Annotated in this window: 50 protein-coding genes and 2 pseudogenes (2 of these 52 only partly in view); 22 read left to right on the forward strand and 30 right to left on the reverse strand. The window is 53.3% G+C overall.

What is annotated here, in order from left to right; all coding sequences use genetic code 11:
• Positions 1–39: pseudogene (locus AACH44_RS16710) on the forward strand (ISAs1 family transposase); its annotated part reaches 174 nt to the left of the window's first position; the annotation flags it as partial.
• Between the two features lie 62 nt (positions 40–101).
• Here AACH44_RS16710 and AACH44_RS16715 read toward each other — a convergent pair.
• The 6 genes from AACH44_RS16715 to AACH44_RS16740 are packed head-to-tail and all read right to left on the reverse strand — an operon-like array spanning position 102 to position 7,886.
• Entirely contained in the window at positions 102–1,139 is a 1,038-nt protein-coding gene (locus tag AACH44_RS16715; protein WP_261847026.1) for a LacI family DNA-binding transcriptional regulator, read from the reverse strand.
• Positions 1,139–2,191 carry a carbohydrate ABC transporter permease gene (locus AACH44_RS16720; RefSeq protein ID WP_261847027.1) on the reverse strand — a complete coding sequence of 351 codons (1,053 nt, stop codon included), beginning with the start codon at positions 2,189–2,191 and terminating at the stop codon, positions 1,139–1,141. Before AACH44_RS16720 ends, AACH44_RS16715 begins: the two co-directional genes overlap by 1 nt.
• An 8-nt stretch (positions 2,192–2,199) precedes the next feature.
• Positions 2,200–3,198 (reverse strand): carbohydrate ABC transporter permease, encoded by a 999-nt coding sequence (locus AACH44_RS16725; protein WP_261847028.1) that lies wholly within the window; start codon positions 3,196–3,198, stop codon positions 2,200–2,202.
• Between the two features lie 23 nt (positions 3,199–3,221).
• Positions 3,222–4,313, reverse strand: a complete 1,092-nt coding sequence (locus AACH44_RS16730) for a sn-glycerol-3-phosphate ABC transporter ATP-binding protein UgpC (protein ID WP_338659335.1) — start codon at positions 4,311–4,313, stop codon at positions 3,222–3,224.
• Between the two features lie 2 nt (positions 4,314–4,315).
• The gene (locus AACH44_RS16735) at positions 4,316–5,422 is read right to left on the reverse strand and encodes a glycoside hydrolase family 88/105 protein (protein WP_261847030.1); all 1,107 of its coding nucleotides are present in this window, start codon (positions 5,420–5,422) and stop codon (positions 4,316–4,318) included.
• A 1-nt stretch (position 5,423) separates the two neighbouring features.
• A complete protein-coding gene (locus AACH44_RS16740) occupies positions 5,424–7,886 on the reverse strand; it encodes a hypothetical protein (protein WP_261847031.1) in 2,463 nt (820 codons plus the stop codon).
• 443 nt (positions 7,887–8,329) lie between these two features.
• Here AACH44_RS16740 and AACH44_RS16745 point away from each other — a divergent pair, with 443 nt between their 5' ends.
• The 7 genes from AACH44_RS16745 to AACH44_RS16775 all read left to right on the forward strand — a co-directional run bounded on the left by AACH44_RS16745 (position 8,330) and on the right by AACH44_RS16775 (position 15,971).
• Positions 8,330–9,637 carry an ABC transporter substrate-binding protein gene (locus tag AACH44_RS16745; protein ID WP_261847032.1) on the forward strand — a complete coding sequence of 436 codons (1,308 nt, stop codon included), beginning with the start codon at positions 8,330–8,332 and terminating at the stop codon, positions 9,635–9,637.
• Positions 9,634–10,185: a glucosamine kinase gene (locus AACH44_RS16750; RefSeq protein ID WP_261847033.1), complete on the forward strand. Its 552-nt coding sequence runs from the start codon at positions 9,634–9,636 to the stop codon at positions 10,183–10,185. The genes AACH44_RS16745 and AACH44_RS16750 overlap by 4 nt, the downstream gene beginning before the upstream one ends.
• The gene (locus tag AACH44_RS16755; RefSeq protein WP_261847034.1) at positions 10,182–11,096 is read left to right on the forward strand and encodes a BadF/BadG/BcrA/BcrD ATPase family protein; all 915 of its coding nucleotides are present in this window, start codon (positions 10,182–10,184) and stop codon (positions 11,094–11,096) included. Before AACH44_RS16750 ends, AACH44_RS16755 begins: the two co-directional genes overlap by 4 nt.
• Before the next feature lie 25 nt (positions 11,097–11,121).
• Complete coding sequence (locus AACH44_RS16760) at positions 11,122–12,945, forward strand: metallophosphoesterase family protein (protein ID WP_261847035.1); 1,824 nt, start codon at positions 11,122–11,124, stop codon at positions 12,943–12,945.
• 545 nt (positions 12,946–13,490) lie between these two features.
• The gene (locus AACH44_RS16765; protein WP_261847113.1) at positions 13,491–14,201 is read left to right on the forward strand and encodes a metal ABC transporter ATP-binding protein; all 711 of its coding nucleotides are present in this window, start codon (positions 13,491–13,493) and stop codon (positions 14,199–14,201) included.
• Positions 14,198–15,052 carry a metal ABC transporter permease gene (locus tag AACH44_RS16770; RefSeq protein WP_261847036.1) on the forward strand — a complete coding sequence of 285 codons (855 nt, stop codon included), beginning with the start codon at positions 14,198–14,200 and terminating at the stop codon, positions 15,050–15,052. The genes AACH44_RS16765 and AACH44_RS16770 overlap by 4 nt, the downstream gene beginning before the upstream one ends.
• 40 nt (positions 15,053–15,092) lie before the next feature.
• Positions 15,093–15,971 carry a metal ABC transporter substrate-binding protein gene (locus AACH44_RS16775; RefSeq protein ID WP_261847037.1) on the forward strand — a complete coding sequence of 293 codons (879 nt, stop codon included), beginning with the start codon at positions 15,093–15,095 and terminating at the stop codon, positions 15,969–15,971.
• A 101-nt stretch (positions 15,972–16,072) separates the two neighbouring features.
• Here AACH44_RS16775 and AACH44_RS16780 read toward each other — a convergent pair whose 3' ends face one another.
• From AACH44_RS16780 to AACH44_RS16835, 12 genes are all read right to left on the reverse strand, one after another.
• Positions 16,073–17,572 carry a helix-hairpin-helix domain-containing protein gene (locus AACH44_RS16780; protein ID WP_261847038.1) on the reverse strand — a complete coding sequence of 500 codons (1,500 nt, stop codon included), beginning with the start codon at positions 17,570–17,572 and terminating at the stop codon, positions 16,073–16,075.
• Positions 17,573–17,602: 30 nt separating this feature from the next.
• Positions 17,603–19,324, reverse strand: coding sequence for a PP2C family serine/threonine-protein phosphatase (locus AACH44_RS16785; RefSeq protein ID WP_261847039.1), 1,722 nt, complete (start codon positions 19,322–19,324; stop codon positions 17,603–17,605).
• Entirely contained in the window at positions 19,324–20,364 is a 1,041-nt protein-coding gene (locus AACH44_RS16790; protein WP_261847040.1) for a TerY-C metal binding domain-containing protein, read from the reverse strand. Before AACH44_RS16790 ends, AACH44_RS16785 begins: the two co-directional genes overlap by 1 nt.
• 135 nt (positions 20,365–20,499) lie before the next feature.
• Entirely contained in the window at positions 20,500–21,138 is a 639-nt protein-coding gene (locus AACH44_RS16795) for a vWA domain-containing protein (protein ID WP_261847041.1), read from the reverse strand.
• Positions 21,139–21,783: a TerD family protein gene (locus tag AACH44_RS16800; RefSeq protein ID WP_338659336.1), complete on the reverse strand. Its 645-nt coding sequence runs from the start codon at positions 21,781–21,783 to the stop codon at positions 21,139–21,141.
• 27 nt (positions 21,784–21,810) lie between these two features.
• A complete protein-coding gene (locus tag AACH44_RS16805) occupies positions 21,811–22,449 on the reverse strand; it encodes a vWA domain-containing protein (RefSeq protein WP_261847043.1) in 639 nt (212 codons plus the stop codon).
• Between the two features lie 149 nt (positions 22,450–22,598).
• Entirely contained in the window at positions 22,599–23,066 is a 468-nt protein-coding gene (locus AACH44_RS16810; RefSeq protein ID WP_261847044.1) for a tellurium resistance protein TerW, read from the reverse strand.
• Between the two features lie 339 nt (positions 23,067–23,405).
• Positions 23,406–24,359: an HpcH/HpaI aldolase/citrate lyase family protein gene (locus tag AACH44_RS16815; RefSeq protein ID WP_261847045.1), complete on the reverse strand. Its 954-nt coding sequence runs from the start codon at positions 24,357–24,359 to the stop codon at positions 23,406–23,408.
• The gene (locus AACH44_RS16820) at positions 24,359–25,441 is read right to left on the reverse strand and encodes a cysteine protease StiP family protein (protein ID WP_261847046.1); all 1,083 of its coding nucleotides are present in this window, start codon (positions 25,439–25,441) and stop codon (positions 24,359–24,361) included. Before AACH44_RS16820 ends, AACH44_RS16815 begins: the two co-directional genes overlap by 1 nt.
• Positions 25,434–26,216 (reverse strand): hypothetical protein, encoded by a 783-nt coding sequence (locus AACH44_RS16825; RefSeq protein WP_261847047.1) that lies wholly within the window; start codon positions 26,214–26,216, stop codon positions 25,434–25,436. The genes AACH44_RS16820 and AACH44_RS16825 overlap by 8 nt, the downstream gene beginning before the upstream one ends.
• A complete protein-coding gene (locus AACH44_RS16830) occupies positions 26,209–27,351 on the reverse strand; it encodes a phosphoribosyltransferase domain-containing protein (RefSeq protein WP_261847048.1) in 1,143 nt (380 codons plus the stop codon). Before AACH44_RS16830 ends, AACH44_RS16825 begins: the two co-directional genes overlap by 8 nt.
• Positions 27,352–27,357: 6 nt before the next feature.
• Entirely contained in the window at positions 27,358–28,437 is a 1,080-nt protein-coding gene (locus AACH44_RS16835; RefSeq protein ID WP_261847049.1) for an ATP-grasp domain-containing protein, read from the reverse strand.
• Positions 28,438–28,759: 322 nt separating this feature from the next.
• On the opposite strand from AACH44_RS16835, the gene AACH44_RS16840 reads away from it, so the two are divergent.
• The 6 genes from AACH44_RS16840 to AACH44_RS16865 all read left to right on the forward strand — a co-directional run bounded on the left by AACH44_RS16840 (position 28,760) and on the right by AACH44_RS16865 (position 33,330).
• The gene (locus tag AACH44_RS16840) at positions 28,760–29,341 is read left to right on the forward strand and encodes a TerD family protein (RefSeq protein WP_261847050.1); all 582 of its coding nucleotides are present in this window, start codon (positions 28,760–28,762) and stop codon (positions 29,339–29,341) included.
• Positions 29,341–30,501 carry a TerD family protein gene (locus AACH44_RS16845; RefSeq protein ID WP_261847051.1) on the forward strand — a complete coding sequence of 387 codons (1,161 nt, stop codon included), beginning with the start codon at positions 29,341–29,343 and terminating at the stop codon, positions 30,499–30,501. The genes AACH44_RS16840 and AACH44_RS16845 overlap by 1 nt, the downstream gene beginning before the upstream one ends.
• 23 nt (positions 30,502–30,524) lie before the next feature.
• A complete protein-coding gene (locus AACH44_RS16850; protein ID WP_014701346.1) occupies positions 30,525–30,980 on the forward strand; it encodes a tellurite resistance TerB family protein in 456 nt (151 codons plus the stop codon).
• Between the two features lie 25 nt (positions 30,981–31,005).
• Positions 31,006–32,049, forward strand: coding sequence for a TerC/Alx family metal homeostasis membrane protein (locus AACH44_RS16855; protein ID WP_261847052.1), 1,044 nt, complete (start codon positions 31,006–31,008; stop codon positions 32,047–32,049).
• Between the two features lie 52 nt (positions 32,050–32,101).
• Positions 32,102–32,680, forward strand: a complete 579-nt coding sequence (locus AACH44_RS16860) for a TerD family protein (protein WP_107168034.1) — start codon at positions 32,102–32,104, stop codon at positions 32,678–32,680.
• Positions 32,681–32,754: 74 nt separating this feature from the next.
• Positions 32,755–33,330: a TerD family protein gene (locus AACH44_RS16865; RefSeq protein ID WP_261847053.1), complete on the forward strand. Its 576-nt coding sequence runs from the start codon at positions 32,755–32,757 to the stop codon at positions 33,328–33,330.
• Positions 33,331–33,373: 43 nt separating this feature from the next.
• Here AACH44_RS16865 and AACH44_RS16870 read toward each other — a convergent pair whose 3' ends face one another.
• The 3 genes and pseudogenes from AACH44_RS16870 to AACH44_RS16880 form a co-directional block, all read right to left on the reverse strand.
• Positions 33,374–34,057 carry an HAD-IB family hydrolase gene (locus tag AACH44_RS16870; RefSeq protein WP_261847054.1) on the reverse strand — a complete coding sequence of 228 codons (684 nt, stop codon included), beginning with the start codon at positions 34,055–34,057 and terminating at the stop codon, positions 33,374–33,376.
• A gap of 15 nt (positions 34,058–34,072) precedes the next feature.
• Positions 34,073–34,467: pseudogene (locus tag AACH44_RS16875) on the reverse strand (hypothetical protein).
• 548 nt (positions 34,468–35,015) lie between these two features.
• On the reverse strand, positions 35,016–36,206 hold the full coding sequence (locus AACH44_RS16880; protein WP_261847055.1) for a LacI family DNA-binding transcriptional regulator: 1,191 nt from the start codon (positions 36,204–36,206) through the stop codon (positions 35,016–35,018).
• 287 nt (positions 36,207–36,493) lie between these two features.
• On the opposite strand from AACH44_RS16880, the gene AACH44_RS16885 reads away from it, so the two are divergent.
• Genes AACH44_RS16885 through fsa form a run of 4 tightly spaced genes read left to right on the forward strand, consistent with a single transcriptional unit; the run spans position 36,494 to position 39,240 of the window.
• Positions 36,494–36,937, forward strand: a complete 444-nt coding sequence (locus AACH44_RS16885; RefSeq protein WP_261847056.1) for a PTS sugar transporter subunit IIA — start codon at positions 36,494–36,496, stop codon at positions 36,935–36,937.
• A gap of 22 nt (positions 36,938–36,959) precedes the next feature.
• Positions 36,960–37,247: a PTS sugar transporter subunit IIB gene (locus AACH44_RS16890; RefSeq protein ID WP_261847114.1), complete on the forward strand. Its 288-nt coding sequence runs from the start codon at positions 36,960–36,962 to the stop codon at positions 37,245–37,247.
• A gap of 14 nt (positions 37,248–37,261) precedes the next feature.
• Positions 37,262–38,521: a PTS ascorbate transporter subunit IIC gene (locus tag AACH44_RS16895; RefSeq protein WP_261847057.1), complete on the forward strand. Its 1,260-nt coding sequence runs from the start codon at positions 37,262–37,264 to the stop codon at positions 38,519–38,521.
• Between the two features lie 53 nt (positions 38,522–38,574).
• A complete protein-coding gene (fsa, locus tag AACH44_RS16900) occupies positions 38,575–39,240 on the forward strand; it encodes a fructose-6-phosphate aldolase (RefSeq protein ID WP_261847115.1) in 666 nt (221 codons plus the stop codon).
• 63 nt (positions 39,241–39,303) lie between these two features.
• Here the strand turns inward: fsa and yacL are convergent, their stop codons facing one another.
• The 3 genes from yacL to AACH44_RS16915 all read right to left on the reverse strand — a co-directional run bounded on the left by yacL (position 39,304) and on the right by AACH44_RS16915 (position 44,103).
• A complete protein-coding gene (yacL, locus tag AACH44_RS16905) occupies positions 39,304–39,663 on the reverse strand; it encodes a protein YacL (RefSeq protein WP_261847058.1) in 360 nt (119 codons plus the stop codon).
• Positions 39,664–39,848: 185 nt separating this feature from the next.
• A complete protein-coding gene (gene acnB, locus AACH44_RS16910; RefSeq protein ID WP_261847059.1) occupies positions 39,849–42,446 on the reverse strand; it encodes a bifunctional aconitate hydratase 2/2-methylisocitrate dehydratase in 2,598 nt (865 codons plus the stop codon).
• A 295-nt stretch (positions 42,447–42,741) separates the two neighbouring features.
• A complete protein-coding gene (locus tag AACH44_RS16915; RefSeq protein WP_261847060.1) occupies positions 42,742–44,103 on the reverse strand; it encodes an RtcB family protein in 1,362 nt (453 codons plus the stop codon).
• Between the two features lie 285 nt (positions 44,104–44,388).
• Here AACH44_RS16915 and AACH44_RS16920 point away from each other — a divergent pair, with 285 nt between their 5' ends.
• Complete coding sequence (locus AACH44_RS16920; RefSeq protein ID WP_261847061.1) at positions 44,389–44,700, forward strand: ArsR/SmtB family transcription factor; 312 nt, start codon at positions 44,389–44,391, stop codon at positions 44,698–44,700.
• 59 nt (positions 44,701–44,759) lie between these two features.
• Here the strand turns inward: AACH44_RS16920 and AACH44_RS16925 are convergent, their stop codons facing one another.
• Positions 44,760–47,060: a TonB-dependent siderophore receptor gene (locus AACH44_RS16925; protein ID WP_261847062.1), complete on the reverse strand. Its 2,301-nt coding sequence runs from the start codon at positions 47,058–47,060 to the stop codon at positions 44,760–44,762.
• A gap of 425 nt (positions 47,061–47,485) precedes the next feature.
• Here AACH44_RS16925 and AACH44_RS16930 point away from each other — a divergent pair, with 425 nt between their 5' ends.
• Both AACH44_RS16930 and AACH44_RS16935 read left to right on the forward strand, forming a co-directional pair.
• A complete protein-coding gene (locus tag AACH44_RS16930) occupies positions 47,486–48,469 on the forward strand; it encodes a helix-turn-helix transcriptional regulator (RefSeq protein WP_261847063.1) in 984 nt (327 codons plus the stop codon).
• A gap of 109 nt (positions 48,470–48,578) precedes the next feature.
• Complete coding sequence (locus tag AACH44_RS16935; protein WP_261847064.1) at positions 48,579–49,907, forward strand: MmgE/PrpD family protein; 1,329 nt, start codon at positions 48,579–48,581, stop codon at positions 49,905–49,907.
• 147 nt (positions 49,908–50,054) lie between these two features.
• Here the strand turns inward: AACH44_RS16935 and AACH44_RS16940 are convergent, their stop codons facing one another.
• From AACH44_RS16940 to AACH44_RS16955, 4 genes are all read right to left on the reverse strand, one after another.
• Entirely contained in the window at positions 50,055–51,374 is a 1,320-nt protein-coding gene (locus tag AACH44_RS16940) for a hypothetical protein (RefSeq protein WP_261847065.1), read from the reverse strand.
• Positions 51,375–51,876: 502 nt separating this feature from the next.
• Positions 51,877–53,055 (reverse strand): dienelactone hydrolase family protein, encoded by a 1,179-nt coding sequence (locus tag AACH44_RS16945; protein WP_261847116.1) that lies wholly within the window; start codon positions 53,053–53,055, stop codon positions 51,877–51,879.
• Between the two features lie 126 nt (positions 53,056–53,181).
• Positions 53,182–54,366, reverse strand: a complete 1,185-nt coding sequence (locus AACH44_RS16950) for an MFS transporter (RefSeq protein ID WP_261847066.1) — start codon at positions 54,364–54,366, stop codon at positions 53,182–53,184.
• On the reverse strand, positions 54,363–55,556 hold the full coding sequence (locus AACH44_RS16955) for a serine hydrolase domain-containing protein (protein WP_261847067.1): 1,194 nt from the start codon (positions 55,554–55,556) through the stop codon (positions 54,363–54,365). The genes AACH44_RS16950 and AACH44_RS16955 overlap by 4 nt, the downstream gene beginning before the upstream one ends.
• Positions 55,557–55,672: 116 nt before the next feature.
• Between AACH44_RS16955 and AACH44_RS16960 the strand changes: the two genes are divergently transcribed.
• Positions 55,673–56,569 carry a LysR family transcriptional regulator gene (locus tag AACH44_RS16960; protein WP_261847068.1) on the forward strand — a complete coding sequence of 299 codons (897 nt, stop codon included), beginning with the start codon at positions 55,673–55,675 and terminating at the stop codon, positions 56,567–56,569.
• Positions 56,570–56,621: 52 nt separating this feature from the next.
• Here AACH44_RS16960 and lpdA read toward each other — a convergent pair whose 3' ends face one another.
• A protein-coding gene (gene lpdA, locus AACH44_RS16965) for a dihydrolipoyl dehydrogenase (protein WP_261847069.1) crosses the window boundary here: on the reverse strand, positions 56,622–57,671 show its 3' portion. The gene runs 375 nt beyond the window's last position; only the last 1,050 of its 1,425 coding nucleotides appear in the window; its start codon lies off the right edge, out of view — the gene reads right to left on this strand; the stop codon is at positions 56,622–56,624.

Below are 57,671 nucleotides of genomic sequence, written 5' to 3' on the forward strand. Positions count from 1 at the left end.
ACCGCCATCGCGGCACAGATTGTCGAGCTGGGCGGTGACGCGTGTTGGCAGTTACCGCGTCACGGCGCTTGAGCGGCTGTTGTCGCTGAAATAACGCCCCTCTACCCTACCCGCCGCACCGATTCCCTAACCACCACCTGCCCAGCCAGTTCAGTACGCTGGGCAATGCCGAGCGCCTGCGCGGGCGTCATTTGCTGTGCCAGCAGTTGTAGCGCGGCGCGGGCGATGGTCTCAAACGGCAGATGCACCGTGGTGAGTGAAACCGGCAGCATGTCGAACGGCAGAATGTCGTCCATGCCCATGACGGAAATGTCCTCCGGCACGCGTAGCCCGTGCTGATACAGCGCGTCGATCACGCCGATAGCCTGATTGTCCGCCGCACAGAAAATCGCGGTAACGCCCAATCTGTCGGGGTTAGCCGTCAGCCAGCGCAGCAGCGCATCGCGTGCCGTGCGCGGGTGGAAATCCGGCAGCGACAGAATCAGATCCTCATCCACCGCAATGCCCGCCTGCGCGAGCGCATCCCGATAGCCACGCTCGCGCTGTTTGATCGTCATACGCGACGTCCAGGTCAAGTGCAGAATCCGCGTGTGCCCTTGTTCAATCAGATAACGCACTGCCGCGGCGGCGGCATAGTGGTTCGCAGGCGTGACGCTACTCAGACGCATGGAGGGATCTTCCCCGTTGATCAGCACCGCCGGAATACCGCTTTCCGCTACGGCGTTCAGCAGCGTCGGGTGATCGTCATTCACGATCAGAATGCCGCTCTCTTTTCCGCCCTGAAGCTCACGCAACAGCTGCTGTTCGTTAATGGTGTCGTGCTCCCCCAGAAACGGACGTAGCTGGATGTTACGTTGCAAACACAGCGTTTTCAGGGCGTTAATCAGCGTCAGCGACACCAGATTGTACTCACTTTCCAGCATCAGGTTGCGCGGCGTCGCCAGCAGGATGTGGCGCAGCGGTTCCGTCTGCACGACGGTCGCTTTGCCCACTTTATGCAGCGGATAGCCTTGCTCGGTGGCAATCGCCATGATGTGCTGCCTGACTTTGGCGCTGATCGGTGCCGTCCCGTTCAGCGCGCGGGAAACCGTGCTGATGGAAACCCCCGCGCGGTCGGCAATATCCTTGAGTGTCGCCATTATTTCATCCCCGTGTTGGCAATCCCCGTCGTGATGTATTTTTGCAAGAAGACGAACACCGCCGTCACCGGCAGAAGCGAGAGCATCGTCATCGCCAGTATATAGTGCCATTGCACCGAGAACTGCCCCTGAAACGCATTCAGGCCGATTTGCAGCGTAAAATTGTCCTGACTGGAGAGGACGATCAGCGGCCAGAGGAAGTCGTTCCAACGCCAGATCACCGAGAAGATCGCCAGCACCGCCAGCGCGGGTGCGGTCAGCGGCAGGATGATCTTCCAGTAAATACGGAATTCGCTGGCCGCATCGATCCGCGCCGCTTCGATCAGCTCATCGGGGATCGTCAGCATGTATTGCCGCAGCAGGAACACGCCCGTCGGCGTCGCCACCGTGGGAATAATCACGCCCCACAGGTTATCGCCCATGTTCAGGCCAATCACCACCAGAAACGTCGGCACCATCACCACCGACAGCGGAATCATCATCGTAGAGAGAAACAACGTCAGCACCGTGCCGCGCCCGCGAAACTCGTATTTCGATAGCGCAAACGCTGCCATCGAACTGAGCAACAGGGTCAGCAGCGTCGCCATCACCGTCACGAATACCGTGTTTTTCAGGTAGGTGGCAAAGTGGAACTTCGTTATCGGCGTCGTGTAGTTCTCCGTCTCCAGATGCAAGGCCTTCATCGGCACCAGATCTTTGGTCGATACGCGCACCACTTCACTCGGCGCATCCGGGTTCACCAGTTGTGCGATCAGGCCAATGCGCCGCACCAGCGCCATCGTTCTCGCTTCACCGTCTTCCTGCTTAACCTGCCACAGCTCCAGCGGCTTCGGGTACTCTGGCAGCGTGACGGTATCCGCCGCCTGCGGCAGAAAACTCGGCGGAAAGCGATTGATCTCCGCAGGCGTTTTGAACGACGACATCGCCGCCCACATCACCGGAATCATCACCAGCAGCGTACCCACCACCAGCCAGACCCAGCTCATGATATCCGTAATATGGATGCGCCCCGGATGACGGGTACGGGTGAGAAATGCGATTATTTTCATCATGGCTCCCGTTATTTTTTCCCTTCCAGCCGACGCGTCAGCAGGAACTGCAATGCCGTCAGAATCATCAGCACCACGCCCATCAGCACCGACGCTGCCGAGGCCAGCCCGTAAAGCGAGGCATTCGACGAGAAGGCGGTCTGGTAGATGTACTGCACGATAAAGCTGTTAGCCGTGCCGGGACCGCCGCCATTAGTCAGCACCCAGGCTTCATCGAAGATCTGCACGCTGTTGATGGTCAGCAGAATCACCACCACCAGAATGTTTGGCGCCAGCAGCGGTAGCGTCAGACGATAAAAACCACGCCAGCGCGAGGTGCCGTCCACCGCCGCCGCCTCGTAAATATCACGCGGGATCGCCTGCAATCCGGCCAGTAGGATCAGGGTATAAAATCCGACATGAAACCAGACGGAGACAAACACCACCCAAAAGCGCGAAAACGTCGGATCGAGCAGGAAGGTAATCGGCTGCCCGCCCAGCGACGACAGCACCAGATTCAGCAAGCCGTTGCGGTTCAGGAACCACTGCCAGATCAGGCCAACGACCACCGGCGACAGCAGTACCGGATAGAAGAACATGGCGCGGAAAAAGCCACGGGCGAGAATCTTGCGATTGAGTATTAGTGCCGTCACCAGCGCCACCAGCAGCGTGCAGAGCACGTTGAAAAAGGTGAACGACACGGTGTTGTAGACGCCAGTCCAGAACAGATCCTGCTCACAGGTGGATGGCTCGGCGTAGTTGCCGCAGCTCAGCAGTGTGGAAAAGTTATCCACGCCAACGTAGGGGCGCTCCCACAGCAGAATATTGGTGCCGCCGGTAAAGGCATAGCACACCGCCAGCAGAATCGGAATAAAGACAAAAACGGCGAACAGCAGCATATTCGGCGCGATAAAAAACCACGGCATCACTTTGCGGCCACCGAGTTTTTGTAGCAGATTCACCGCTTTTTCCACTGGCGTCACCAGCTTATCGATCAGCGATCCTGCGGGTAGTAAGGCAATCTTTTTCATGTCGTCCTCTCCCGTCGCGATAATTAATGCTCGGTACAGCGCGGCAATGTGTCATCCGTTTCGCCATCGAACAGATGGCAATACGTTGGCGGGAAGCGCACAAACACCGATTCACCGGTGGCGAACTCGCGGTGTTGCGCCAGATGGACGATCATCTCGTCGTCAATGCCGCCCATCCGCCCGTAGATAAAGGTCTCATGCCCCATCATCTCGCAGCGATCGACACACAGTGCCATCCCCTCACCGTCCTCCACCAGCTCACAGTGTGAAGGGCGAATGCCGAGCGTGACGTTCTGCCCGCCGGTGCCGATAAACGGCAGCACCAGACGATTGCCGGACGGGCACTGCACCTCGACACCGTCGGCGCAGGTGGCGACGATCTGCGCTGGGAACATATTCATGCGCGGTGAGCCGATGAAACCCGCAACAAATTTGTTTTTCGGCCGATTGAACAGTTCCAGCGGCGTGCCAACCTGCTCGATGCGACCCGCATTCAGTACCACAATGCGCTGCGCCATCGTCATCGCTTCCACCTGATCGTGAGTCACGTAGATCATGGTGGTGCGCAGCTTCTGGTGCAGGCGGGACAACTCGCCGCGCGTCTGCACGCGCAGCTTGGCATCCAGATTAGAGAGCGGTTCGTCAAACAGGAACAGGTCGGGTTCACGCACGATGGCGCGCCCAATCGCCACGCGCTGCTGCTGCCCACCCGACAGCGCACGCGGCCGACGATCCAGATAAGGTTCCAGCCCCAGCATACGAGCGGCTTCATCAATACGACGGATGATTTCGTCTTTCGGAAAGTGCAGGTTCTCCAGCCCGAACGCGAGATTCTTGCGCACCGAGAGGTGCGGATAGAGCGCGTAAGACTGGAACACCATCGCAATCTTGCGCTCCGCTGGCGTGAGATCGTTCACTTTACGGTTGTCGATCCACAGTTCGCCGTTGCTGATCTCTTCCAGCCCGGCAATCATGCGCAGTAACGTGGATTTTCCACAGCCCGACGGGCCGACAAAAACCATGAACTCACCGTCATTAATCGTTAAGTCCACGCCTTTGATGATGCTTACCGCACCATAGTTTTTGTGGACGTTTTTTAGTTCCAGACTCGCCATTGTCAGCCCTCGCAAACAGAATCTAACTGTGCCAATAACATCAGCATGACCAGCGCCTGCCCGTAAGGCACGGCAACATTAGGAATATCGCGATAGAACTGTAAGTCGTGTCCCATCGCCGTGCCGTCCGAGACACCTTGCACCACGCCCTGCGCGTCAATCTGCGCCACCACGGCGGCATAACCTTTTTCCAGCACCTCCTGCGGGAAATCGCGCAACATGCCCAGCCGCCGCGCCGTCAGAATCCCGGCGATAAATCCGGCGCTGGCAGAGGTTTCCAGCGGTGAATCCGGGTCATCCAGCAGCGTGTGCCACAGGCCGGAATCGTGCTGGCAGCGCGCCAGCGTTGTGGTTTGCTGTTCCAGAATCGCGTCCAGCGTGCGCAATACCGGTGCGGACAGCTGATCCTCCGCCAGCACCCGCATTTCCGGCAGCACCAGCGTAATCCAGGCATTGCCGCGTCCCCAAAAAGCATTGGCATAGTGATGGCGACCAACGAACGTCCAGCCGTGATACCACAGCCCGCTGCGCACATCGGCCAGATAGCGCGCATGGGTGAGCAGCTGATATTCCGCTTCTTCAATCAGATCGCGACGGGAAAGCAATTTCCCCGCAACCACCAGAAACAGCCCCGCCATAAACAGTGTGTCGTCCCACAGTTGTCCGGTGTTTGGCCGCTCTTTCACCGTGTGCTGGAAGCCACCGTCCTCAGTTTTCGGCAGCGCATGCAGTAGCCAATCCGCCCAGTCGCTCACCGTTTCACGCCACTGCGCGGGCGCATCTGGCTTGTCCTGACACAGCAGCGCCAGCACCAGCATCGGTGCCGTCGAGTTGATCTGGCGCGGTGGCAGCCCGGCATCCAGCTTTTGCTGATACCAGTTCGCCAGCGTCATCAGCATGGTGTTGTCCTGCGTCAGATGCGCCAGTTTCCAAAAGCCGTACAGCCCGACGCCGACTTCCCAATCCCACTCTTCAAATTGAATCGTCAGCCCGGCATCCGGCACATCGTCCTGCGCTACGCTGTCGATCGCCTTCAGGCGACAAAATGCCCGCGCCACCTGCGCCAGCAGCGCTGCGGTTTGTTGTCGGTTAAGTGAACCTGTCTGCATGTCATGGGTTTCCTGTGTTGAACTGCGGGACGACCGGGACATCGTCGGGGAAAAGGAAAGGCTGTTGCGCCACGCTGAACCCTGCCTTGTGGCTAAAGGCCAGTTCGCCGTAGTCGGGATCGTCGATACGTACGCCGTCGCTATCTTGCACCAGCGAACGCTCTCGGAAGCGGTCAGCAAACGCGGCAAATCCCTCTGTGCCATCGCCGCTGTCCACGGCAACGAACCAGACGTTCTGCTCGTCATACGCCCGCAGTTCGCCTTCCGCCTGCTGGCCTGCGGTCGTAAACGGCTGTAATCCGGCGGGATTATGAAACGCCGCATAGCCGTTGCCGCCGCGCACAAAGCACCAGACGTCTTCAACGATGACCTCATCCAGTGCGGTTTGCGGCAGATAGAGGTGCGTCCACGGGCGGGTATCCTGTCGCAGATCGAACACCATCAGCGCGCGATTACGATGTTGCATCAGGTGCGGCAAACGCCCGTTTCCCGCCCAGTAAGACGGACGGTGTACGCCGTCGGGGCGATCTTCACCGGGGTGGTTCACCCACAGGCGGGCGGCATAGTGTGTTCCCAGCCGCACATCCAGCAGATGCTGCTGGTGCCCATGCTCGCCGGGGTGATGATCGAAAACGGAAGAAAAGGCGACGTCGCGCTGCTTCCAGGCGATGATGCGGGCGCTGCGGTTCAGCCCTTGTACCCAGCGCGCTTCGGCACCGTGTGGTAGTGACCAGTGTGCGATCCGATCTATCGTTTCCGGCGGTTGATAGTCGCTCAGACACAGCAGCGGCAGCGCGGCACAGTGCGGAATCAACCAGCCCTCGCCCCACATCAGCGCACACAGGCCAGACAGCTCGGTCAACATGCCGGAACGCAGCTCTTTATCGTAGGCGCGCCCCATCGTGCCAACCGCGACGCCGTTCTGATGCACCCACGCCGTCATCAGCATGATGCGGTCAATCACCACGCGGGCTTTCTCACGCAGATCGGCGTCCTGCGCCAGCTCGTACAGCGCGACTAGCCCAATCAGGTCGATGGGGTAATAGGCTGCCGAATTCCACTCCACCAACCCGTGTTCCAGAATGGAATCAAACCAGCGCGTCAGGCGTTCGTGGGCAATGGCTTTCTGTTCCAAACCGCGACGGCCGCTGCATAGGAAGGTGTCATCAGGGAAGTTTTGCCCAGCCAGATACTGCGCGACGTGGAAGCACAGGCAGTGGTTTTCGCTCCAGAACCACATAGTGTCGTTGCCCGGCTCATCAATCCAGTAGCGGAAACCGAGAATCGCGCTGCGCACGCGCCGCCAGTCCTGTGGCGGTAACTGCTGCCCCTGATAGCGCTGCCACAGCCAAATCAGCGGCACCAGTTGGAAATCCGCACAGTCTTCGCGACGACTGATCTTTTGCAGCGCGCTGTTGAGAATCGGCGCTGCGGCATCGTTGCCCTCACCGGTTTCGACAATCGCCAACAGCCGTCCGAGGCGCTCAAAACCATGCTGTGCGATATGGCGCAGTAGCGCTTCACGCCGCGCTGCCAATGTCGGCAGCGCAGGCATCGTTTGCGATGGCAAGCGCCCAAAGCTGAGAGTGCGCGTCAGCGTAATACCGTTGCAGGTCGCGGCACACACCAGATCGTAATAACCCACCAAGACATCGGGTAAATCCACCTGCCAGCCTAGGTTACCCGCAGGCAGTGTGTGTCGCTGCTGCCATTCGGGGACAGATTCGTTGACGTTGCCAATCAATCGGTGCGCCATCGTTAGCGCTTCTGGCAACGGCTGCGAGCTGTTCAATACCAACACAGGCGGTTGGATCAGGTTGTTCTCCAGCGTCAGTCCGTTCACCCAGCCATCCAGTGCGGTCAGTTGTTCGCTGAGCGCCGCGTCTTCATCAAGCTGCCAGAAGAGCGTGTCTTCCCCCTGATAGCACAGGCTGAACAGATAGTCGGTATCACGCTCACACAGATCTTCGCTGTGCACCACCAGCGTGTTCGCCCCCGCTTGCAGCGGCAGCGAGATCGCACAGGTTTGCTCGGTGTTGCGGGTAAACGGCGTAAAGCGAGTAACTTGCTCGCCGTTCAGCCACAGCGTGACGCCGCCGCAGGTGCTGAGCGTAAACGGTGCCGTCTGCGCGCGGTCACTGTGGATCGCGCAGCGAGCAAAGCGCTGAACGTGAACCGGACACGGCCAGAAATCGCTGAAATTCACACTGCGGCTTTCATCGCCGCCGCTCCACATCAGCGGGAAATGAAGATCTTCGGGTAACGTCACTTCGCGCTTTGCCTCTTCCTGCAAAAAACGCACACGGCAGGGTAAAACACCGACATCGACAAAACCGTTGATAAAGCGGTAATTCACCTTATCCGGCAGCGTATCCGGCTCGGCGAAATAACGTTTTTCCGCCAGTTCGGTCATCAGAAACCGATTAATGACGCCGTTCTTCTTTAATTTCCAACCGATATTCATACGGAATCCTGTTTACGGTTTTGACAAATAAAATAACGAAAACATATGACTGAACTTATTTGCACTTTCACTGTGCACACGCTGCCAATATTTAGGGCGTCGAAATATTTCCTGCACCGTAACATCGCAATCAGAATGCAAATTTGCATTAAATTATTGTTTGCATTCATTTGTTGACATTTCGCATTAATAAATAAGATTCTCATATTTATATATGTGATTAATATCACAAAAATACTTTATTTAAACCAACATTTAAAATATCTTTAACCTGCTTCACATAAATCAGTCGTGCTTCTGTCCATGATTGCATAATAAAAATGACAAATTAATGCAAATTTGCATTAACCAGAACACAGAATAAATGTCAGGAATAAAATAAGCCTATTGCCAACAACCAGGGTATTTCATACATAAATCAAACCTATGATGTGGAGATGTTTATGATACGTCCCAACACCGCGTTATTTTTTTCCGCCCTTGCACTGGGGTTATTCAGCAACAGCGCGTTAGCCGCCAAAACGCAAATAACATTTTTATATAGTGACGACGATCCCGAATTAGTGCATTTCATGGAGCAGAAAGTTAAATCCTTCTCCCACAGTAATGAACGCATCGATGTGAATTTCGTCAGCACCGGCTATAACGCGCTGCAAACACAGCTGCCAATGCAGTTGGCGGCGGGCTTAGGCCCCGATATTGCTAAAACCACCCAGATGGGACTGCTCGGCTATACACTGGATTTGCGCCCCTACCTGAAAGACCCTGCCGCCTTTGAGAAACGCTACAGCGCGGGTATCGAAAAAATCATGCGCGTGAAAGGCGTGCATAAAGCGGATGCGCTGCCGGGTTTTGTCGCCTCTTGGACTGCTGACCTGCCGTTCATTAACGTGACGCTGTTTGAACAGGCAGGCGTTCCACTACCGCAGCCGGGCTACACGATTGATGATTTGATGAAAGCCTCGAAGCTGGTCGCGGAAAAAACCGGCGTGCATATCCCCTTCACCATCGACCGCAGCGGCTTCCGCTTCTCCGGCCCCGCCTACTCTTACGGCGCACGTTACGATAAAGACGGGCTGATCAACTTCCCAGATGCGGCAGCGCAGCAGTGGATTAAAGATCTGAAACGCTGGTCGGATGAAGGGGTGTTCCCACGCGAAATGTGGGGCGCTGCGGGCGGCGGTCAGTACAAGAGCATGGCGGACGATTTCGTGAACGGCAACATCGTGACCTATTTCTCCGGCAACTGGCTATTGAACCAATTCAGTAAGCAGATTGGCGACGGTTTTGACTGGAAAGTGCTGCCCGCGCCTTGCAAAGAGAAGTGTATTTCGATGGGCGGCGCGACCTTCATCATGCCGTTTACCACCACCAAACACCCGCAGGAAGTCGCCGAATTCATGGAGTGGCTAGGCAGCGAACCGCTGCAACGTGAGATCGCTGAACGCTTCAATATCATTGTCGGTGCCGATATTACCGATCTGCACTACCAGACCAAAGATAAGCACGTGATCGACGGTTTGAACACCGCGCGCGAAGAGATCAAAAAGATCCCGTCTTACGTTTTTGATTGGGAACGCATGGAAAGCCTGGGCGCGAACGAACTGTATCCCATCATCCTGACGCGCTTTACCCAATACCTGAACGATCAGGTGTCGTTTGATGAGTATCTGCGCCTGACCTCAAACGATGTGAAACGCCTCAACGAAACAATCGCGACCAATCAACAACAGCGGAAAAACGCACCGTGAAAGGGCAACTGAGGGAGATCGGCATTGATGGCGATCGCCCTTTTGATCGCACGCAGGAGAGTGTGTTGTGCGAACGGCGCTGGCCGGGACAAAGCCGCTATCTGCTGGTCACCGGCGGTTTTACCCGGCTGCTGCACTGGCATGACGGCCTCCTGACCTGCCGCGGCGGCGAGAGCTTTCCCATCGGCAACCCAGCCAGCCTGTCGCGGCTGGGGCTGTGGGCGGTACAAGAGATGCTTCAGGCGGTTGAAGGCATCACCCCGCTGACGCCACTCAGTGAAGCGCTGTTCCTACATTTCGATAAGCATATCGATAGGGTGATCGACTGGTCAAAGCAGGCGCAGGCCGCTGACTACACTACGCTTGGGCGTGTTGTGCTGGCGCACCCGCAGGATGCGCTGGCGGTGCAGCTACTGACCCGCTGCGCGGGTGAGCTAACCCAACTGCTCGCCCGCCTGCCAGAATCACAGCGCGACGCGGTTTTTCTCAGCGGCGATCTGGCAGCAGCCTGCCTTCCCTATCTGGATTCAGGAGCGAGCGCATCATGACAACATGGCTCTATGCTGGCGTGGATGGCGGAGGTACAGGCTGTCGGGCGCGGATTTATCAGGCAGACGGTACGCCGCTCGGACAAGGGCACGGCGGTCGTGCCAATCTGCTACTCGGCGTGAAGAACGTCCGTCAGTCGGTGGACGGCGCCATCACACAGGCATTGAAGCACAGCGGTTTTTCACCGAATGACGTATCCCGGCTGAAAGTCGGGCTGGCACTCGCCAGCGCGGAACATCGCGCTGCCTACGAGGCATTTCTGGCGTTGCCGCATCCATACGCCGCTCAGGTGCTCAATACCGATGCACTGGGTGCCTGTCTGGCCGTCAATCAAGGTGAGGATGCAGGCGTTGTGATTGCCGGAACGGGCTCCTGCGGGCTGGCGTGGCAAAACCAGACGATTACCGCCTACGGCGGCCATGAGTTCCCGATTTCCGATCAGGGCAGCGGCGCACGTCTTGGGCTGGCGGCACTGCAACATACCTATGATGTGCTGCAAGGCTGGTGCACACCGTCTGCGCTCAGTCAGCGTATTGACGATTTCTTTTCTGCCAGCGCAACACACATACAGGCAGCCAACACGCTCGACGCGCTACAGCGGTTTAGCCAGCAGGCGAAACCGGGCGACTATGCGCAGTTCGCCCGCCACGTATTTGACTGCGCTCAGCAGAAGGATACCGTTTCTCACGCGCTACTGGCGCAGACGGCCAGTGAAATTTGTCTGCTACTGGAAGCCGTGGCGCGCCACACGCCTCCCCGCCTATCACTCATGGGCAGCATCGGCTTACATATTCGCCCGTGGCTACCGTCCAAATGGCAATCCTACCTCGCCGCCCCAATGGGCGATGCACTCGACGGCGCACGATTGATTGCCTGTCATGATTATGCGTTATACAGCCATCCGTTATAAAAAATAAATAATGCCGGAGACATCAATGACATCACTCACTCGCAGAACCTTCGTCAAGCTCGGTGCAGGAAGCGCCATTACGCTAGCTGGGGGCTTTTTTCACGCTAACAGTGAATCAGCCGTACCCGCTGGGCCGCTACGCATTGCCATTATTTCGGATGTTCACGTCCACAATATCTATGGCAATTACGATTTCGACGGCCTGCCCGATGCGCAGACCGGAAAGAAGCTGACCATTCGCACCCTGAAAGATTCGGTAAATTCGACCCGCATCTTCAACGAACCCTACTTTGCGCTGCTGGCGGCGCTGGACGAACTAGCAAAACAGCAGGTGAAATACATCGTGCTGTCCGGCGATTATTCTGATGACGGCCAACAGCCTACCGTTGAAGGCATTGCCGCCATTCTGACGCAGTATGAGCAGCGTCACGGTATGCGCTTCTTCGCCACGCCGGGCAACCACGACGTTAATCGCCCACAGGGAGATGACTCCTCGGAGAGAATGCTCAATGCCGACGGCAGCAGCACCATGCTGAGCAGCAAATCCGACGTCAAACTCGGTGATGCAAAATCGTTGATTGTCACGGCCAAGATGCAGGCGCTCGGCTATGAGCGCGGCTTGCCGCTAATGAAGCCGTTTGGCTTCTTTAAACGCGACGATTTTTTGCACTGGGAAACGCCGTTTGGTGACAGCGATGAACTCAGTAAACGTCAGTACCTCGCTCGCTCGCCGGACGGCAGCAAACAGTGGAACATCGTAGACGCGTCCTATCTGGTGGAGCCGGAAGCCGGACTGTGGCTGCTTTCCATTGATGCCAACGTGTATCAGGTTAAAAACGGCTCGGAAAAACGTGAGGAGATCAAAGGCTACTCCACCAGCAGCGACACGGGCTGGAACGCCTTGTTGACGGAAAAGCCGTTCATGTTGCCGTGGGTGAAATCGGTAGTGCAACGGGCGAAAGCGCAGAACAAGAAGCTGCTGGTGTTCTCGCACTATCCACTGGTCGATTTCCTTGACGACACACTAGAAGATGAAAGGCAGCTCTTTGGCAGCAACAGCTTCATTAAACGGACACCACGCCCAGAGGTTGCTGAACAGGCGCTGGCGGCGGGTATCCGTCTGCACTTCAGCGGCCACCTGCACGTCAACGACACTGGCGTATATCGCGGCTCGCAAGGCACGCTGGTGAATGTCGCCGTGCCGTCGCTAGCCGCTTACCCGCCCGCTATGAAGCTGGCGACGCTGCACAGTGACCGAGTGGACATTGATACGCTGGTGCTGCGCAACGTGCCGCAGTTCAACCACCTGTTCCCGTTTTATCAGAAAGAGTTGGATCGCACCGGTGAGCCGCTGGGCGACATTCTGAAAAGCCACGATTATTACGATTTCCTGCACCATCATCTGGCGCTACTGGTACGCCAGCGTTTTCTGGTGAAAGACTGGCCGGAAGATTTATCGCCTCTCATCAATACCCTAAACTGCGCCGATCTGCTGTGGATTGCGCAGCAACAGGAACCGCTCGGCGCCAAAGCGCTACCCGATGCCGCCCAGCGAAAACCGAAGGCGATCACAGGCACAGAGGGGTTACAGGATATTTCGCTGCTCACGCTGGTGACCGACTGGTACTGCCTGCGCAACGGCAGCGATCTCGCCTGGCAGGATATTCCAACTGCACGGGTGAAGCAGTACCGCGCACTGCTGGCGGCCTACACGCCAACGGCCACGCTGCCGCCGGACAGCCTGCAATACCGCTTCGGCCTGATGCTGAAAATCCTCGCCGGTTATATTAATGACGAGCCTGCTACTCGCTTTGTGGTTGATATGCAGGGGAATTTTTTAACAGTATAAGATTTTCTCTTTCGGGGAGGCTTCGTGCGCCATTCGACTGAAAAAACTCAACCACCTCACACCGCTCACGAATCTTCTCCTCACGGCGTAAAAAATTATGCTGAGGTGAACATGAACGCCGAGTGAGCGGCATGGATGCCGCGAAAGCCAGTGCCGCGTCGGGAACGCGTCACTGGCGGCTCGAAAAGCGGGCATGGGCACCGAAGGTACCGCTTTAGCGGCATAATTTCCGCCAAAAGCCGGGGTTCATAGGGGGCTGGCGTTTGAGCCCCCTATGTCGGGCGCGTGCTACGACGTAGCATGAAGATAACAATGTTTGAAGCGCACGAAATATTCCCCCAAACCAAACCTAATCGACTTACATAATTTTTTACCGATTCCCTCTGTCGTCATCGCCAAAAAATGATATGTTATAATATAACAAATCAACTTTTATCGATGACAATGACAAGTTTTTATTCCCTCTCTGTGCCGAAGCGCGTGTTACTGGTTTCCCTGCTGTTGGTGCTGTTGTGGCTATTAGTCGGGTGGGCGGTGATGTTGCCATGATTACCCTACAGGAACTGGCTTTTGGCTACCGTGGCCAACCGCCATTAGGTACGCTCAGTGGGTGCTTTCATCAGGGTTCGCTGACGGCAATTATCGGCGCGAACGGTACGGGGAAGTCCACCCTGTTGAAAACGCTGGCAAACCTGCTGCCGCCGCTTTCTGGCACGTTTAGCCTTGGTAATGGCAGCCAAAAAAACGCTATCGGTTATTTACCCCAGCTCTCCGAATTCGATCGCCAGTTTCCTATTAACGTGCGCGATCTGGTGCTGATGGGTTCACTTCCCCACCGCGGATTGTTACGGAGTATTAACGCCAACTGGCACCGCAAAGCCATTGATGCGCTTGATGCTGTCTCAATGAGAGATTTCGCCGATCGGCATATTGGCGTCCTGTCCGGCGGGCAGCTACAGCGCGTGCTCTTCGCTCGGCTGCTGCTGACACAGGCTCCCATCATTCTGCTGGATGAGCCTTTTACTGGCGTCGATAGCCAGACCACGCAGACGCTGTTACAGATTATCGAGCAGCTTCACGCCGAAGGCAGAACCATTCTTACCGTGTTGCACGATATGGAACTGGTTGGGCAGCACTTTCCCACTATCTTGCAACTTACCCAGAACGGCCATCGTTGGGGAGATGCCCAACCCATATTACATAGCCTGCGCAAGTCCGACAGCGATACGCCAACGCTTAGGATCGTCACGTCATGATGCTACTTCATCTTATTACTTCTCCTTTTGCCGAATTCGGTTTTATGCGTCGTGCGCTGGTCGGCTGCCTGGTACTCACGCTGAGTGCCGCACCGCTGGGTTGTTTCCTGCTGTTGCGGCGCATGAGCCTAATTGGTGATGCGCTGTCACACGCGGTGTTACCTGGCGTCGCCATCGGCTACCTCATCTCGGGGATGTCGCTGCTGGCGATGGGCATTGGCGGCTTCATTGCTGGGCTGTCCGTCGCCATGCTGTCTGGCTTCGTCACCCGCCACACGGAATTGAAAGAGGACGCCAGCTTTGCCGGATTTTACCTCGGCTCGCTAGCGCTCGGCGTCACGCTGGTGTCACTACGCGGCTCCAGCGTCGATCTGCTACATGTGCTGTTCGGATCGATTCTGGCGGTGGATCGCGCCGCACTGATCGACATTGCGCTGATCGGATCGACCTCCTTGCTGGTGCTGGCCGCTCTCTATCGGGCGCTGGTGATTGAATCGTTTGACGTGACCTTCCTGCGCATCAGTTCAGGGCGATATCGGGCGTTGATCCACGGTCTGTTTCTGTCGCTGGTGGTGCTGAATCTGGTCGCAGGATTCCAATTGTTAGGCACGCTAATGACCGTCGGCATGATGATGCTGCCTGCCGCCAGCGCACGCTTCTGGACGCAGCGCCTGCCCGTCATGCTCGGCATTGCGGTGCTGCAAGGGATGCTCGCCAGCCTGATCGGGCTGCTGTGGTCTTACTATGCCGAGTTGCCCGCCGGGCCTGCCATCATCCTGACGATGACACTGTTCTTCTGTTTCTCGGTCTGCGTTGGTTACCACGGTGGGCTGTTACGCCTGCGTCGGTGACCGATGAATCTCGTTATCTGCAACTGTCTGTGAGGAAAAAATGAAACGTTCACTGTTAGCTATTGCGTTATCCGGCCTGCTGCTTAGCCCACTGGCGATGGCAAAGAACCTTGATGTTGTCGCCAGCTTTTCCGTACTGGGCGATATGGTCAGCCACATCGGTGGCGATCGCGTGACCGTAACCGATCTGGTGAAACCCAATGGCGATCCGCATGAGTTTGAACCGTCGCCAAAAGACAGCAAAACGCTGGCTAACGCCGATCTGGTTTTCGTTAACGGGCTGGGGCTGGAAGGGTGGATCGATCGACTGGTTACTGCCTCCGGCTACCGTGGTGAGGTCATCACGGCATCCAACGGCATTGAAACCCGCTCGATGGTGGAAGACGGCAAAACGGAAACCGATCCGCATGCCTGGAACAGCATGGGCAACGGCGTGATCTATGCACACAACATCGTCAATGCGCTGGCAAAAGCCGATCCTGCCAATGCCGATTACTATCGTCAGCAGGGTGAAACCTACATCAAACAGCTACAGGAGTTGGATCGCTACGCGAAGAAAACTTTTGCCGACATTCCGCCAGAAAAACGTAAAGTGCTGACCAGCCATGATGCGTTCGGCTACTTCAGCCAGGCCTACGGCGTGACGTTCCTGTCGCCAGTAGGCTACTCTACCGAGTCGGAAGCCAGCAGCAAGAAAGTGGCCTCGCTGATTAAGCAAATCAAGCAAGAGAAAGTGAAAAGCTACTTCATTGAAAACCAGACCGATGGCCGCCTGGTGAAGCAAATCGCTAATGCCAGCGGCGCGCAGCCCGGCGGTGAACTGTACCCGGAAGCGCTGACTGATTCATCCGGCCCCGCGTCAACTTACACCGCAGCGTTTAAGCACAACGTCGATACCCTTGCCACCAGCATGAAGTAAGCGGCATTCCGCCCAACACCCTGTGCCAGCAGAAATAAGTAAGGGTCGCGATTCACCATCGCGACCCTTAACCTTATACACATCGTCAGTACAACACCGTGTTAATTGGATACCAATTGCACCACTACCAGCCTTCCCCCCTCTTGGGTGGAAAGCACAAACTGTGCGCCGTCCGTTAACGCCAGTTTATCCCCTATTGCGACCTTCTGTTTATCGGGTAACGACATCAGCTCATCAATGCCTTCATTTACCAGCCACCATTGGTCATTATGAAAGACAAAATAACCCACACGTTTCTTTTGTTCTGATGTTGTGCGCTCATTTGGGGCAATCAGGCGATTAACATGCCAGGCATACAGAGACTGGCCGTTCCAGACCATTAAACGGTGGTCATCCGGGCGATAGCTTCCTGTTTTACGCGAAGAATACAGGTTGAGTATCGGCAGCTTGCCTTTATACGGCGTACCGCAATAAGGGCACGAGGGCTGAGTCTTACCCGAAAAGACATACCATTTCTGTTCGCACGCTGAGTTCTGGCACGGCTGGATAAGATCGACCGTTTTCACCAGTGCTGTTTCCCACTCATCCGCTGTCGGACGCTTGGTTGGTTCATGTAAACCGGTAATAAACGCTTTCTCAAACAGAGGCGTAAGATAAGGCCCCAGAATGGTAAAGGGGATCTTATCCGTATCCGCCCATGGCAAGGACGACGGACTGATTTGGCTGAGCTTAACCGCATTGCTACGGTCTGTTGGATGTTCGATAAACAGCGCCCTTTCTCCCATGGACAGGGATTCGTCCCGCATCTCATCATCCATATCATGAATTTTACCGCCCCGTAGCGGGTGCCGATAAAGCAGATACATGTAGATCAAGACGGCTAACGCATGGCGATCGGTACTGATGCTAGGCAAAATCCGATTGGCATCTTCTTTCGCCAGATGCGTCGTTTTCACCACTTCTGGAGCAATAAAGTCCGGCGTACCCACGACATCCGGCGGATATTTCCCCGGCACCACCAGACCATCAATATCAATCACGCAGGCATGACCCGCTTCGGGATCCACCAGCACGTTCTTATAGCTCAGATCGCTGTGGCACAGACCCGCAGCGTGCATGCGCCGCACTGCCCGGGTCAATAGCAAGCAGACTTTTAGGTAATTCAGCAAGTTACCGCGCTCACGCGGATCGAGAAATTTGTTCTGGTTATTCGCACTGGCGAACCATTTCCCTTCTTTTTCTCGCCCTTTGATGCCCAAAAAATCATTATTCTTGGAACCATACTTAAAGAAAAAGTGGCTATGGTAGGTTGGCACCACAATGCCGATTCGCCCCTCATGCTCAACCACGCTGGTCGGCCAGCAGAACAGGTCTTGCCAATACTCGCCGCCCGCCTGTTCAAAAATACTTTGCCGATAGCGACCGGTGATCATCGCAATTCGCTCTTTCGCCTGCTCATTCTGTGGCTTTTTATAGAAAGCCACCACGTAGGTCTTGTCAGGAGAGAAATAGACATCTTTCATCGAACCCGAACCGATGACTTCGTCAACGTACTGGACGAGCTCGCCATCTCGGGTGGTACAACTAATAATATTAGCCATTTATTATCACCAGCAATCCATTTCTGAGACTCACCATGCCACGACAATCGTCCGGTCATCATGGTTTCCGGGCGAGAAAAAGTTTAGCCACTCCGTCAACTGTTCTGCCGCGTGTTCGTCGTTATTCAGGTAAGGAGCAATGTCGGCAATCAGTGCATCCCATTTTGCCGCGTTTTGTAGCCCGTTATCCGTTTCAAAATACGGATCGGATACCCCATCGGTCATCAGGATCAGGTGCGAGATCTCACTCCATTTACCAATAATGACGCGCTTACTAAATTGAGGATCCTGTACGGCATCCTGATCCAGAAAGCGGGTTTGCCCAGCATATTCACCACTATCCGGCATACCTAATAGACGGACTTTCCCCGCTGGGCCATAGGCGGCGATAGCACCGTCTCCTAACCAGAACGACGCGGCAAACAACCCATCATCAGTGCGTAACGCCACCGTCGCTAACAGCGTGGTGGAGTAGGATTTGATGCTTTCATTCGTTTCCAGCGCTTCGCCGTGGATCTTATGCACCGCAAGCTGGGCGGCCTTATGAAATTGGCTGACAAAGAAGGTGCCGACCTCCCGCTGATCTTCCGGCGTCCAATCGGCGATCGCGCGCTTTAACCCTGATGCCGACTCCCCTGCCAGTTGCCGCGCTAAATAGTCGCCAACCACGGTCGTGACCAGCCGCGATCCCTGCCGAGAATTTTTTGCACTCCCAGCGCCATCAGCAACCAACAAGACACTCCAACCGCTGTCATTATCGTGAGCGATAAAATAGTCATCATCACGAAACGTACCGACATGTTCATGCGAACGTCCTCGGCGGCTGGCGGCTGCGATGTTAACGCCCGGTTGCCGGATCGCCTGTTGCGCCATATTCGCTTTAAAATAACGATCGTCTGCGGGGGGATCGATAATTTTCCATAGGCTGCGCGGATCGGGATTCACGATCAAGAGCACCGTTGTGACTCCCACCGTCGCGGTTCCGCATGACCAGTGGACAGCAATTTCCCAATCACCACTTCGTGTCGGCACGCCTACCAACGCAGCAGTCTCTCGGTCGAATTGCAACCCGACAGCCTCGCTAAACACCACCTCCTGCACATCAGGCCTCATCCCGTTATCCAGGCTAATCTCGATGGGTGAGTTAAAGGGTGTACCGACGCGGGCATTAGCGATATTAATTTTTGCCTGTGGCAAACTCACCGCCGCTGGAGGTGCCTTATGATTCAGGTTAGGCGTGGGAACTTGCCCAGGTTTTAGCGCATTTACCGTGGCGGGGTGACTTTGCGCCGCATTCAATTCCGCAAACGGCATCGTTTCCCATTGTGCTTTTTCCGCTTTCTCCTGTTCCACAGGCATCGGCGGTGGCTCTACTGCCTCTGGCACCGCGATCTCAGGAGGAATAACCTCGTCCTGTACCGATGCGGTGGCCATATCCTGTGATATCTCCACGGCATCCGGCAGAGCGTCCTTCGGTGCATCCAAAGATTCAACAGCGTCAGGCTTCACGGCCTGCAAGTCATTATGTCCTGTAGCATCATCGCCTTCTGTAGCATCGTCGCTTTCTGCAATAGCAAAAGGCAGCGCGATACTTTCCGCTTTGAGCATGACCTGTTCACGCAGTTTGTCTAACAGTGCGCGCAGCTCAGCATCATCGTCCCACGCGTTAACATCAGCGCAGGGAAGCGTTTTTCCTGCCTGTTGCAAAATCAGCGCGAAGATCTGGCGATCCAGACGAACATCAATATCCATTAGCCCCTCCCGCGATTGACATCGAAATCTTCCACACCGCCGTTTTCACTAAAGCTAATGTTATTATTGCACCATGGGCATATCACAGTTTCTGGCCCGTTGATGCACAGCAATTTTCCGCAGGAACACATCGCAAAGGCACTGGCATTACCGCAGTGGGGGCAACCCGGCGCACCGTGTAATTCGCTCGTGTTTACTTGCAACGCAGAGGCTCTGGCATCACTCCAGGCAAAATAATCTTCATCTATCGGAAAACAGCCCGCCAGATTAAATCCGTTGATATTGAGCTTGAAATTGAGGGAGGACAGATTAACGTTGGGGCGCTCATATTTCATCAGATAGGGGCGGCGCGATTTATTGCAGCGACCAACCAGAATGACACAGTTCTCATCATACGCCCGCGCGACCTCATCCTTAGCCAGCCGAACAATAGACTCATTATTCGACAACAACGGGGGCGCATCCTCCCCGACGCTACGGCTATGGGCAGTAACAGAGGCGGTTATCCATTTGATAAAACGGGTGAAATCCCCTTCTTGCGCCTCAGTAAACAGCAATACATTTTCGGTGAGTTGGCGCAATGTATTCAAATCGGCAGAGGCTCCCAAACCAATAGCGATCAGGTTGACCTTATTGGCGTAGTGCTGTTTCCACCGTGTAATCTCCGGTGCGGTATCATCCGTCGGGCGGCCATCTGTCAGCAGATAGACCACAGGTTTCCAGTCGCCTTTACGCTCCCGCGTCGTCTTTCTTACTTGTTCATCGATCTGTTTAGTCAATTCCCGTAGCGCAGCGCCAAGGCTGGTGCCGCCGCCTAACGGCAGACGCGGTGGATAGAATGATACGACCTCCACCAAAGGAACGATGGTTTGCGCCACACCGGCGAAAGCAATGACGGAAATCCATGCTGTTTCGAGGGCATGAGGATCTTTTTTCAAATCGCTCACGATAGCCTGTAGGCCATCGTTCATTTTCTTCAGATTATCCCCAATCATCGACTCCGAGCAGTCGAGAACGAAGAAAACGGGTAGTCGTCTCATAACAGACACCTTTATTAAGCGGATAGCCTTTATTAAGCGAATAACTTTCGCGGCAAGCGCTTCTATGAGTTTGAATGTGATCGCTTACAGCAAAAATAAAAGGCAGGATCCCCTATCGAGAGCCCTGCCTTGACATCACAGAACCAGCTGTATTTCAGGAGGTGGTGGCGGGAGGTTATCCTGACCCGCCGTGACGCCGGAGCTGGTGCTACCGGATGCCACGCTCTCAGAAACCCATTTGAAGAAACCCGCAAACGCCGTAGAGTCCAGCGTTTCTAACGCCACCACTTGGTTGGTCAGTTTCTTAAGGTGTTCATGCTTGGCTTTCGGCCCAACCGCACAGGCAATGATCGAACCGAAGGCGCGTTTTTTGACTTCGGTCACCGCCTCATCATACGCATAGGCGTCAGAGGGGCTACCGTCCGTCATGAGGAATACCAGAGGACGCCAGTCACCTTTCTGATCGCCATCAGAGCGTTTAATATCGCGATCGACTGACTGGATCAAACACTCAAGTGCCGCTCCCGTAAAGGTGCCACCCGCGCTGGGAACCACAATATCGGTAAACTGGAAATCTTCCAGCGGCGTCAAGGGGATAAACTCTCGCGCGTCATTGTCGTAGGTGATGATCGAGATGTGGACGCTTTCTAGCGCGTAAGGATCCTGACGCAATGCGCTTAGCATGGCCTGAATCCCGACATTGACCGCATGAATGGACTCGCCGCGCATTGAGCCTGAAGTATCAATCAAGAGATAAACAGGTAGCCGCCTCATTTACAGGTAGCTCTTTAAATGCGTAATAAAGCTATCTGAATCGGAAGGCTCACCGATAGCGCTGAGTTTCCAACCCGTACCTTCGCGTACCAGTTCAGCAAATACCATCGAGAATTGTTGGTTAAACGCAGGCCCGCCGGAAAGATCAAAACGCGCCATTTCGACATTATTAGCATCAACAGCGCGGATAAACGCATTCTTCACTTTACCAAAATGCTGTTGCTGTTCCCGACCGTTATATATTTGGACGATAAAAACAATTTTTTCGTATTTGGCATCCAGCGTATTCAGATTAGCGATGATTTGCTCATCGTCGCCATCCCCCGCTCCGGTGCGGTTGTCGCCAGTTAACCAGATTTGACCTGAATGGTGCCGCTGGTTATTGAAAAAGATCACATCCCCGTTATCCAACGTGGGTCGACCCTCTTCTATCTGACCCAAATCAACCACTTTTCCTTCAGCATTACACAGGAAAGCGATCACATCGAGATCATACTCATCTTCTGTTTTCTTACCAAATATCCCCCCCAGGAAGCCTTTTTTCTCTTCGCTAATGTCCCAGCCCAGACCGATGGTGACAGAGGAGAGATCAAATTCATTTTTCTTGAGGCTAACACTTTGTCCTTTACGCAAACTGACTGACATACAGTCTCCTTGTTTTTGATAATAGAATTAGAGCACTACATTCACTTCTGGCGGCGGAGGGGGGAGATCGTCAAGACCGATGACGTCTTTTTTACCCGATTCCACTTTTTGGCTTCCAACAGAAATACTCGCCGATACCCACTTGAAAAATGCCTTGATGGCGTTCGAATCCGCCGTATCAAGCTGTAGGACTATTTCGGTAACGTCCTGTAAAACCTTTGTTTCTGCGACTTGCCCTGCGGCACAGGCGACAACAACGCCAGTACGCGCCGACTTAAAATCAGCGACACCTTTACGCCAATCATCCGTTGGCGCGCCATCCGTCATGATAAAGACCAGTGGACGCCAGTCACCCTTCGTTTCCGCCGTGGTTTTCTGAACCTCGCGTTCAATGGCTTGAGCCACCAGCGATAGCGCTTCACCTAGAGCGGTCGTGCCATTCGCGACCAGATCGGGCGTTTTGAAATTAAGCAGGTCAGTTAGCGGGACAACTTGGCGGGCTGAGGTATCAAAGGTAATAACGGAAACATAAGCAGTTTCTAACGCGTAGGGATCTTGTCGCAACGTCGTGAGTAACGTCTGTACCCCATTTTTGACGGCTTCAATTGGCTCACCGTGCATTGAACCAGAGGTATCCAACACTAAATAGACTGGGAGTCTTCGCATATCATCAATCCATTCACTTTATGCATAATATGATGGAGATATAATAACCCTTCTGGTTGTTATCTCAACAAAAAATGCGCACCATCAACCCGCAGAATTGAGAGGGTTGAATGGGGGATCGTTCAGGGGAGTGACGGGAAAACGTGGGGCTATTTTCGCGGTGGTAAAGACGTGCGAATCAGTTCATCAGCACATTTACCGATCAGCATTTCCACCGCTTCGCTGCGCGTAACGTCTTTCAGACCTGCCAGCGTATCGATTTTACGCAACACCGACATCCTTAATGACAGGGAAACGGCCTTCTTTTTTTCTTTATCCAGAAAGACCCGGCTAACCGTCCCTTCTTCTTTCAACTCGGCATTGGACTCAAGCGCTTGCGCCATACGACGCAGTTCCTTTTTATCAAGCTGGCCGGGATGAACCATCTGATAAGCATGCAGAGATTTGCTGTACTTTATCTCAGCGGAATAAGCACTCCTCAACTCTTTTAGTACCCGAGTCAACGTGGGTTCCGAACAGTCCAGCATCGTGATGATCTGCTTGGCGGCAACGGGTTTGCCGGCCCCCAGAATTTTGGCAAGACGGTAAACACGAACCTGACGGGTGCTTAGTTGCATAGAGAATCACACCCTGTATGCCAGGACAACGATCGTATGGGCTGAAAAATAAGTGTGTTCACTAACATTCTGCTAGAGGGCTCTCTCATGCTAACCGTTGTTAATTAAAGGATTATCAATCATACCGCAGCCCTTTACGCTGGGGTAATCATCGTACTGCCATCATCTCCGAGCGTGGACAGCCAAGGGGAGTAGCCGCGGATAAACGCGTTTTCCTGCATCCTTAAGTAAAATTTTAATCGTTTTTGACTCTAACAGACAAATTTTCAACGTGGGATAAACCAGAAACACTATCGACCAACTCCCCAGTCAAAATAGGCACATAACCTATCAACCGCCTCAATGATGATGAGTCGCCGCGATGAGACGAGCCCCTACGTTTTGCTCTGATGCAATGCCATAGACCTTCGCTCGTTCCAAAATCCCCGATGCCCAGCGGCGATGCGTGGCTGGTTCGCACATCGCCCCCTGAGACTTAAAAACCGCCTGGCTGGAATTCAGAATGCGCAACGCATCCGCATAATCAGTCGCGGACACCATCAGCGCCTGCTCAATGATATCGATTTGATTGGGATGAATAGCCGTTTTACCGACCAATCCATGCGCCATATCCAACGCCAACTCGCGCGACATGATGTGATGGTCATCAATATGTTCACAGACTGGTGCGGTCAACGCGAAATTCCGCGCGGCAAATATCGAGACCAACATTTTGATCACGTATCCCATCGGTCCATCATATAAAGTCAGGTGGCGTGACCGCCGCAGTGAGATCACATTCATCAGATCGTTGCCGCCAATACGCAAAGCAATAATGCGCTCATGGCAGGGATGAGACTGGAGTTGAGTGGCCAATTCACGCATCTGCACCACATCGAAAACGTCTTCAGTCTCCAGTGTCGGCATCATGCACAGTTCGCTGTTCCGCACCACCTCCCACCACTGTGGCAAAGAAGCCAGAGTAAATTTGGGCAACACCAACCCATCCAGCGGACTCAAGTCCATCTCATGCGCAAGCCAGCGCCCCATCTCAGCGTCGCGCGGACGAACAAAAACCAACGGCCAGTCGGCTTTTCCATTAGCCTGTTTCGCCTGCGCTAATGTCGTCAGAAGCTCACTAAGCCGTAACAACGCCAGAGGAACATCGCTTTCCGCGACGGCATCTTCAAGGCAAATAACCAGAGAGCGCAGTCCGCTAATTTTATCCGTCAAAATAACGTCGGCGATATCGGCACGCGTCGCAGGCATATAGAGCGTCGCACCTAAATTCCAGGGAGAAAGCCTTTTATTCATCAGTGCACCTTTTTGATAATGGTAACCGCGCGGTACTGACCGATTTCATCGCCGACTTCAGTAATAGTGATGCCCTTTTCCTTCGCAAGATAGACCAACAGCGCAACATCAGGATCATCCATCGTTTGTACCAGGACATGATCCGGCACCCGACGCAACACCGCGCGGGTCGCTTCAGCAATACCGGGTTTAATTCTATTAGTACTGTCGATGCCATAGCGTTCAGCCAGAGTGCGGATCACCGTCTCACTCTGTTGTTGAAGATCACGCAGCCGTTCAGGCGGTGATTCAAGGTATCGCCGAGCTACGGGAGGGGCAGTACGACGCAGCGTATCGACGGTGTCCGCCAGCATTTGGCTGCACTCATAGCGCTCAAGGTGCTCGCATATCATGCAGCCGTGTAGCCCTTGCGCCGCCCACAACGATCGGGATATCAGACCCGACACCGGGGCTCCCATAATCCCAAACGGAATCAGCCAGTCATCATGACTTGCCGACAGCCAGGCACAGCCACAGGGGTCTGCCAATACCACCAAACGAGGCCGTTCGGGATACCCTTTTCTTCCCTTCAGAGACCGGATCAACTCTCCCGTGATAGCACCTTTACCGGTCCAGCCATCAACAAACACAATTCCTTCGCTGCCGTGACGCGCCTCAATCCATTCCAGCGCGGTTTTATCAATCCCCCGATCGCGGATAATGCTAATGCCATAATGGTAAGACGTTTTCCCCATGGCACGCAGTGCTCGATGCAACATCACGCCCAGAGGAACACCGGCACGCACCAAACTGGTCAATACCACTGGCGTATCGGCAAAACGCTGTGCCAGCATTTGCGCAAGCATCTGCACCTCTCGCGCCAAACGCCCGCCCTCTTGTTCAAGCGCGCGGGAGAAAAGTTCGAGGTGCCAGACCGTCGGTTCCGGCTCCTGACTCAGCATGTCTGAATAGTGCTTAGCGCCCGACTGAATCAGCCGCTCTTTCTCTTCCACTGGCGTCACGTCTATCTCGACAGGCTGAAGCAAAAAGTGGATATCGTTTGGCAAGTAGGAGCCAGAGAAAGGCGTGATGTCATCATGCATCTTGGGTGTCTCCGAAAATGCGGCGAGCAATTGCCTCGGCAAACTGACTCTGTCGAGGCAATCCATACCAGGTGCAGAGCGTCATAAAGCGATGATCGCTAAGACTATCTCCCAAACCAATCACGGGAAAGGTGCCTCGTTCCGCGCGTAATGTGTTGAGTAAATAGGTCACTGCTCGCCCTTTCTCTACCGGATCGGGTAACCAGGCCACGTTGTTGCTGTTGCGATGCAGATAAAAACCCGCGGTTGGATAGCGCTGCTCTATTTCATCGGCAATGGCGTAGAGTTCTTCGATTCTGGTGCTATCACGGTGCTTCATCACCAGATAAATCGGCGTATCGCCATATTCGTAATTAATCCGCGCCCATCCGTTAATATGGCGCTCTGCCATCAGTTCGGTGATACCGTGCTGCATCGTGTGAAGCTGCTCCGCATACGGTGCCAACGCCGTCAGCATCTGCGCTTTCCAGACAGGCTCAGGTTCACCTTCCGGGGTAAGAATGACAGCGCCATGCGTGGTAACGGCCCAGGAACGGAAAGGGATGGTCACACGGGCGATTTCCCCCGTACCGCGTGCCGTCACGGGGATCAGATCGGCGTATTCCAGCATCCAATCCACCAGCATGGCCTGTTCTTCGGTCATAAAGCTGCGCGGCGTCAGGCTAGGATCCAACGCCCCCGCACGATAAGGTTCAAGCGCCAGCTCATTCACCATCTTACGTCGCGTCTGAAACAACGTATCGTCAAGATCGGAAAAAATAACGGGCTTAGTCATAGCTGATAATCTCCACGCTGGGTGCTACCGTTGCCAGCGCATCGCGTAATTGGGGATCGACACTCTCTGGCGGCGTTTCTACGCAGAGCAGAATGCGATCGAAACGTTGATGCATAACGTTGTAGACAAAATTCGCAATGCCTAGCCCGTAATTGTCATTGAACGTTATCGCTGACTGAATGGCGAATCCCGTTGCGATAGGCGATCGCGTGGTAGAGCTGAATTTAACGTCAGCCCCTTGGGCTTGCAAATGCTCCGCCAGTAAAAAAGGTTCCCAAACAAACTCACTACTGCCCAGAACCAATATTTTTTCACCCGGCGACACACGCAAATCACGCCCTAAATCCCCCGCCGGTTCGGCCATGCCCAAGCGCCCCCAGCTCTGTTTTCCCGTGATGGCAACGTTACCGCGCGCCGTGACGTTCACCGTCGGCATGATGGGAAGAGGCGCATCCGGTTTGGGCACCCATTGCCAGTCGCCCTGAATCAGAGAGATGGACTGAAGCGATAAAGGACAACGCTGTGCGAGCGCACTACCGCTCCAGTCGGTCAGCGTTACCGCAAACACCTGCCGCAAGTGCGTAAGCCATGTGGTTTCTCGCAGGGCGGCCAGTAAATTAATGAACGTATTGCCCGTCGTCGCTTCATCATCAATCAGTATCAGAGTACGAGCTTCACGCACGCGGCGACGTAACTGGTCATCCTCAGGGAGATAGATCAAGTGATCGGTGGCATGACTATGCGCTTCCTTAAACTCACAGAGCAGTTCACCGTCTTGCGGGTGGCGGGTGGAAGTCAAATAAACGGATTCACCGACCCGCTGCCTCACCTCATCAAAAACACCTGCACCCAAGCCTACTGCCGTTTCAGCCATACCGATAAACAGCACAGGCCCCTCGATAAAATCAGGGAGTTGCTCTGCGAGCTGGCGATACACACCGCGCATCGTCGCGGGAGACACAGGAATATGTCGTCCTAATACCTTGCTAACAAACAGGAAAGCCCGCTTAGGATTACGGCGTTCAGCAATCTCAAACAATGCATCCAGCGCCGCCACGCCCCCCGTTGGCGTCACACTCAGTGTGCCGCAGGAAAGGTCGCGGGTATAAACGGGCTGTTGTGGAATTTGTGGCATTGCGGTTTACCCTTCCTGAAGTCGGTTAGACAACGTAGTCTGGTAGCGAACAACATCCGTGATGGTTCGCACTGTCGCGGGCTCAAAGGCCGCTGCCGCCAGTTCAGCCACTTGTTGCGCACTCAACAATGCCAACTGGCGCAGGGCAAATAGCCCAGGTAGGTTTACGCCGCTAAAACGGGTATAACCAATCCCCCCGGAAGGGCGCATGTTAATCTCAAGCAGTTGGGGGACACTATCATCATTGTGACGGGTCTGCACGTTGACTAACCCATCCGCTTGCATCGACTCCGCACAGGCAATCGCAAGCTGGTAGGCTTCGCCGCTGTTTTCCAGATATTGCAGCGCACCAGCCTTACGCCGTGCCACTGCGGCCAGCACCTTGCCTTTTTCTACCAGCATATCGACAGAATACTCCGGGCCAGGCAGGTAGGGCATCAGCACCAGCGGCGAAAAATTGCCCGCTTCGCTCAGTGCATGTAGGCCCAGTGCATGTAGATAGTGCTCTGGGGCAACCACACGTCTTTCTGGATGGGTAAATACCGCCATCGGTGAGGCGCTTTCATCAAAACGCCAAAAACCCATGCCATAAATGCCTGTTACGGGCTTCACACACAGTGGCGCACCGGAAAACGGTGCCGCGGCGATCTGCTGTCGGAGTTCATCGACAGAGGACACACGAATCGAAGGCACGACGGCTAGCCCTAATTTCTCCATTTCATGGGCAAAAGAGACTTTGTCATCGGCTATCAATAGGGATTCGACATTAACGGTGCCGGTAGTGAGCTTCACACCAAGCGATTCAATTTCATGTCGATGGTTTTCGCACCAGCGCCCATGCCGACCCGCATGGATCGCATGAATCCCAAGCGTTTTTACGGTCGTCAGAATAAAGGAGAGGCGTTCAGTCTCGTCCTTTGGCTCCAGGAATGCACAATCGGCAAGCGACAGGATTTCATTACGCTCATTACGATGAGAAGCAAAAATGGTGACATCCGCACCGCGGGTTTTAGCAAAAGATGCAATCGCCAAAATCATATCACGCTGGGAAGACAAGCCTTCCATTAGCCAAATTCTTTGTGTCATTGGTATGCATTCCCGTGCTGTGTTGCCAGATTGAGTTAAGCGTACTGAGTCTATTGACGCCACCACAATATGTCAATCATATGATGATTTACATTAAGCAAATAAAAAACATAACTAACAATGCTTAAAAATATTAAGTAAAAACGTAAGCTCACAAAGAAAAATACACATTTCACATAAAAATCATAGAATTGAAAAATTTAAAACAATAAATGACAAAAAGTTTCTTGCTCACAAACTACATCATGATATGATTTTTTCAGGAATAGGATTCGGTGTAAAAAGCGTTGTTCTTTTCAATACCTTTATAAGGAATGTGGCTATGGTTTCTTTAAGTAAAAACCAGACGATTTCTCTCAGCAAACAGTCTTCTACTATCAGTAATCTTCACTTTGGGCTCGGCTGGGACCCAGTGAAAAAGAAAGGTCTCTTAGGGGGATTATTTGGCGGTAATGCGTCAATCGATCTTGATGCCGGATGCGTACTGCTCGATAAAGCGGGTAATGAAATCGACACCGTGTGGTTTCGTAAACTGAAATCATCCTGTGGTTCGGTGGTACACAGCGGAGACAACCTGACTGGCGAGGGAGACGGCGATGACGAAGTGATCCGCGTTGACCTGAACCGACTGCCACAAAACGTCGAGTTCCTGGCATTTACCGTCAATAGCTTCCGTGGCCAAACGTTTAATGAAGTTGAAAATGCATTTTGTCGCGTCGTTGATCAGGCCAATAAAGAGCAGGCTCGCTATCAGTTGACCGAACAAGGCTCTCATACCGGGATCGTTATCGCCTCACTGCGCCGTAATAATGGTCAGTGGGATTTCACCGCTCATGGCCAGGCCTGTCGGGGTCGCACGATTAGTGATATGCACGCCGATATTGTTACTGCGGTGGTGCGCTAATGAATCTGACCCCAGGCGGCAACGCGCCCGTCCCTAACAGCGCGTTGCAGGTTCGCATACTCTCCGGTGCCGCAGTAGACGCCAGTGCTTTTCGTCTGTTTGCCACCGGCAAGGTACAGGGCGACGCAGATATGGTGTTTTATGGTCAGCCACGCAATGATGACGGCAGCATCAGCCTGATTCATGAAGGGCATAACACCATCTTCACGGTTGATATCGCTCGACTGAAACCCGAAGTACAAAAGATCGCGTTCACCGTTGCCTGCGAAGGTAATCAGACCATCGCGAATTTGCAACAACTCAGTATTCAGGTTACTGCTGATAATGCGGTTGTGGTGAACGGCAATGTCGAATTGGCAGGACGTCAGGAAGCCGCTCTGATTCTGGGAGAGCTTTATCGCCGTAATAACGAATGGAAATTTCGCTTTATTGCGCAAGGATTTAACGGTGGTTTACAGCCTCTTGCTGAGAATTTTGGTGTCGACATCGCCGCACCTGCCGCCGCCACACCAGCACCGGTGCCGACCCCTGCTCCCGCCCCCGCACCGAGCCGTATTAATTTAAACAAGGTGTCGCTCACCAAAGAAAAACCGGCTATTAGCCTGGAAAAACGAGATAACTTCGGTGAGATTCGCATCAACCTAAACTGGCATCGTGAACCCAAAGCGTCTGGCCTGAAAGGGATGTTTGGCGGCAACAAGGGGATCGATCTCGATATCGGTGCTTTTATCGAGATGCAAGATGGCTACAAAACCGTGGTTCAGGCGTTGGGCAATCGCTTTGGTGATTACCATAACGAACCGTTTGTTTTGCTCAAAGGGGATGACCGTACTGGCGATGTCTCAGAAGGCGAGTGGCTGCATATCAATGGTCGTGAATGGAAACAGGTGCGTCAGGTTCTGATTTATGCCTTTATCTACGAAGGTGTGCCTAGCTGGGATAAAACCGATGGTGTGGTCACACTGCACATTCCCGATCAGCCACCGATCGAAACCCGTATGACGGAAGGACAAAATAGCCGCAACATGTGTGCGGTTGCGCGTCTGGTCAATGAAGGCGGAAGTATCAAGGTCGAGCGTATTAATCAGTTCTTCAATGGTCATAGCGATATGGATAAGGCGCTTGGCTGGGGATTTAGCTGGAAGGCTGGCTCAAAGTAGTTTCATTTGATGAGAGGTTCAGAATGAGTTTTCTTAATAAGGTTAAAGGCGCCTTTAATGCCAGCCGAGAAGAGTTGACGAAACAGGTCGGACGCTTCAAGAACAAGAAATTTCTGCAAGGTACTGTTGCCGTCTGTGTCCGCATCGCGGTATCCAGCGGCGGCGTGAGTACAGAAGAAAAACAGAAGATGATCGGTTTTCTCAAATCATCAGAAGAGTTAAAAGTATTTGATACTGCCGAAGTTATTGAATTCTTTAACAAACTGGTTGCTAGTTTCGATTTCGATGAAGAAATCGGAAAAGGCGAAACCATGAAATATATCCTGGCGCTCAAAGATCAGCCTGAAGCCGCACAACTGGCTCTGCGAGTCGGTATTGCTGTTGCTAAAAGTGACGGTGATTTCGATGCAGCAGAGCAACATGCCGTGCGAGAAATCGCGACTGCGCTTGGGTTTCAACCCGCCGATTTCGGCCTTTGATGTCAATATCCTCTAAGGGTTATCTATGGTATCCACACATATCGGCTTCCCGGCAGAAACCGTCATTGTTTTTATAGCACTGGCCGTCGGGGCCATTTTTATCGACCTGTTCATGCACCGCCATGACAAGCCGATTTCGTTGAAAAGCGCAGCACTTTGGTCTGTGTTCTGGGTCATTGTGGCAATGGCTTTTGCCGGATTCCTCTATATCCATCATGGTGCAGAAGTTGCCAGCCTGTTCGTTACTGGCTATGCGCTGGAAAAAGTGCTGTCGGTGGATAACCTGTTCGTGATGATGGCGATCTTCTCCTGGTTCGCCGTTCCCGATCGTTACCGTCACCGCGTACTCTACTGGGGGATCATCGGGGCCATCGTATTCCGGGGTATTTTCGTCGCGATCGGTACAGGGCTGCTCAGCTTGGGGCCGTATGTAGAAATCGTCTTTGCGTTGATCGTTGCCTGGACCGCCGTCATGATGCTGAGAAGCGGTGACGATGACGACGAGATCGAAGATTATTCGCAGCACCTCGCTTACCGTTTAGTGAAACGCTTCTTCCCTATTTGGCCAAAATTGAAAGGCCACGCGTTTCTGTTAAACCAGAAAGAAGTGGACGAAGAACTGGCTAAACCGGAAAACAAAGACGTCACGATTGGCCGTGGAACCAAAGCGGCCTTCTACGCCACGCCACTGATGCTCTGTGTCGCGGTAGTCGAACTTTCTGACGTGATGTTCGCCTTTGACTCGGTTCCCGCTATTATTGCCGTGAGCCGTGAACCACTGATTGTCTACAGTGCAATGATGTTCGCTATCCTTGGTTTGCGTACACTCTACTTTGTACTGGAAGCACTGAAACAATATCTGGTTCATCTGGAAAAAGCCGTTATTGTGTTGCTGTTCTTCATTGCTGCCAAGCTTGGCCTGAATGCAACCGATCACATATGGCACCATGGCTACAGCATCTCGGCAACCTCCAGCCTGTTTGTTGTTCTGGGCGTACTGGCGCTAGGTATTATCATCAGCGTACTGTTCCCAGCCAAACCCGATGCTGAGGAGAACAAGGAGAATTAATCTTCTGCTCCTAACACTACATTCTGAAATATCAACTTAAGAGGTTAATTTAATGAGCGTTTCTCTTTCTAAAGGCGGTAATGTCTCACTGAGCAAAGCAGCACCGACGATGAAAAATGTCTTAGTCGGTCTGGGCTGGGATGCCCGCGCGACCGATGGTCAGGACTTTGACCTGGATGCTTCGGCATTCCTGCTCAATGCGAATGGCAAAGTCCGTGGCGATACCGACTTCATTTTCTACAATAATCTGAAGTCTGCTGATGGCTCAGTGGCCCACACCGGCGATAACCGTACAGGCGCGGGTGATGGAGATGACGAATCATTGAAAATTAAGCTGGATCTGATTCCGGCTGAGGTCGACAAAATCGTTTTCGTTGTCACGATTCATGATGCACAGGTTCGTAACCAGAGCTTTGGTCAGGTATCCGGCGCGTTCATTCGCCTGGTAAACGATGACACCCAAGCCGAAATCGCACGCTACGATCTGACTGAAGATGCCTCAACTGAAACAGCAATGCTGTTCGGTGAACTGTATCGCCATAATGCGGAGTGGAAATTCCGTGCTGTCGGTCAGGGCTATGCCGGTGGTTTGGCATCGGTCTGCTCACAATACGGTATCAATGCATCCTGATCACCCTCACCTTGTCTTTCCCTTTGGGCAGTCGCGAACTGCCCAGTAATCCACGCTAAAGCAGGAGCTATAAAATGGCAGTTTCTCTGGTAAAAGGCGGTAATGTATCCCTAACGAAAGAAGCACCAACCATGAATATTGCCATGGTCGGCCTCGGATGGGATGCGCGCGTCACCGATGGGCAGGCATTCGATCTGGATGCGTCAGTATTTATGGTGGGAGAAGATGGCAAAGTGCTATCTGACGCTAATTTTATTTTCTTCAATAACAAACTGAGCCCTTGCGCCTCCGTTGAGCACCAAGGCGACAACCGCACCGGAGAAGGTGACGGCGATGATGAGCAAGTAAAAATTCATCTGGCGAAAGTGCCGGCTGAAGTGAAAAAGCTGGTGTTTTCCGTGACGATTTATGATGCCGAAGGCCGTAAACAAAACTTCGGTATGGTCAGCAACAGTTTCATGCGCGTCTATAACAACGATACCAGCGCTGAAATTGCACGTTTCGATCTGTCTGAGGATGCCTCCACCGAAACGGCCATGATCTTTGGTGAACTGTACCGTAATGGCACCGAGTGGAAATTCAAAGCGGTAGGTCAAGGCTTTGCAGGTGGATTGTCAGCGCTTGCCGCTCAACACGGCGTTAATGTCTAATTGATACCGTCTCCCCGACTGAGGTCGGGGAGTTTCTTGATGTTTAAGGATGAACCTTAATCACGCCCGATAGAAGTAACCGTTCCGAAAGCGGTTTGCGCCGCAGCCAGCGTGGATGAAAATGACGCCAGTGCGCATCGTGGGCAGAGGCCAGTAGCTCGTAGTCGCCACGGGTGTCGCCCCATGCACGTACATGGTACTGGTTTAGCGGGCCATACACGCCTTCCAGACGTTGCACCTTATAACTGCATCGACAGTTATGCCCGTTAATCTTTCCGGTCAGTACGCCGTTTTCTACCTCAAGCTGCGTCCCAATCAGTTTTACCCCTAACCGCTCGGCAAAAGGACGTAGCACGATCTCAGGCGATGCCGAACAGAGTGTCACTTCAGCCCCGGAATGCAGTTCCGCAGCGACGCCAAGCACTCCAGACTTACGCATTAACGTATTCCACTTACGCTGACAAAACGCTTCTGCTTTTTCCTGTATCCAGGATGCCTCAATGCCAGAAAGAAACGTGGCAATGAGATATTCTTTGAGTTCATCGCGCGTCAACTTACGCTGCACACAACGCGCAGAAGGCAGCACCAGATGCATCATGCGCCGGGCAAAAACACGCTTACCGAAGGCAAAACGTAAAAAAGGAATAAAGCTGTCATGGTAGGTCAACGTTCCATCGAAATCGAAAACCGACAGAACCTGACGAGTCCCATTGAACTCAGTATTCATTATAAAACGCTCCTGTCAGCTACCCACCAACGTAAGATTGAATGTTTACCTTTCAGCTGCGCCTGTACGTCAGGCACTAACCCGCTGTCGGTGATGATATCGGTCAATTCTGACAACGGTGTCACGCAGAACAAAGAATACGCACCATATTTACGGCTATCGGCCAGCAACACGCGTCGACTGGCATTCGCGCCGAGATCTTGCTTCACACCGGCCTTTTCTTCCGTCGGCGTGGTGACGCCTTTCTTGATCACATCACGACGGATCGTCGCCGGAGAAACGTTGTTCACAGACACCAGATTATGGCTTTTCAGATAATCCATAATCTGACCAAGGCGGCTTTGTCCTTTTACTTTATCCCCGCTCATGCGGAAAGCATCAGTTAATGTAGGATCCACGGCGATATCCATCTTGCAGTCATAAAATGATTTTACGTTGTTGGTAAATCGATATAAAGAATGAAAACAATGATAGTGGTATAGAGGAGTAGTGCGTAATCATTCTTGGTTGCAGGATACCAGAAACCTTCCCGAAGGCGGGAAGGAAGATATCCTGCAATGTGCACTGTCGCTTAAAAAATCGTACTGTAGTGATGTGATGGACGCCCCTCCCTGAAGTAGTCAGTGCCATACTTTACTGACTGCAATTCATTCTGGAGTGACATCACATGGAATAAAAAGATTTCCCGTTCAAAATTGCTGAATACAGTTCGACTGTTTGAGCCAGGAACGCTTATTGCGATGGAAGCTTGCTCAACATCGTATTTCTGGGGTAGAACCTTCAGAACTATAGGGTATAGCGTCAGGCCTGCTGAGGCTCAAAAAACGGCTGGGGATGGCAAAGAATAGGGAATGGGATCGATGAAGCGTTGTTGCATAAGCCCGCACTGAACTGCAACAACGCCGCGTGTTGATGGTAAATCTCAGAGGTCAGGTTATCTCGCTGGTTTTTCTCCCTGCTAACTACTCGCCCGAGGCTCAAACATAAACGTAACCTTTTCCAATACGGGGGGATGAGCGTCGTTGTCCATCATGGCGAGCACCAGACGCCCAACGTCTGCCCCCAGCGTTTCATAGTCAAGCCGCATCGCAGTCAGCGCAGGGAACGTGTGTTCACATTGTTCAGAACCATCCAGGCAGGCAATCGCCAGATCGTAAGGGATTTTCATCAGACGGCGCTGGCATTCAAAGAGTGCGCCCATGGCAATTTCCTCGTGGCTACAGATAATCGCGTCCAGCTCCGGCTGATTTTGTAGCAGCTCGGTCATCGCATAGCGGCCAAACTGTAAGCTGGGTGCCTCTGGGATGGTAATTTTCAAATCGGCATTGTGATAGTGCGCCAGCATGGCTTTATTCCAGCCGTTCAGTTGCTGTTTTTGCAGTCGGTTATCCGTGTGTGCACCGATATAAGCGATGTGACGATACCCCTTTTCCAGCAGGGAAATCGTCAACTGTTCTGCGGCTTCGGCAAGGGAGATATCAATATTGATATGGGTACTTAGCGCAGAAGCGCCGGAAACGTTCACCGTAATAACATTACTGCCCTGAATGATGTCTTGAGTACGTTGTGAAAGTTGCGCACTGAACAACACCAGTGCTGCTGGCCGTTGCTGCAAGAGTTTTTCAACCATTCCCGCTTCAGTATTCTGACGATATTCGTGACAACCCATGATCAATGGGATGCTATGTTTGCCAACAACCTGCTGTAATGCCTGCACAAAACGAATGCTGGCGCGATCTTGCTGAAAAGGATAGAGCACCGCAATACTGGGCTGATAGGCGGATGCCAATGCACCCGCAGCGTGGTTCGGTACATAGCCCAGCGTTTTTATCGCATCATTGATTTTCTTCTGCGTAGCATCGGAAACTAGCCCCGGCTCCCTTAATGCACGGGACACCGTCATAGCACCGACCCCCACATACCTCGCAATATCCTGCAACGTCACACGATTCGTGCTTTCGGTAAGCTGGCTGGCCTCTTGATTCGGTTCATAGCCAAGCGTTCTGGCGGCCAGTTCCACTTTGCTGCGTAACTTCTCAGAAACCAGATCGGGTTTGCGCATCACACGCGATACCGTCATCGTCCCTACGCCCGCGTAGTCGGCGACATCCTGTAGCGTAACCTTACCGGTACTGCGACGCTTGCGCATGCTCACTTCCTCTCCATTCGTCATTTTTCTCGGTACACAGCCGCGATAAAGCCTGCTACCCATTGCTTTCAGACAAGACGTCATGCAGACATCACGATTTTCCTACCGCACGCCATAACAGTGTGCCTGCGTCTACACGAGGGGAACACGTCATAGCCCCGCTTGTGCTAAGCGGGTCACAGTTAATGATATGCATATCAGTTAGCGTTATCTTTTTAGAGGTTAATCACATTATTTTCAACGCTGGCACACTATTCTGCGTTCGGAATGATACAGAGGCGGCCCTAATGCTTAACACTTTACTAACACCAGACGTTGTTCAGATTTTACCTGCCTGTGAGGACTGGCGTCACGCTATTGCGTTGTCCTGTAAGCCTTTATTGGATAATGGCGCGATTGAACCCACCTATATTGAGGCGATCTACCGCTCTCATGAAGCCATCGGTCCTTACTATGTCGTCGGCCCAGGAATTGCCATGCCACATGCCCGTCCGGAAGACGGTGTGAACCGACTTGCCGTCAGCCTGACGCTGATTCGTGACGGCGTGGCTTTCCACTCCGACGGTAACGACCCCGTGCAGTTGCTGATTGTTTTGGCCGCGACGGACAGCAATAGCCACATCGATATTATTTCACAGCTCGCTCAGTTGTTCGACACGCCTGATGACGTCGCCGCGTTAATTAACGCGACAGAGATAGAACAGGTGCTTTCCGTTATTTCTCGTTATTAATCGCCACCAGAGGACACAGATGATGAAAATTACAGTCGTATGCGGTAACGGTTTGGGTACTAGCCTGATGATGGAAATGAGCATTAAAAACATCGTTAAAGAACTCGGCGTGATTGCTGACGTGGATCACGTGGATTTAGGCTCGGCGAAAGGCACGGACAGCGACATCTTTGTCGGAACCAAAGACATTGCCGATCAGCTTGTCGCACAGGCAGTCGGGGGAAAAATTGTGTCCCTGAATAACATGATCGACAAAGTGGCGATGAAAGAGCGCCTCTCGGTTGCCCTGACAGAACTTGGCGCCTTATAAGCAGGAGAGCAAAAATGGAATTCTTCCGTTTTTTAATGAGTGACGTGCTGTCGGAACCTTCGATATTGGTCGGTTTGATTGCGCTTATCGGCCTGATTGCCCAGAAAAAACCCGCCACGGAGTGCATAAAGGGAACGGTGAAAACCGTGATGGGTTTCCTGATCCTCGGCGCGGGCGCGGGTTTGATCGTCTCATCGCTAGGCGACTTCGCCGCGATTTTCCACCATGCGTTTGGTATCGCGGGTGTGGTGCCTAACAATGAAGCCATTGTCGCCGTCGCTCAGAAAAACTTCGGCACCGAGATGGCAATGATCATGTTCTTCGCGATGGTTATTAATATCGCGATCGCACGTTTTACACCGTGGAAATACATTTTCCTGACCGGACACCACACGCTATTTATGTCGATGATGGTTGCCGTGATTCTGGCAACAGCGGGTATGAAAGGGGTGCTGCTGATTACCGTTGGGTCGCTGGTGGTTGGGGTGTCGATGGTGTTGTTCCCTGCCATTATTCACCCGTATATGAAGAAAGTAACAGGCTCAGATGACGTTGCCTTTGGTCACTTTTCTGCGATATCACAACTGCTGTCCGCCTTTATTGGCAGCAAGTTTGGTAATAAAGAGAAATCAACGGAGGACATGGAAGTCCCGAAAAGCCTGCTGTTCCTACGCGATACACCCGTCGCCATCGCCTTTACCATGTTTTTCATCTTCATTTTCACCTGTCTGTTTGCTGGCCCGGAAGCGGTGAAAACGATGAACGCTGGCGGGAAAAACTGGTTCATGTTTTCGCTGATTCAATCCATTACCTTTGCCGCTGGCGTGTACATCGTGCTGCAAGGCGTGCGCATGGTGATTGCGGAAATCGTGCCTGCGTTTAAAGGCATTTCGGACAAACTGGTTCCCAATGCTAAACCCGCATTAGATTGCCCCGTCGTCTTCCCCTATGCCCCGAATGCCGTTCTGGTCGGCTTCCTGAGCAGCTTTGCGGCTGGGGTGATCGGTATGGTGCTGCTCTATCTGATGGGGTTGACAGTGATCATTCCCGGCGTGGTGCCACACTTCTTTGTCGGCGCGGCGGCAGGTGTTTTCGGTAACGCCACCGGCGGACGTCGCGGTGCGATTTTAGGTTCTTTTGCCAACGGACTGCTGATTACTTTCCTGCCTGTTTTCCTGCTGCCAGTGCTGGGCAGTATCGGATTGGCAAACACCACGTTCAGCGATTCCGATTTCGGCGCGGTGGGTATTCTGCTGGGCATTATCGTGCGCTAAATTCGCCCGATGAATGACATCCGCAACACCAGTTTTAGTTTACGGGGGAAATGATGGAATTCTATTTAGATACGGCTGATGTGGCCGCAGTAGAACGACTCGCTGGCGTGTTACCCATTAAAGGCGTGACCACCAACCCGAGTATTGTCGCACGCGGAAAATCCGATATTTATACCGTGCTACGGGATATGCAGGCCGTTATCGGCACGGAAGGACAGCTGTTTGCTCAGGTGATGTCTCGCGATCCTGACGTGATGGTAGCAGAGGCAATAAAACTCAGGGAGGTGATTCCTTCTCTGGTCGTCAAAGTGCCAGTAACCCATGCAGGTTTACGAGCCATAAAGGAATTGACCGTGCTGGATATTCCCACCCTCGGCACCGCCGTTTACGGTGCAGGGCAAGGGTTTTATGCCGCGCTGGCTGGCGCTCGCTATATCGCGCCTTACGTCAACCGCATTGATGCGCAAGGTGGCGATGGGATTGCGCTAGTGAAAGAACTGCAAACGCTGATTAACCTGCACAGCCCGCAGACTCAGGTGCTGGCAGCCAGCTTTCGCACGCCGCGTCAGGTACTGGACTGCCTGCTGGCTGGGTGCCGGGCTATTACGGTTGATCCTGCCGTTGCCGAACTGTTCCTGCAAGATCCTGCGGTTGACGATGCGCTTAACCGCTTCGATCACGACTGGCAGGCGCACTTTGGTCATGCTGACCTTGGCTAATTGATGGATAACCCCACTCACCAAACGGGTGGTGTTATCAACACGTTCGTCTGACGACAGCGATCAATGCAGGACGAATTCGCGGTACTTTTCCACCAGCGTCAGAAAATCATCCAGACCGCATAAAGACAGGCTCTCTTCATCGTAATAGCTCATACCGTCTTCTAGCTCATCCGTGGTGAAAGACAGCTGATTCGCCTGCACCATCACTTCTTCTTCATCCAGCAACAGCGTGTATTCGTGACCCACACGCCGCCACTGCCGTTCGCTGCCAGCAACGGAGCGCGCGGCGTCTTCGACGTCAGTCAATATCGTCAGTTGGCCTTTCACTTCTTCATTGAACCAGTGTCCAATCGCTTCATGCCCCATCGACATACGAACGATGACCTGGCCCGTCACATCCCGCAAAAATTCATAGTCCATGATGCCATCCTCACTGTGATGTTTCTTCTGTTCAGTTTAGTCGCCCCTACAGCCTGCCGTCGTGATGCACCTTCACCTTTGATGCTACAGACACACACAACCCCGTATGCCAATTCCAGTGGAGATGGCGCATAAAAAAGGAGGCACAAGGCCTCCTTCGGTGTAGAGATGCGAACTATAGCGAGTTAGACAGTCGTCTGGAAGATCACGCCATCCGCTTTCTCGGTATATTGACCTAACTGGTCAAAATTCAGATAGCGATAGGTATCCTGCGCGGTTTTATCCACCTGCAACATGTAGGTCTGGTACTCTTCTGAGGTCGGCAAGCGACCCAGCAGTGAAGCCACCGCAGCCAGTTCGGCAGATGCCAAATAGACGTTGGCATCGGTTCCTAAACGGTTCGGGAAGTTACGGGTCGAGGTAGAAACGACCGTCGCGCCGTCCGCTACGCGCGCCTGATTCCCCATGCACAGCGAGCAGCCAGGGATCTCGATACGCGCTCCGCTCTTACCAAACACACTGTAGTAACCTTCTTCGGTCAGTTGTGCCGCATCCATCTTGGTCGGCGGTGCAACCCACAGACGGGTCGGCAGTTGGCCTTTGTGGCTATCCAGCAGTTTACCTGCCGCACGGAAGTGACCGATGTTGGTCATACAGGAGCCGATAAAGACTTCATCAATCTTCTCGCCCTGCACGTCAGACAACCAGCGCGCATCGTCTGGATCGTTCGGCGCACACAGGATCGGCTCTTTGATATCGGCCAGATCGATGTCGATCACCGCCGCATACTCGGCATCGGCATCGGCTTCCAGCAGTTGCGGATCGGCCAGCCATTTTTCCATGCCCTGAATACGGCGTTCCAGCGTACGACGATCGCCGTAGCCTTCGGAGATCATCCACTTCAACAGCACGATGTTGGAGTTCAGATACTCGATGATCGGTTCTTTATCCAATTTGATGGTACAACCGGCCGCAGAACGTTCCGCCGAGGCGTCGGTCAGTTCAAACGCCTGCTCGACTTTCAGATCCGGCAGACCTTCGATCTCCAGAATACGGCCAGAGAAGATGTTCTTCTTACCTTTCTTCTCAACGGTCAGTAAACCTTGTTTGATCGCGTACAGCGGAATCGCGTGAACCAGATCGCGCAGCGTAATACCCGGCTGCATTTTGCCTTTGAAGCGTACCAGAACGGATTCTGGCATATCCAGCGGCATCACGCCTGTAGCCGCTGCAAATGCCACCAGACCGGAGCCCGCAGGGAAAGAGATACCGATTGGGAAACGGGTGTGGGAGTCACCGCCCGTACCAACGGTATCCGGCAGCAGCATGCGGTTCAGCCAGGAGTGGATAACCCCATCGCCCGGACGCAGCGATACGCCGCCACGGTTCATGATGAAATCAGGCAGCGTGTGGTGCGTGGTCACGTCAACTGGCTTCGGATAGGCCGCGGTGTGGCAGAACGACTGCATCACCAGATCGGCAGAGAAGCCCAGACAAGCCAAATCTTTCAGCTCATCACGGGTCATCGGCCCAGTGGTATCCTGTGATCCTACCGATGTCATCTTCGGTTCGCAGTATTCGTCAGGGCGAATGCCCGCGACGCCACAGGCGCGACCGACCATTTTCTGCGCCAGCGAGAAGCCTTTTTTGCTGGCTTCAACCGCTTTGGAAATACGGAAGACATCGCTGTGCGGTAAACCCAGTGATTCACGCGCTTTAGACGTCAGTCCACGTCCGATGATCAGCGGGATACGACCACCAGCACGGACTTCGTCCAGCAATACGTCGGTCTTCAGCGCGAACGTCGCCAGCACGTCATTGGTGTCATGACGACGAACTTCACCTTCATACGGGTAGATATCAATTACATCGCCCATATTCAGATCGTTCACATCCACTTCGATCGGCAGCGCACCGGCATCTTCCATGGTGTTGAAGAAGATCGGGGCGATCTTGCCGCCCAGCACCACGCCACCACCGCGTTTGTTCGGAACATGAGGGATATCATCCCCCATGAACCACAACACGGAGTTGGTCGCCGATTTACGCGACGATCCTGTACCGACCACGTCGCCGACGTACGCCAGTGGGAAGCCTTTCTTGTTCAGTTCTTCGATCTGCTTGATCGGGCCAACGGCGCCAGGCTGATCGGGATCGATACCTTCACGGGCGTTTTTCAGCATCGCCAGCGCGTGCAGCGGAATATCAGGGCGTGACCAGGCATCAGGTGCCGGAGACAGGTCATCGGTGTTAGTTTCACCGGTAACTTTAAAGACGGTAACGGTAATTTTTTCCGCCAGTTTCGGGCGGGACAGGAACCACTCGGCATCAGCCCAGGATTGAATCACTTTCTTAGCGTGCGCATTGCCTGCTTTCGCTTTTTCTTCCACATCATAGAAGTTATCAAACATCAGCAGCGTGTGGGACAGCGCTTCAGCGGCAATCGGAGCCAGCTTATCGCTATCTAACGCATCAATCAGCGGATGAATATTATAGCCACCTTGCATGGTGCCCAGCAGTTCAATCGCTTTTTCCTGGCTAACCAGGGGGGAAGTGGCTTCGCCTTTAGCGACGGCAGCCAAAAAACCAGCCTTTACATAGGCAGCTTCATCAACACCAGGGGGGACACGGTTAATCAGCAGATCAAGCAATACTTCTTCTTCGCCTGCCGAGGGATTCTTGAGTGACTCAACCAGCGCGGCCATCTGCGTGGCATCTAACGGTTTAGGAACAATTCCCTGCGCAGCCCGCTCGGCTACGTGCTTACGATATTCTTCTAGCACGACGTTCTCCTCGCTCTCATTGTCTTCATTATGCCCGGCGCTCTTGTTCCCAATTGTGGTGTCCATGCCTGGGTGTCAGCGTGTGGATGTAAGGTAGTAGAGTGTCCGGTCCAGCCTCGTCAGCATATCAGGATTTGAATCGATTGTTAATTCGTTCACATAATGGCAACATTAATTTTTATTCAACTGCGCTATGTGTCAAATATCACTATCACTGAAAAACACCAACACCAGCAGAATAGCATGTCCCTGACGGTGCACACTAACTATGCTGATGTGGGGTATAAATGTTCTATTAAGCCTTAAACGTCAGCCACGGGCGCAGCCGTGCTACGGGTTGAATCAGCCCCGACTGTTCCTGAATATCAATCACGGGCGTAACCGGCTTATAGGCCGCTGGCGCTTCTTCCCGCAGGCGCTCATCTTTCAGCGTAATGCATTGCCAGGGCAACGTATCTGCCTGCTTCGCCGTATCGACCTTGTTACGCATACTCTGCCGACGCTCGGCACGCCCTGCGCCGTGTGAACATGACCACAGCCAATCGGAATGTCCCTTTCCGGTAACGAGATAAGAGTAGTCCCCCATTGAACCAGGGATCAGCGCAAATTCCCCTGCTTTTGCAGGCGTAGCCCCTTTGCGGTGCAGATTCATTCCATGTTCCGGCAGAATGATGTTATGCGACAGATCGACCACCAGCTTGCTGGCATCGCGCGTAAACACCTGCTTCCAAGAGGAACGGATCAGTTCCGTCAGCACGATCCGGTTAATCCACGCATAGCGGGCGGCGACGCCCATGGCTTCCATATAATCCATCGCCTGTTCATCAACCAGACCAAACAGGCCGGACACCGGATATTTCTCTGCCGCAGGCCAACAGGCTCGCGCTTTATCGATCCCACGCTGGCCGACATAAAAGCCCACGTCCCGTGAACCGGTATGAATCATAATCACGACCTCACCTTCCTTCACGCCAGCCTGATACGCCGCATGCCTGTCCAAGACGGCATCAACAATTTGCAGCTCAACGAAATGGTTACCCGACCCCACCGTGCCCAGGCTGGAAGGTCGGAGTATCTCACGAGGTGCGAAAAACGGCTCAGGCGCATGCCGACTGTGGGCACGAACTGCATCGCTTCCGGCGATAGAACCGAGTTCCGCCGCCAGCCGTTGGAAGTCCACGTCCTGCCAAAGCCCCTGTAAGGGCAATGCCGCCAGCCACGCCGAGAGCCCTTCATCAAACAGTGCGGAAAACGAATCTGGCGTAACGGGAACATCACGCTGATCCAGCAGCAACGTATTTTTGAGCGCCTGAATCAGTGCAGGCTTGTGTTCATCGGCATCCGCATGATGCACGCCTGTCGTCAACAATCGCATGCCGCAGTTGATATCCGTCCCAATCGCGGCCGGAATAACAAAGTTCTCCGTTGTAGCAACAATACTGCCAACGGGCGCAAGCGTGCCGGGATGGAAATCCGGCGTCGCGCGGGCAGCACAGACGCGCGCCTCGCTGCCCGGTAGGTGTACCGAGGCGAAATCCAGCAGTTGCTGAACCGCCTTTTCTTCCAGCGGCAACGTTTCCGGCAACAGAACCTGCGCTTCTGCATTCTGCCTGCGGAGATGATAAATAGAATGTTGGTAATCGGTGTCTATCCCCAAACGGGACAAACGTTTTGTAAGCGAGTAAATGTAGACATGGTGCTACCTAGAAAAACAGAAAAGCGCTCCTCCCGTTTCGGAGAGAAGGTTGTTTTTCCTGCAGCAGCAGATTCAGGAAAGGATGTGGCGCTATTCTAAGGAGAAACGCCCCAGTTGTAAACGCAAGGGCTCCGTTATGAGCGGTTTTATCGATGTCAGTCATTCTCCTCACTCAAGACCGAGGGTATGGTAAGCTCAATACATTAGGTATCACTAAATTAGTCAGTTTCGCAGGGCAGGATGAATATGACATTGAGCAATTCGGATCGCGAATTCATGCAGGACGGGGCGGCAAAAGCGGCGGCGCTGCTGCGCGCGATTGGCAATGAAAACCGGCTGCTAGTGCTTTGCCTGCTTATCGAGCACGGTGAAATGTCGGTCGGTGCGCTGCTGGAGCACATTCCGCTCAGCCAGTCCGCTCTCTCGCAACATCTGGCGAAAATGCGTGAGGAAGGGTTGATTAGCTATCGGCGCGAGTCACAAACGCTCTACTATCGCATCGAAAATCAGGATGTAAAAATCATCATCGCTACCTTAAAAACCCTGTTCTGCCCCTAATCACGACAACAACGCCACGGCAAGGCGATTCTCCGTGGCGTTGGCGATGAAATGTGGCGTTAGAACGATGTCTTCACACTCACAAAGAAAGTCCGTCCCGGTTCGTTATACGTCGCCGCACCTGCACCTGCGATAGTGACAACACCGTTATTCACCACGTCCTGCGCATTACCTGCACGGAACAGACGCTTATCAAGCAGGTTCTCTACGCCGCCTGTCACACTCAGGTTTTTATTAAACGTATAGGTACTGCTTAACCCAAACAGCGCATAAGGGCTTAACTCGTTAGTTGTGCTACCCGTTACGCGTTCGCCTTTGTAGTTATACATCTTCGGCTTCTGGCGACCATACCAGGTCATATCGGCCAGGAAGGAGAGGTTCTCCGTCGCCTGCCAGTCCACCGATGAATTCAGAGTAAATTCTGGGGTAATCGACAGGTAATCGCCCGTGGTTTTATTCTTCGATTCCAGCATCCAGGTCAGGTTGTTACGCCAGTTGATGCTCTCCGTAACGGGAACGGTCAGGTTACCTTCCAACCCTTGAATCACGGCTTTCGGCACATTGCCCCACTGGAAGATATTGGCGTTGTTGCGACCCGTATCGTTTCCACCTACCGCGTTGCCAATCACATTGCTTCCAGACTCAATCTTGTTACGGTAATCATTATGGAAGTAGGTGATGCCCGCGATCAACCCATCACGATGGAACTCCAGACCAATTTCTTTATTCAGGCTGGTTTCCGCCTTAAGACCTTCATTGCCGATCAGGTAGCAAGGGGTGCCACCGGAGCAGCCCTGTCCGCGGCTATAGAGAATGTAGTTCTCGTTGGTCTGGTACAGGTTCGGCGCTTTGTAAGCACGGGCGATCCCTAATTTCAGCGTGTAGTCTTCACCCAGTTCCTGTGACAGGTTGAGCGACGGGCTCCAGTTGGTGCCAGCCGTGCTGTGATCATCGACACGCAGCGCCGGTGTCAGCACGGTACTTTGTGTTAGCTGGATATTATCTTCCACAAAAGCAGAAGCCAGGCGAGCAGAAGATCGCTCACTACGGCCACGGCTACTTAGCGAACCAATGCTTCCCGCTTCTTCTGTATCCTGTGCATTTGAGACCGGATCTTTCATTTTCTGCTCGTTCCACTCAATCCCGAACGTCAGCACCTGATCGACCCAGAGATTCAGCGGAAGATTCACTTCGTTATGTGCAGTGAAATTATCCAGTTTGATGGTGCCATATTGGTTCGGATTCGTGGTATCAAAAATCCCTTCTAAACCGCCAGACAGTCCCTCAAGAATACGGGTATTGTGCGTACGTTCGTATTGCAGGTATGACGTGGAACTAACGCCGCTATCCCAGTAGCCGCGATGCGTGACCGCAAAATTCTGGCGGTACATGCGGTTGGTTTCCTTGCCATAATTGCTTACGACAAGCGGGTTGGTGTTGGTATTTTGCGAATCGCCCGCATAAATATTACCCTGGCGACTGGAGCCTGCTTCGAACTCCAGCGACTGCTGCTGGGTCATATCCCAGCGCAGCAGACCGTTGATATCTCTGTTACGCACACCTTCACGCCCAGCAGGCAGTGAAGCTGACTGATTGCCCGCGCGTGCAGACTGGTGGCCTTGGTTAATATCGCGTGCATCAGCCTCGGTTTTATTCATATTGCCGAACAGGCGGAAGCTTAGGTTGTCGGTCAAGCCGCCCATCAGGCTGAAATCGGTACGCTTAGTCGCGCCTTCCGAGCTATGTTCCGGTGCGTTCAGATAAGTATTCCAGGTACCGTGCCATTCTTGCGTCGGCTGTTTGGTGATGATGTTGACCACACCGCCCGCCGCGCCGTTACCATAGCGCGCCGCCGCCGGGCCACGCAGCACTTCAATACGCTCAACCATGTCGGCAGGCACCCAGTTGGTGTCACCACGGGTGTCGCGCTCGCCGCGCCACCCGTAGCGTACGGCCGTACGGCTCGACACCGGTTTGCCATCCACCAGAATCAGCGTGTTTTCCGGTCCCATGCCGCGGATATCGATCTGGCGGTTGTTACCACGCTGGCCGCTGGTTGAGTTACCGGACAGATTAACGCCCGGCATGGTGCGAATCAGTTCTGACAGATCGTTAGCGGGCGGGCGCTTGCTGATATCCTCAGCCGTAATTATCGATACACCGGGAGCCTGACGGGTTTGCTCAGCGGCCGTCACTACCATCGTATCGCCCGACGCTTTACTTTCGGCTTGATTCTGCACCTGAGAGGCAGGTTCTGTTGAAGAAATAGTCGAGGTTTGCGCTGCACTCAGAAATGATGTCATCCCGCAGCTAACGCCAATGAGCGTCACCAAATAATGGCGCGATTGTGGTAGTTTCATCAAAATTATCCTGCCCTGTAAGAAATGAATAAGTAGCCTGAAAAAGGATCAACATCGCAGCCGGTGCAGCGACACTTAACGACCATCAGCAACCGTGCTGAATAACGGCGGAGATAAAACGCGCAGACGTGGCGGTTATCGGGAGAGAAGCGTCATGCCGACGGGCATCACGTCGTGTTGTTATGGAATGCTGTGTGTCATCAATCAGCCCTTTTCTCCGCATTGCTGGAAATGGAAAATGCATTTAGCGTGCAATGTGACCTCCCCAACGAAAAATGCTATTGAGAAGTATTTGCATTACCATTTTGGCGCGGTCATTGTTACATTTGTCATTCAGGACGGGGTTTGCTCTAGCAGCAAAATGTTTTGCCAAAGCATCAAAATGGAAGGCGCAGGTCGAAGGGTTTAATCAGGTAGGTAATCACGTGCGCAGCTTCACTCAGTCATCAAAGCCGATCTATAAAGATCATATCGTTCAGCAATCGAGTCTGGTCGCGAACAATTACCGTTTTATCGGCCCTCGGCTGATCGATAACACGCCGGTGTTATTTGGGTCGTTCACTGTCGTGCAGCTCAACCCGCATCTGATCCTGCATACCGCGGATGTGATTAATCGCCACAACATGAAAACCCAAAACCTGCTGGATGACGCCATCAAACTCGCCATCGTGGTGAGCGGCAATGCGCATATCTCGTTTGGCCATCAGGAACTGCATCTGGGAGAGCATCAACCCGCCTCGCTGATTACGCTGACGGAACCGACGATGTTCACTCGCATCGGCAAACGTGATGAATATGAAAGGACGATTACGCTGACGTTCGACAGGGAATGGCTGTACGGCAATATGATGGACTCCGTTGGCGACTGGCAGGCTATCCACGATTTCACACAAACTCATCTGGCGACACACCTGTGGACACCGTCCCGACAGGCGCTGGCAATTGCTTTACAAACGCTGGATGCTAAACCTTGCCAAACGCCGCTCCAACGCCTTTATCTGGAAATGCAGTGTATGAGCCTGATTATTGAAGCGTTTACTTCACTGACTGCCAGCGTGGCGCAGGAGAAAAGCAGCGGTGTTACCCTACGCAGCTACCATCGCATTCAACAAATCAGAGAGATGCTGGAAAGCGGCAGCGCCGACCATCTGTCGATGAGTGAAATCGCCAAAAGCGTCAACATGAGTGAAAGCACGCTACAGCGCCATTTTCGCCAGACGTTCAATATGAGCGTTTTTGAATACCTGCGTAACTGTCGCTTGCAGCGTGCCATGCTGGCTTTGCAGAAGGACGGCATCGGTATCGCTCAGGCAGCCAGCATTGCTGGCTACAACAGCCCCGCTAACTTTGCCACCGCGCTGCGCCGTGCATTCGGTATTACGCCGGGGCAGTTAAAAGACCGCTTCTGATTCTGAACCACTAATAACCAAATGGAATTTATTATTCCGTTTGGTTATTAATCGCTATTCAGTGACGAGCAGTAAATTAGTGTTTTTCTGCCAAGATGCCTGACAACTCATGACCACTCAGACTGATATCACCGCAACGCTTGCCCACCACATTATCCATAGTGAGCCAAACCAAGAAGCGGTAGATGCCGCCCGTGAAGGGGTGACTGACTTCATCTCTACTGCGCTCCCGATCGCACAGGGTGCGATTGTTGATAGCGGGCTCGCACCGTTAAAGCAGGTATTCAGCGGCGCGGACAGCCTGACACGTAGCCTGATTTTGGGTTATGCCGGTCACGTACTCGACTTTGACGATTATCATCCTGCATTTCGCGGCCACCCCAGCACCGTCATTCTACCTGCGCTGTTTGCCCTTGCCGCAGAAGAGGCATCTGTGACAGAAGAGGCGTTTTTGACAGCCTATGTCATCGGCGTAGAAGCCGCTGGCAGAATCGGGCTGGCATGCGGCCCGCGTCATTACAGTCTCGGTTACCACAACACGGCCACGCTCGGCGCGATCGCTGCTGCGGCTGCGGCGGCACGTCTGGCTGGTGCCTCGGTGGAGCAAACGCAAACTATTCTTGGTCTGGCCGCTACACAGGCCGCAGGGCTACGTGCACAGTTTGGTTCTGCGGTCAAACCGCTACACGCCGGGCTTGCCGCCAGAGCAGGGCTAACCGCCGTCAAGCTAGGGTTAGCGGGCTTCGAGGGCAATCAAAAACTGGTAATTGACGCCTTTCTTGCCGCGCATGGCGATCAAAAACAGCAGCCAGCGCTGCTGGTGGAAAACTGGGGAGCGCCCTGGCGTATGCTTTCTCCCGGTCTGGAATTCAAACGCTACCCGACCTGTGGCGGCACCCACAGCGCTGCCGAAGCCGCGTTTGCGTTGCGGGAACGGTGGCATGAGCAAAATGGTGCGGATGCCGATCTGGCTGACGCCATCGAGCGTATCACGGTGACCTTCCCGCCGGGCGGCGACGTTGCTCCTTTCATCCGTAACGCGACCAACGGCGTAGAGGCACGCTTCAGTCTGGAATATGTCATTGCGGCTGCGCTGATTGAAGGGGAACTGAAGCTGGCACATTTTTCGGAAGCACCAGTTGAAACCACGATCGCCGCGCTAGCGAACCGCGTCATACGCCGTGCCGATGAAACCGCACCACCCGATGAGCTTGACCCAGAGGCGCGTTTTCATGAGGTTACGCTGCACCTGCGTAACGGCAGCACGCTAATCCAGCGCACCACACGTCAGGAAACCTCGGCACACCCTACCGATCTCCGCGCCAAATTGCAGCAAACCATCGGTTCTCTGGCGCATCTCGACAGTAACCAGATCGCCGATCGTTGCGCATTACGGCAAGCGGGCGATCTGCGCTATTTACTTGGGCTATTATTTTAACAATGCTGGTTTTAAAAAAATACCAGCTTTAGGCTTTAACGGGATGCTGGTTGCTGTCGATAAGCATCGTTATCGACAGCACTATTCTCGACAATACTATTCTCGACAATACTATTACTCCGACAGCCACCACGCCGTAAGTTCGACTCAATCAGCCTGATGGGAAATCAATTTTCCTTTTTCATCAAATACCATCACACCCGGTACTCTGGAATAATTCCCTTCTCCCTCTGATTTATAGCGGGTCGCCAGTATATGGGGAGAACGGTATTCAAACTTAAAATAGCCATCAGCAGGATTAACTATTATCAGATTGCCCACACTGTCGATAAGACCTTCTTTCACTTTGAAATAACGGTCATCAAGGTTAGATTCGAAAAATGACGCACGCTCATACTTAGACAAGTTTTTTCCCTCTTGCTCAGGAATCACGGGAAAATGCGCCATATCAAGCTGCCGTAATACATGCAGAAACATCAGGCGTTCCAGCAGTGTTCCTGAATCTTTCGGGACTAAAAATTGCAATGTGAGCCCATTTCCCACATTCACATCATATTCATAGCCGACAAACGCACTGTCGCCATAAATAAAAATGTCATCAACTTCTTTACCTTCGGGAACGATCTCTTTAGTTTCAACCATAAGCTCAGGGATTGACTGGGGAGACACGTTAAAATAAATATCATATTGAATGACTTCTGACGGGAATTTTATCTGTATACGTTTCATTCCCCGATCGATAAAACGTTCGGGCTTTTCCAGATTCTTATTTATGTCTTTCCATATTTGCTGATGTATTTCTGCGATATTAAATTCATCCGCGATCTTTACACCATACTTCGCTTCCAACGCCTGCGAAGATAATGCCAGATCGTACATCGACAGCCTCTGCTCGCCGCGGTAACGTTCATCCATGGTACGCAGTACGGCAAACGCTTTGGCTAACGCGACGGCGTCCTCAGCATTTGCTAACCCGATAAAGTAGCGTTGCGTAGCCTCATCATATTGAAAATAGACCGCTTCCAATGTGCCTCGTTGATTAGCATATGCCGCACCGTTTTCCGACTGGAACAACACGCCCTTTTGCCCTTCCAGCCACGATGCGAGCTTAAAATCCTCTTTTGCCGCGCTCACGGTAAACAGGTCAAAGTCAGTTTTATTCTGCTTATCTTGATAGGAATAGATCTGTGTATCTGTATTTTCCCTATCGATCAGCAGACGCCCCATCCGGCGAACATAGGTCCCGAATGTCCACAAATCCAGCTTGTCGTACATCTTAAACGGCAGCTTAATCTCAAATTGCTTTTCAAGGTAAAAAGGAATACCCGGAAAATCATCCATCGGCGCGCGATTAAATGCCTCTTTTTCCTCAAGAAGCTGTGCCTGATAGGCTTTTTTATGCTCGTCAAAACGCTGCTTGATCTTAAGTAAATCGGGCGACTGTTCTTCCGTTTTTTTCAAGACCATGGTGATTTCACAATAATAAAATGCACAGGCAGCGCTTTTATCCGATACAAACTGAACCGTGTTTTTCCCGGTAATTTTTAGCGTATGCCACGAACCGTTTATCTGTATACGGTTATCTTTCATCTCCTCGGTATATTCGCCCTCCGAGTTATAGTAATTAACCTGCGTCGGCGTCAGATTAAAATAGATATCGTTTTTAATGCCCTTGAGGCTTTTCGCTATATGTTCCTGAAGATCATCTCTGTTTTTATTGGTTTCAGGGTTTTTACTGTTATCAAATACAACACGAATATCGTCAACCAGATATTTCCCCTCGCGGAGCTTATCTTATCCATTACAGCCTGACAGCCATAGCCCCATCATGATAATGCCCAGATATTTCTTCATCACCTCATCCCTGTAAAATTAAAAAAAACCTCTGAATGCGACAGCACACAGAGGCTAGCAATGCATCAGTAATCTGATGTTATCAAAAAACTTATTATCATTCAGGCTCTGTCGGCTATGGCGTTAGCCACTGGTCCAGAAAGCGAAAGACTTCTTCCTGCTGCTCCTGATAGAAAACATGCCCTAATTCAGGCCAGATCTTAGTTTGCAGCTTGCTGTCCGCCTGTTGGGATTGCCACACTTTGTGCATCTTGGCATAGGCGTCTTCAACCGATTGCGTCGGGAACAGTTTGTCTTTGCCGCCGTTAAATAACAGCATCGGTTTTGGTGCCGCGACACTCGCCACATCGGGGAAATCAAAGCGTGTCGGTTGCCCCGGATGTAACATATAGAATGCTGACTGGCCTCTCAGCACGTTATTACCTGGCGTCATCAGACCATCGTACGTGCCAATCCAGGACACCGCTGCCGTTGCCGCTACCTTATCGGATAGCGCGGCGAGCTGCCAGGCGCGATAGGCTCCCATCGAAAAGCCAACGACACCAATACGTTGCTTATCGACCTGCTCAAGCGATGCCAGAAAATCCGTCGCCCGCATATCCTCGTAGGCCATCAGACCCGCGAGCGAACGCCCGAGATTAAAGAAATTACTCGCCAGCGCCTGCTGCTGTTCATATTTGATCGGACCACGCGATCCCCAGCCTAGCGCATCCACGGCCAGCACCACATAGCCTCGCTTCGCCAGCTCATCGCCGACAAAGCGCCCCGTGAAGAACTTATCGGCCCACGCCTGTGCGGAAGCAAGCTGTTCGTCATTGCCCCACGGCTTGATCATCTTCTCTTTGCCGATATCAAACTTCGCGCCGTGATCGTGCAGCAGAATTACCGCCGGATGCGGTCCCGCGCTTTTTGGCGTCAGGAGCAGTGCATCTACGCGACTTTCATCGGTGAGATTGAAGGCGACTTTCTCTGCCGTGTAGCTGCCGCGATCCTGTTTTTCGATCGCCTGCGGCGCGAAATTTTTGGTGGAATCCGGCGTCAGAAGCAGCGAACGCAGCGTTTTTCTTGATTGAGATTGCCACTGACTAAAATCCGTAAAATTGCCAGATAGCCAGGAATCAGAGTAGGTCATCTGCTGCTTAAGCTGCGGATAAAATGAAGGTAGCCCTTCATCCGTCACTGCCTGATCCGCCGCTATTTGGGGAGAAGGGTTCATATCGTTCGCCATCAGTGAAGGGCTGGCTAGTAACGCCGCCAATAACCAGACAGAGGAGCGTAAGGTATTCAGATTCATCATAACCTCAAAAACAAAACATCGTTTCTTTTTTGAGGTTTGATTGTAATTGACGTGGCTAAAAATAAACGGACGGAGCGCGCATTCTGCGAAGCCACAGGCAAAAAAATCCAGATGCTTAATACCTTACCGCCGTGCCATAGGGAAACCGTGTTGTCTGGCCGACCACACCACAACGAGCGCAATCAATAACAGCACCAGCAGCACCGGAGAGAAAGCGCCAACACCGATGTGATCCAGCAGAACACCGCCGATAATACCGCCCCCGGCGATAGCCATGTTCCAGACCGTGACCAACATAGACTGCGCCACATCGGCTCCCTCCCCAGCCGTTCTGACAATAGCCGTCTGGAATAACGTCGCCGCACCGCCGAAGGCAAGTCCCCAGATGGCCACTGCCGCATAGACCACAGCATGTTTATCACCTGCCACGCCAAGCGCGAGTACGGACAGGCAGAACAATCCCGAGCAGGCAAGCGTCAGAACACGTAAATAGCGGTCAATCAGCACACCGATGATCCCAATGCCCAGTAGAGATGTGACGCCGAATACCAGCAGCACCAGACTGGTCTGTGCGACCATACCCGCCGCCGCGAGAAACGGTGCAATATAGGTGTAGAGGATGTTATGCGCCAGCACGAAGGCCAACACGACACACAGCACCGGACGGACGCCCGCCACAGTGAACACCGTCCCAAAAGACCACCGCTTGCCTGCTGGCTGTCCGGAAAAATCCGGCACCTGAATACGTACCCACAACATGAGTATGACTGCCAGACCGCTCATCATACCGAAACACATACGCCAGCCGATCACGTTGCCAAGAACGGTGCCAGCGGGTACACCAAGCGACAGTGCTAGTGGCGTACCGACCATCGCTATCGCAATAGCCCGCCCTTTCTGGTGTTCAGGCACCATACGCGCCGCATAGCCTGCCAGTAGCGCCCATAGCAACCCAGCAGAAACACCCGCCAGAAAACGCGCCGCCATCGTCAGCAGATAACTGCCGGAAAGCGCCGTAATCGTATTGGCGACGACGAAACCGCCGATAGCCGTTAACAGCAACTGGCGGCGACGCACACCTTGCGTCGCGGCGGTCAACGGGATTGCCGCCACCAGAGAACCTATGGCGTAGATAGTGACAGTTTGCCCGACCCAAGCTTCAGACACTGCCAGACCTTGCGCCATTTGTGGCAACAGGCCCGCAGGCAGCGCTTCGGTCAGGATAGTAATGAAGGCTGCCGTGGCCAACGCTAGCAATGAGGCAACGGGCAGTCTGCCATGGTAGGTAGCCGTCATTGAAACGGTCATTGCATTGACTCCAACGTACCATACACCGCATCACGCAAATCGGTGACAAAACGCCCCGACATCCCCTCGAACATCGTGTTGGTGAAAGCCACCACGCTCAACCCCTGTGTTCGGTCGACAAACCATGAATGCCCGTAAGCACCGCCCCAGCGCCAGGTGCCTGACGACTCTGGCGATTCAGCTAACTGCGGATCGCGCAAGACCGAAAAACCGAGGCCAAAGCCGCAACCCGGTGCATTGGGCAGTTCAAGGCCATGGGTCTGATCGCGCCCCATCTCCTCGATCAACGCATCAGGCAGCAGTACACCGCCCCCTTTACGCAACGCTTCCAGCAGACGTAGCAGATCCCATGCTGTCCCCGCCATGCCAGCACCACCGGATGGGAATGCTCGTGTGTCCAAGATTCGAGCGGGGCTGTACGCAATGCCGATTGCGCCTTCGAAGGGAGACACCGTTTCACCTTCGATCAGGCGATGTGGCTGAGGAGTATCATTCACATAAGCGGTGGTCAGCCGCGATGGCTCACGCACAACGAAGCCCGTATCATGCATACCCAGCGGGTCGGTCACCAGTTGGCGAACCGCTTCCCCCAATGACAAACCGTGAATGCGTTCGATCAAGGCGCCCAAGACATCCGTTGCCAGCGAATAACCCCATGCCGTTCCCGGCGCGTACTGCAACGGAACACTGGCGAGGCGACGCAGGTTTTCGTTCAGAGTGATACCGGAGGCATCCATACCGTCTGAAACCCCCGCTTGCGCGTAGGGATCGTCCGTATGGGTTTCGAAAAAGCGATAGCCCAACCCCGCAGTGTGGCTAAGCAGCTGCCGCACGGTGACGCGCGCAGGGCTGCCGTCGACCAGTCGGAGTTGGAACGTTGGCATCCAGCGAGTGATATCCTCATCCAGATCGAGCCGACCTTGCGCCACAAGCACCAGCGCCGCCACGGACACAATAGGCTTGCTTACCGAAGCCAACCGGAAGATAGCGTCCAGCACCATCGGACGGGCGCACTCCCGATCGGCCCATCCAGCCGCTTGCTGATGAAGTAATTTTCCGTTGCGTGCGACCAATACGACAGCGCCAACCAAGCGCCGTTCGTCCAACGCCTGTTGAACGGTGGCCTGAATTCGGGCAGAGAGAGGCGCTGACGGAGCATCGGTATACAGAGGAAATGCGGGAGTTATCACGAAATGTTCCTTTCATCAATGGGCGTTCCCGTTACGATAAAAAATCAGCGATTAAAGAAAAAGTAGGCTACAGTTCCTCGATATACGGAACAAACTATCCGCAATGTAGGAGCAGTATGGACAGTCTGAATGGTTTCGTCGTGTTTGTGCAGGTAGCGGAAACACGCAGTTTCGTTGCTGCGGGTCGATTGCTCGGCGTGTCGGCGTCTGCGGTAGGCAAAAGCGTCGCACGGCTTGAAGAAAAACTGGGCGTAAGGCTGTTTCACCGCAGTACTCGCAGCATTACACTGACGGCTGAAGGTTCACTGTTTCTGGCGCGCAGCCGACGCATCCTGGCTGAAATCGAGGCAGCGGAGTTGGAACTGTCGCAGAGCAACGCAGCACCACGCGGACGGCTGCGAGTAAGCCTGCCGTTGGTCAGTTCACTGGTGCTTCCTGTACTCGGCGAATTCATGCGCGAATATCCCGAAATTGAATTGGATCTGGACTTCACCGACCGAATGGTGGATGTGATTGAAGAAGGTTTCGATGCGGTAGTACGGATAGGCAACCCCATTGACTCACGACTCACCGCGCGCAAACTGGGCACTTTCCGTTTTCTGCTGGTGGCCGCGCCAGACTACCTTGCTCGTCTCGGAGCGCCCAAAACACCGACCGACCTGATGCAGCACAACTGTCTGCACTATCGCTTTCCCACCAGCGGCAAGCTGGAGCCGTGGGTGCTGCAGCTTCCCCCCGGCGAACCAGAGTTACCATTGCCTACCTCGATGATCTGCAACAACATCGAAACACGTGTCTGTTTTGCACTACAGGGGCTGGGGATCGCCTACCTGCCGGATTTCTCTATCCGCGAACCGCTGGACAAGGGATTACTACAACCGATCCTGACCGACTACGTGAAACGCAGTGGCGTCTTCCATGTATTGTGGCCCGCGAGCAAGCACCCGTCACCAAAAGTGCGAGCGCTAGTGGATTTTCTCTACGCGCGAATATTTCCCTCATCTGACGGATAAAAAAATCCGGAGCCTAAGGCACCGGATTCTAATTTATCGAACGCGAGTGAACTTACTTCTTCTTCGCTTTCGGGTTAGGCAAGTCAGTGATGCTACCTTCATAGACTTCAGCAGCCAGACCAACGGACTCATGCAGCGTTGGGTGCGCATGGATAGTCAGTGCGATATCTTCTGCATCACAACCCATTTCGATCGCCAGACCGATTTCACCTAACAGTTCACCACCGTTAGTCCCGACAATCGCACCACCGATGATACGGTGCGTTTCTTTGTCGAAAATCAGTTTGGTCAAACCTTCTGAACAGTCGGAAGCGACAGCACGACCGGAAGCGGCCCACGGGAAGGTTGCCGTTTCGTAGCTGATGCCTTTTTCTTTCGCTTCTTTTTCAGTTACACCAACCCATGCCACTTCCGGTTCGGTATAGGCAATGGAAGGGATTACTTTCGGATCGAAATAGTGCTTCTTACCGGAGATCACTTCAGCCGCGACGTGGCCTTCATGCGCCCCTTTGTGCGCCAGCATCGGTTGACCAACGATGTCACCGATAGCGTAGATATGCGGCACGTTGGTACGCATTTGCTTATCAACGTGGATGAAGCCGCGATCGTCAACTTCCACGCCAGCCTGACCCGCATCCAGCAATTTGCCGTTAGGTACGCGACCAATCGCAACCAGCACCGCATCATAACGCTGTGGCCCCGCAGGGGCTTTTTTACCTTCCATCGTCACATAGATGCCGTCTTCTTTAGCTTCTACCGCGGTCACTTTCGTTTCCAGCATCAGGTTAAACTGCTTGCTGATACGTTTGGTGAAGACCTTAACGATATCTTTATCAGCAGCAGGAATCACCTGGTCAAACATTTCAACCACGTCGATCTGTGAACCCAGAGCATGGTAAACCGTACCCATTTCCAGACCGATGATACCACCGCCCATGACCAACAAACGCCCAGGAACATTTTTCAGTTCCAGCGCATCCGTAGAATCCCATACGCGCGGGTCATCATGAGGAATAAATGGCAGTTGGATCGGACGTGAACCCGCGGCGATGACCGCGTTATCGAAGGTAATCGTCGTTTTACCGCTTTCACCATCAACAAC

Origin of the sequence: Pectobacterium araliae, from assembly GCF_037076465.1 — a bacterium.
Classification (GTDB): domain Bacteria; phylum Pseudomonadota; class Gammaproteobacteria; order Enterobacterales; family Enterobacteriaceae; genus Pectobacterium; species Pectobacterium araliae.

Bases quoted from the DNA above. Each gene is read 5' to 3' on its own strand.
- AACH44_RS16715 (WP_261847026.1), bottom strand. From the start codon at position 1,139: ATGGCGACACTCAAGGATATTGCCGACCGCGCGGGGGTTTCCATCAGC.
- AACH44_RS16760 (WP_261847035.1), top strand. From the start codon at position 11,122: ATGACATCACTCACTCGCAGAACCTTCGTCAAGCTCGGTGCAGGAAGC.
- AACH44_RS16745 (WP_261847032.1), top strand. From the start codon at position 8,330: ATGATACGTCCCAACACCGCGTTATTTTTTTCCGCCCTTGCACTGGGG.
- AACH44_RS16880 (WP_261847055.1), bottom strand. From the start codon at position 36,206: ATGCGCAAGCGTCGCAGTACCGGTAAGGTTACGCTACAGGATGTCGCC.
- AACH44_RS16860 (WP_107168034.1), top strand. From the start codon at position 32,102: ATGAGCGTTTCTCTTTCTAAAGGCGGTAATGTCTCACTGAGCAAAGCA.
- AACH44_RS16960 (WP_261847068.1), top strand. From the start codon at position 55,673: ATGGACAGTCTGAATGGTTTCGTCGTGTTTGTGCAGGTAGCGGAAACA.
- AACH44_RS16780 (WP_261847038.1), bottom strand. From the start codon at position 17,572: ATGGCTAATATTATTAGTTGTACCACCCGAGATGGCGAGCTCGTCCAG.
- AACH44_RS16730 (WP_338659335.1), bottom strand. From the start codon at position 4,313: ATGGCGAGTCTGGAACTAAAAAACGTCCACAAAAACTATGGTGCGGTA.
- yacL (WP_261847058.1), bottom strand. From the start codon at position 39,663: ATGGACTATGAATTTTTGCGGGATGTGACGGGCCAGGTCATCGTTCGT.
- AACH44_RS16920 (WP_261847061.1), top strand. From the start codon at position 44,389: ATGACATTGAGCAATTCGGATCGCGAATTCATGCAGGACGGGGCGGCA.
- AACH44_RS16845 (WP_261847051.1), top strand. From the start codon at position 29,341: ATGAATCTGACCCCAGGCGGCAACGCGCCCGTCCCTAACAGCGCGTTG.
- AACH44_RS16940 (WP_261847065.1), bottom strand. From the start codon at position 51,374: ATGGTCTTGAAAAAAACGGAAGAACAGTCGCCCGATTTACTTAAGATC.
- AACH44_RS16785 (WP_261847039.1), bottom strand. From the start codon at position 19,324: ATGGATATTGATGTTCGTCTGGATCGCCAGATCTTCGCGCTGATTTTG.
- AACH44_RS16935 (WP_261847064.1), top strand. From the start codon at position 48,579: ATGACCACTCAGACTGATATCACCGCAACGCTTGCCCACCACATTATC.
- AACH44_RS16840 (WP_261847050.1), top strand. From the start codon at position 28,760: ATGGTTTCTTTAAGTAAAAACCAGACGATTTCTCTCAGCAAACAGTCT.
- AACH44_RS16835 (WP_261847049.1), bottom strand. From the start codon at position 28,437: ATGACACAAAGAATTTGGCTAATGGAAGGCTTGTCTTCCCAGCGTGAT.
- AACH44_RS16865 (WP_261847053.1), top strand. From the start codon at position 32,755: ATGGCAGTTTCTCTGGTAAAAGGCGGTAATGTATCCCTAACGAAAGAA.
- AACH44_RS16790 (WP_261847040.1), bottom strand. From the start codon at position 20,364: ATGAGACGACTACCCGTTTTCTTCGTTCTCGACTGCTCGGAGTCGATG.
- AACH44_RS16855 (WP_261847052.1), top strand. From the start codon at position 31,006: ATGGTATCCACACATATCGGCTTCCCGGCAGAAACCGTCATTGTTTTT.
- AACH44_RS16755 (WP_261847034.1), top strand. From the start codon at position 10,182: ATGACAACATGGCTCTATGCTGGCGTGGATGGCGGAGGTACAGGCTGT.
- AACH44_RS16950 (WP_261847066.1), bottom strand. From the start codon at position 54,366: ATGACCGTTTCAATGACGGCTACCTACCATGGCAGACTGCCCGTTGCC.
- AACH44_RS16895 (WP_261847057.1), top strand. From the start codon at position 37,262: ATGGAATTCTTCCGTTTTTTAATGAGTGACGTGCTGTCGGAACCTTCG.
- AACH44_RS16825 (WP_261847047.1), bottom strand. From the start codon at position 26,216: ATGACTAAGCCCGTTATTTTTTCCGATCTTGACGATACGTTGTTTCAG.
- AACH44_RS16810 (WP_261847044.1), bottom strand. From the start codon at position 23,066: ATGCAACTAAGCACCCGTCAGGTTCGTGTTTACCGTCTTGCCAAAATT.
- AACH44_RS16735 (WP_261847030.1), bottom strand. From the start codon at position 5,422: ATGCAGACAGGTTCACTTAACCGACAACAAACCGCAGCGCTGCTGGCG.
- AACH44_RS16800 (WP_338659336.1), bottom strand. From the start codon at position 21,783: ATGTCAGTCAGTTTGCGTAAAGGACAAAGTGTTAGCCTCAAGAAAAAT.
- AACH44_RS16815 (WP_261847045.1), bottom strand. From the start codon at position 24,359: ATGAATAAAAGGCTTTCTCCCTGGAATTTAGGTGCGACGCTCTATATG.
- AACH44_RS16795 (WP_261847041.1), bottom strand. From the start codon at position 21,138: ATGAGGCGGCTACCTGTTTATCTCTTGATTGATACTTCAGGCTCAATG.
- AACH44_RS16720 (WP_261847027.1), bottom strand. From the start codon at position 2,191: ATGATGAAAATAATCGCATTTCTCACCCGTACCCGTCATCCGGGGCGC.
- AACH44_RS16725 (WP_261847028.1), bottom strand. From the start codon at position 3,198: ATGAAAAAGATTGCCTTACTACCCGCAGGATCGCTGATCGATAAGCTG.
- AACH44_RS16890 (WP_261847114.1), top strand. From the start codon at position 36,960: ATGAAAATTACAGTCGTATGCGGTAACGGTTTGGGTACTAGCCTGATG.
- AACH44_RS16850 (WP_014701346.1), top strand. From the start codon at position 30,525: ATGAGTTTTCTTAATAAGGTTAAAGGCGCCTTTAATGCCAGCCGAGAA.
- AACH44_RS16885 (WP_261847056.1), top strand. From the start codon at position 36,494: ATGCTTAACACTTTACTAACACCAGACGTTGTTCAGATTTTACCTGCC.
- AACH44_RS16870 (WP_261847054.1), bottom strand. From the start codon at position 34,057: ATGAATACTGAGTTCAATGGGACTCGTCAGGTTCTGTCGGTTTTCGAT.
- AACH44_RS16925 (WP_261847062.1), bottom strand. From the start codon at position 47,060: ATGAAACTACCACAATCGCGCCATTATTTGGTGACGCTCATTGGCGTT.
- AACH44_RS16830 (WP_261847048.1), bottom strand. From the start codon at position 27,351: ATGCCACAAATTCCACAACAGCCCGTTTATACCCGCGACCTTTCCTGC.
- fsa (WP_261847115.1), top strand. From the start codon at position 38,575: ATGGAATTCTATTTAGATACGGCTGATGTGGCCGCAGTAGAACGACTC.
- AACH44_RS16945 (WP_261847116.1), bottom strand. From the start codon at position 53,055: ATGAATCTGAATACCTTACGCTCCTCTGTCTGGTTATTGGCGGCGTTA.
- AACH44_RS16765 (WP_261847113.1), top strand. From the start codon at position 13,491: ATGATTACCCTACAGGAACTGGCTTTTGGCTACCGTGGCCAACCGCCA.
- AACH44_RS16775 (WP_261847037.1), top strand. From the start codon at position 15,093: ATGAAACGTTCACTGTTAGCTATTGCGTTATCCGGCCTGCTGCTTAGC.
- AACH44_RS16805 (WP_261847043.1), bottom strand. From the start codon at position 22,449: ATGCGAAGACTCCCAGTCTATTTAGTGTTGGATACCTCTGGTTCAATG.
- AACH44_RS16740 (WP_261847031.1), bottom strand. From the start codon at position 7,886: ATGAATATCGGTTGGAAATTAAAGAAGAACGGCGTCATTAATCGGTTT.
- AACH44_RS16770 (WP_261847036.1), top strand. From the start codon at position 14,198: ATGATGCTACTTCATCTTATTACTTCTCCTTTTGCCGAATTCGGTTTT.
- AACH44_RS16820 (WP_261847046.1), bottom strand. From the start codon at position 25,441: ATGCATGATGACATCACGCCTTTCTCTGGCTCCTACTTGCCAAACGAT.